This is a genomic window from Methylosinus trichosporium OB3b, assembly GCF_002752655.1.
In the GTDB taxonomy this organism is placed as follows: Bacteria; Pseudomonadota; Alphaproteobacteria; order Rhizobiales; family Beijerinckiaceae; genus Methylosinus; species Methylosinus trichosporium.
The window spans coordinates 112,166-168,475 of the sequence record NZ_CP023737.1 but is presented as its reverse complement, the minus strand read 5'-3'; the positions used below and the strand labels follow the sequence as shown (position 1 = coordinate 168,475).

Genomic DNA, 56,310 nt, shown 5'->3' with positions numbered 1-56,310 from the left:
GCGTCGACGAGCTCGCCGCGAGCCGAGTGCGCGTCGCCGGCGTCCTCACCGAGAACGAGCGGCAGATCGGCTGCTTCGTGCGCGGCGTGCCGGTGCTCGGCCGGCCCGAGACCATCGTCGAGACGATTCGCACGCTCGACATTCACGGCGTCAGCATCGGCAGCGTCGTCGTGACGACCGATTTCGAGCTTCTCGCGCCGAGTGTGCGCGACGCGCTCACCGCGATCGAGCGCGAGGGCCGCACGCGCGTCGAGCGTCTGCCGGAGCTCCTCGGCCTCGCGCTCTATTCCGAGCTCGAGGACGCTTCCGCGCTGCGGCCGCGCACCGCCGACGCCGACGCGGAAGCGGCGCTGTTCACTTTGAACGAACAGGAGCTCGCAGCGCTGTCGAGCCGGCCGATCTGGCGCGCCAAGCGCGCCTTCGACATCGGCCTCGCGAGCGCGCTGCTCGCCGTCTGCGCGCCGGTGATGGCGCTGGTCGGCGTGGCGGTCGCCTTCGACATCGGCCTTCCCGTCACCTTCTGGCAGCGGCGGCCGGGCCTCGGCGGACGCGCGTTCGAGCTGCGCAAGTTCCGCACCATGCGGCCGGCCTTCGACTCCGATGGAAGCCGCATGACCGACGACGCACGGCTTTCGGGGCTCGGTCAGCTGCTGAGACGCACGCGCCTCGACGAGCTGCCGCAGCTCCTGAACATTCTGCGCGGCGAGATGTCCTTCGTAGGCCCGCGGCCGCTGCTGCCGCGCGATCAGCCCGTCGAATGTCGAGGCCGGCTCCTGGTGCGGCCGGGCCTCACCGGATGGGCGCAAGTCAAGGGCGGACGTGAAATCTCGATCGCGGACAAAACGGCGCTCGACCTCTGGTACGTGCGCCACGCCTCCATGACCCTCGACGCGCTGATCCTGCTCCAGACGGCACGCATCGTGATCTTCGGCGAACGCATCGACCAGCGAGCGGTCACCGGAGCCTGGAAGGAGCTCGGCGAGCGCGCGGCGAGACGCGCCGGCGCGCCGGAGCCCGCGCTCGCCGGCGACGCGCCTCACGCCCGACGCGACGATGCGGCCTGACGCGCCGTTGCTCGACGCGCGCTGGATCGCCAATTTCGCCGCCCAGGCGCTCGCGCTCCTCGCCAGCCTCATCGATCGGCTGATCGTCGTCGGACTGCTGCTGCGCTGCTGGGGCGCCGATGTCTACGCCGGCTGGACCGTGCTGCTCTCCAGCGCCGGCGCCCTCACCCTCGCCGATCTCGGCATGGCGCTGTGCTTCGGCAATCTCCTGCAGAAGGCGCAGGCGCAGGGCGACTCCGCCGCCCTGCAGCGCTCGCTCGGCGTCGCGCAATTCGTCTATCTCGCGCTCACGGCTCTGCTCGCCGTCCTCGGCGTCGCGGCGCTCGGCCTCGGCGCCGCCGCGACGCTGGCCGCCGGCCGCATCGACGTCGCGGAGGCGAGCTGCGTCCTCGCTCTGCTCGGCGCCGCGACGCTGCTGCGCGTCGCGCGCGGGGCGATGACGCAGCTCTATCGCGCGCATCGGCAATTTGCGCGCGGCATCCTCGTCGATCTCGCCGCGCCCCTGGCGATCGCGGCGGGCGGCGTCGTCGCGGCGCTCGCGGAATGGCGCCCGGCGACGCTCGCCGGGCTGCAGCTGCTCTGCGAGCTGTCGCTCGGCTGGGGCTTCATGCGCGCGGATCTGCGCCGGCGATTTCCGGCGCTGAACCTGCGGCCGTTACGGCCGAGCGCGAGCGAATTGAGCGCGCTCGCCGCGCGTCTGCCCTGGTTCGCGGCGCTGCAGGCGGCCGCGGTCGCGCAGCTGCATGCGCCGGTGCTGATCCTCGGCGCGAGCGGCGTCGGCTCGGCGGCGCTCGTCGGCTTCGTGCTCGCCCGCACCATGATCAATCTGCTGCGCCAGCTCGTGACCATGTCGTCGCTCGCCATGGGCGTCGAGGGCGCGCATGATCATCACCGCGGCGAGAGGGCGACGGTTCTGGCGCGACTATCGGCGCTCGGCCGCGTCGCTGTCGCGGCGACGGTCGCGGGCTCGCTCGCACTGCTAATGCTCGGCGAAGGCTTCGTGACGCTGTGGACCGGGCGGCCGGAGCTGTTCGATCGCAGCGCCGCCGCCTGGCTCTGCGCCGGCGCCGTGCTCGCCGCGACGACGACGCCGCTCACGACCTTCTTGACGCTCGTCGACGCGCGGCCCGCTGCGCTCGCCGCGGCGGCGCAGGCGTCGACGATGGTGGCGGCGACACTGGCTCTCGCGCCCGCCTATAGCGGCGCCGGCGCCGCCGCGGCGCTGTTCCTCGGCGAATGCGCGGGCGCGGCGCTGATCCTGCTGCGCCTCGGACGGGATGGCGCGTTCCCGCTCGACATTCGCGCCTATGCCGCGCGCAGCCTCGGCGCAGCGGCGGCGACGGCGGCGTGGGTGGGCGCCGTCGCCACGGCCGTGGGGCGGATCGGCGACCTCCGCCAGCCGGACGTCCTCGCCGCCGCCTTCGGCCTGACGGCCGCGCTCGGCGCCGCGCCGGCGCTGCTCGTCAGCCTACCGCCGGGGATGCGCGCGAGGGCGCTCGGCTTCCTGCGTGCGGCGTCGATCGTCCCCATCCGCACGAACCGCCACCGCCACCAACAGCGGCTCGATATGCTCGCTTCCTCTCGCTCCGCCCACGAGGAGCCGCAGCAGCCTCGGAGCGGCGTAGAACTCGACCGCTCGCATCTCGAGCCCATGGCGCCCGAGCGCCTGCGCGAAAGCGCTGCGAGTGGGGACATGACGCACGAAGGCGTAGAAGCGCGGCCGGCCGGTGAGAGCGAAGACGATTCGCTCGGCTCGGCGATAGAGCGAGCGGCCATTGGGCATTGAGACCAGCAGCACGCCGCCGGGTGCGAGCCGCGCCGCCAGCCAATCCAGCGCGCCGTCCAGATCGTCGATATATTCGAGGACGCTGGAGCACAGGATCGCATCGAAGCGACGGCCGGCGAAAAGCTGCGGATCGCCGATCGCGCCGAGGTGAAAGGCGATGTTCGCGGCGCCCTCCGTCTGCGCGCGTTGGCGCGCCAGCGCGATCATATTCGCGCTGGCGTCGAGCGCCGCGACCTCGGCGCAGCGCTGCGCCGCGACGCAGGCGAGCGCTCCGGGCCCGCAACCCGCGTCGAGAACCGCGTCGCCGCGCCGAACATGCGCGTCGACGAGCCCGCTCCATATGCGCAGCCGCTCGCGAAAGGCCGCCGAATGGCGATAGCGGTCCGCAAAGCGCGCGCCGAAGCGATCATGCCAGCCGATCGCGTCCGCAGGAGCGCTCATTGCAGGCGCTCACGCATGCGGCTCTCCATCAATTGCATCAATCCGTTCACCGGCCGCTCGGCGAGCCGCGCGCCGACATAGGCCCAGAACCAGATCACGGAGGCGCCGATGACGTCCGCCACCAGAGCCCCGTCCACACGCAATCCCATCTTCAACGACAAGAGCGCGAGCGGGATCAGCAGCCATCGGCCATTCTCCAGCACATGCAGAGCGAAACGGCTGTAGAACGCGAACAGAAAGCCGATCAGCGTCGAGAACAAGAGCACGCCGTTCCAGCCGGCGGCCCAATAGGCGTCCGCGAAATAGCCCGGCGCGGAAGAGGATTTGGAGCTGCCCGTCGCCATCAGATTGAAGAGTGAGCCGATGTCGGTGATGATCGGCTTCTGCGGCCAGAGGAAACGCGGCACGAGCGTCGCGAGCGCATAATCGAGCGAGGGCCCGGGACTGCCGCTGTCGAACCGGCTGATCGCGAAGCAGCCCGCGCTCACATAAGAGAGGCGCATCATTCCGGTGGGCGTGTCCTCCTCGTAGCGATCATGGCGGGCTCCATTGACATATTGCGTGGCGATTTCGAAGCGCTCGCCGAAGTCGCCCGCGCTGGCGGTCGTATATTTTCGCTCGAGGCTGAGCCGCCCGAATTCGATGAAAGGCTGAGCCGAGGAGTAGGCGGCGACGAAGACCCCTGTTGCGAGAGCGGCGCGGGCGATCGTCATGCGCGAGGCGAGCCAGGCGAGCAGGAACATCATCAGCGGCAGCAGCATCGCGAATTTGGAGAATTCCAGCGCGCCGACGAACATGTCGGCGCCGAGCAGCGCGAGGACGACGAGAAGCAGCGGCCGATTGCCGCGCAGCGCATGCGCCGCCAGGAGATAGAGTCCGACGGCCGACAGCTGCGCGAGCTGCAGAACAGCGCCCGGAACCGCGGCGGCGCCGAACGCCCCGAAGGTGAGCGGCGCCTCGACCAGCATCTTCACCGTATAGCCGACGCAAGCGAACAGAATGCCGAAGAACAAGCGGTTCTCGTCATACTCCCCGCCGGCCCGCAGCGGCCGCGTGGGAAAAAGGATCGACGCAACGGAAGCACAAGCGAGCACGACGAAGCTCGACACGGCGACGACGAGATTGAGCTTCAAAATCTCGTCCGGGCGCGCCTCATAGAAATGGTTCAACGTCACGAGGCTGATCGGATCCAGCAAGGACGGAACGAGCGAGCCGAAGCCGAAATAGACCGCGGTGGCGAGACGGAACCAATAGAGGCTCGACCATACCGAGCGCGGCTCGAGGCGCGCCATCCGCAGAGCGCCGAGCGCGAGCATGATCATCAGGATCGCCGGCGCCGCCAAATTCAGACCGTCATGCGCCGGCGCCCCGATCGCTTCGTCGCAGGCGAGAATCACCCCGATCAACAGGCCGATCGAGCAGAGCTCCCACCATGCCGGGCGCAGCGGATCTCGCGCCGGCTCGCCGCGCGGCGAGACGTCGAAACCGATCTGCGGCTCGCCGAGCGTTTCGCTTTCGGCGCGAAGAGTCATCGTCATGTCAGCGCTCTCCGTCCGGTCGACGCTCGACGACCAGCACCACCACCGGATCCCAGGGAATGTCGAAACCATAAGCGGCCTCGAGCGCCAAGCCCAGCGCGTCGCGCAACAGGCCCCGCGCCCAGCGCCCCAGCCGGCGCCGCAGACCGCCGCCACCGATCCTGTAGACGCCGCCATAGCGCACGCAATCGAGCGGAAGGGCGCTGAGATGCAGGTCGAGCAGCGTCTTCGACAGCGCTGTGCGATGCGTCGGATCGCCATGCTGCGCCGCGAGCCCGAACGGGCTCTGCCCATTGGGAAAGCGCAGCGCCAGCCGTCCGCCGGCCTTCAGCATCGCGCAAGATGCGGCGAGTGCCGGCGCCAGCTCGTCGCGATCCAAATGCTCGAACATGTCGAATGCGACGATCGTGTCGAAGCGTCGCGCATTTTCGCGCGCGGCCTCCGCGAGCGAGGACGGCAGCAGATCGACGCCGCGCGCGCGCGCGGCGGCCTGCAGAACCGGATTGATCTCGAGCCCGGCGACGCGCGCGCCGCGCTCGCGCGCCCAGGCGAGAAAGGCCCCGGAGCCGAAGCCGATGTCGAGCACATCGGCGCCGGCGACGGCGAGGTCGCGCGTCTCGCCGGCGAAATAGGAGGCCTCGTCGGGCGAGACGGAGAACGGGCGATCCCATTGCTTCCAGGCCGGATAGCCCGCCTCGGCGCAATCGCGCGGCGTCTGCTCACACATAGACATTGCTCGCGTCGAATCCGCCGCGGCGGACCGCGAACCAATCGAGCGCCGGACGACGGACCAGAAGATAATTGGCCTCGAAGAAGCGCTCGAGCTCGAAATGCCAGCCGGGCAGCGTCTCCAGCCCGCGGGGGAGGATGCGCGCGACCTCATAGGGAAGATCGGCGACGAGAGCGAACACGTCCTTCAAGAACGCGCGCGACTGCACCCAGCGATGATTATATTCGAACTGCAGGATGTCGATGCGCTCCTCCCGCAGCAGCTCGAAAGCGCCGCGCAGAATCAGCGGATCATGCCCCTCGGCGTCGCATTTGACGAGATGAATGCGCTCGATCCCCTCGCGCCGGCAGAAGGATGTGAGATCGCAGGTCTCCACCTCGAGCCAGCCGCAAGGCGGCTCGCCATCCGGCGCGCTCAGCGAATTGGAGCCGCCGCCCTCGCTCATCAAGGCGAATTGCGCCCGGCCCGGACTATCGGAAAGCGCGATGGAATCGACGGCGACGAACGCGCCGAGCGGGTGCGCGGCGAGCGCCGCTAGCAAATGCGCGCGCGAGCCGTTTGCAGGCTCGAAAGCGCGCAGCCGCGCGTCGACGCGCCCCGCGGCGCGCAGAGAGTCGAGCAGCGACAGCGACCATTCGCCATGATAGGCGCCGATGTCGAAGGCGGTCAGCGTCTCGCCCGGCGCCAGCGCCGCAACCACGCATTCCTGCACATAGGCTTCGCCATTCACGCCGATGCTGTTGAGATGCGGCTCTCCGCGCGCGGCGCAATAGAGGCGCCGACCCGCGCGCCAGGCGAGACGCCGCAACGGCGGCCAGCGCCGCGCCAGATCGCCCACGCGCGTCATTCCGTCCCCTCGCTTCTCGCGCCGACGAGCGCGCGCGCCTTCGCCACCACGATGCGCGCGCGGTCGTCGATCGAATGGCCGTCGGCGAGGCAGCGGGCATGGCCGGAGCGCGCGATCGCCAGACGCTCCTCTGGATGAGCGAGATAATGGGCGATCTTCTCGGCGAGCTCGTCGCCATCCGCGAACATGGCGCAATCGCTCCCTTCCGCGAAATAGCTCTGCGCCTCGCTGGTGCGCTCATGCAGCATGAATCCTCCCGTCGCCGGAATCTCGAAGCTGCGCGTCGTCGTGAGGTCGCCGGAAGAGGCTTCGCCCATTCTGTGCGCCAGCATTGCGATGTTGATCTTCGCTCCCGTGATCGCCTTGGCGTATTCGCGTCCGATCACGGTGCAACACTCGGCGGAGCCGGCGAGCGCCGAGCGTCGCCAACCCTCGCCCCAGATCTTCAACGCGAGCCCGGGCAATCGTTCCTTCACGCGGCGCAGCAGCGCCTCCTTTTTCGGCGACCACGTGCCGACGAAGATCGCGTCGCATGTATAAAACTGCGCATCGGTCTCATCGAGCGCCACGGGCGCATGAGTCTCCGGATCGAACCCATGCGGCAGAAAGGACGCGCGGGTGACGCCGAGCTCGCGCGCGAGATCGGCGACGCCATAGGATTTCGTGGTGAAGACCCAATCATAGAGCGGCAGCGTCTTCGGAATCAGCCGGCCATGGACCGTGAAGCTCACATCCGGATAGACATTGATCGCCACGGCGCCGAGACGCCGGATGGCCTCGACGGCCTGCGGCGCGACGAAAGTCCCCTTGAAGACGAAGAAGAGATCGGGCCGCAGCGCCCGCGCCGCCGCGATCAGCGCGCGCTGATAATCGGCGAGCAGCAGCGGCGCCGTCGCCCGCCGCAGCAGCCGCAGCGCCGGATTGCGCCATCCAGCCGGAAAAAACTCGGCGTCCGGGACATTGAGCACGCTGTGGCCGGCGCGGCGGAAGGCGCGCAGCCAACCGTAATCGGTCGCCCCCTGCCAGGTGCTGCAGCAGCACAAAATGCGCAGCGCGCCGTCCTCTCTCATCGCCGCGCCTCCCGCCGCGGCAGAAGCGCGAGCGTCTCGCGCAGCCCGGCGAGGCAATGGGCGAAATCCCAATCCGAGATGATCTCGAGGCTCGCGCGCGACATGGCGGCGCGCAGCCCCGCATCGACGATGAGCGGGCGCAGCGCATCCGCGAGGGCGCCGAAGTCGCCCGCCGGAAAGCCGAAGCCGTTCTCGCCCTCGCGCAGCAGGTCCGGCGCGCAGCCGAGCTCGCGCGAGACGACGATCGGCAGGCCGGCGCACATCGCCTCATTGACGACGAGGCCCCAGGGCTCGGCCTCGGCCGGCAGCGCGAAAATATCGGCGGCGCCGAGCAGCGTCGGCATCTCGCTCTGATTGACGAAGCCCGGAAAGACCACATTGGCGAGCCCGAGCGCGCCGGCCATCTTTCTCAGGTCGCCCTCCATCTCGCCGCTGCCGGCGATCGCCAAATCGAAGTCGAGCCCTTCCGCAGCGAGCATGCCAGCCGCGCGCAAAAGATCGTCCGGATGCTTGCGCCGCTGCAGCTTCGATACATAGAGCACGACCGGACGGCCCTCGCGAAAGCCATAGCGGCTCCGCGCCGCGACGCGCGCCTGCGGCGAGAGGCGCGCGTCGCGCAGGAAGCGATCGTTGTCGATCGCATAGGGAACCAGAGCGATCTTCTCCGCGGGCGCGCCCATGGCGAGATAGAAATCCCGATTGGCCGAGCCGATGGCGAGAAAAGCGTCGCAGAGCGAGAAATAAGCAGAGAGCAGCGGCCGCCGCACGAATCGCTTCGGCGGTGGCGACGCGAGGCCGAGATGCGTCTCGCAGCGCATCAGAATGGGGAGGCCCGCAAGGCGCGCCGCCGCCATGGCGAGGAAATTGGCGGCCACCACATGGCCGTTGACCCAGACCGCATCGAAGCCGCCGCGCCGCACCGCCGCGAACACTTCCGGCACGAAAGTGGCGCGCAACCCGAACGGCTCGATCTCGCGCCAGCGGCGGCCGACGAACACATGCCGATAGCCGGCGAGAAGATCGACGTCCCAGGCGACCCTTCGACCGAAGCCGCGGTCGACGGCACCGCGCAGGCTGAAGTCGGAGAGATAGAGCGCTGTGATCTCTATGTCCGGCGTCGCGCTCAGATAGGCATAGAGCGGCGCGAAATACTGAATAGGATGCGTGTTGACGACGACGATGCGGGTCTTGCGCAGGCTCACGGTCAAATCTTTCGAAACGGCTCGTCGCGCATCCGCGCCCCTGCTCCAAAAACGAATTTCGTGCAGGGCGCCGGATTCCGTCTTGCCAGCGGCGCTCATGCTGGTTAAGCAGATCATACTATAGCTTTACTGTCTATCCGTCGTCAGAGGTTATACACGGCGCTGGGAGGACGAATGTTCGGCCCGGATTGGCGAGTGGACTGCGTTGTCGGCGCGCGTCCCAATTTCGTGAAGATCGCACCGATCCTGCGCGCGCTCGCGGCGGAGGGCCGCTTCACCTCGCGTCTGCTGCACACCGGCCAGCATTTCGACGTCGCGATGAACGCCGTTTTCTTCGAGGAGCTGCAAATCCCGCGGCCCGACATCAATCTCGAGGTCGGAGCCAAGGCCGGAGTCGAGCAGACCGCGGCGATCATGCTGGGGCTCGAGGCGGCGCTGCGCGAGAGGCGCCCGCATCTGCTTCTCGTCGTCGGAGATGTGAACTCCACTCTCGCGGCGTCCATCGTCGCCGCGCAGCTGCGCATTCCGCTCGCCCATGTCGAAGCGGGACTGCGCAGCGGCGACCGCTCCATGCCAGAGGAGATCAACCGCCTCGTCACCGATCGCCTCGCCGATCTCCTGCTCGTCACCGAGCGCCGCGCGCGCGATAATCTCCTCGCCGAGGGCGTCGCGCCCGAGCGCATCCTGCTCGTCGGCAATGTGATGATCGATTCCCTGCATTTCGCGCTTCGGCGCGCGGTCCCCGCGGCGCGGACGCTCGCCGCGCACGGGTGGGAAAATCGGGCGCGCTTCGGCCTCGTCACGCTGCACCGTCCCGCCAATGTCGACGATCCCGAGACGCTCGCGCCGCTCGTCGCCGCGCTGGCGCGCATCGCGCGCGAGCTGCCTTTGTTCTTTCCCGCGCATCCGCGCACGCAGGCGGCGCTCGCGCGCTGCGGGCTCGATCTTACGCAGCTGCGCGACCGGCTGCTCATCGCCCCGCCGGTCTCCTATCTAGAGGCGGTCGGCCTGATGCGCGAGGCGCAACTCGTCATCACCGATTCCGGCGGCGTGCAGGAGGAGACGACGGCGCTCGGCGTTCCCTGTCTCACCTTCCGCGACAACACCGAGCGTCCGATCACGATCGAGCAGGGCTCGAACACTCTCGTCGGAACCGATCCCGCGACGCTCGAGCGCGTCGCGCTCGCGGCTCTGCGCGACGGCGGCAAGCGCGGGCGCGTTCCCGAATTGTGGGACGGGCGGGCGGCGCCGCGCATCGCCGCCGCGCTCGGCGATTTTCTCGCCGGCATGGATCGACCGAAGGCGAAAGCGAGCTAGATGCGCATTCTCATGCTCAGCCATTATTACGCGCCCGAGGTCAATGCGCCGGCCTCGCGCACAAGCGAGCACAGCCGCGCCTGGGCGCGCGCCGGCCATCGGGTGACGGTCGTCACCTGCGCGCCCAATCATCCGCGCGGCAAAATCTATCCCGGCTATCGCAACTGGCTGTTTCAGCGTGAAGTCATCGACGGCGTCGAGGTCGTGCGGCTGTGGACGCTGCTCAACGCAAACGAAGGCTTTCTGCTGCGCACGCTGAGCTATCTCTCCTTCCTCGTCGCCGCGACCGCCGCGGCGCCCTTCCTGCCGCGGCCGGACGTCATCGTCTCCACCTCGCCGCAATTCTTCTGCGGACTCGCCGGCCGCGTTCTGCGCGCGGTGAAGCGATGTCCCTGGGTGCTCGAGATTCGCGATCTGTGGCCGGAGAGCATCGTCAGCGTCGGCGCCATGCGCAAGGGCCTCGCCATCCGCTTCCTCGAGGCGCTCGAGGCCAGCGCCTATCGGCGCGCCGACGGCGTCGTAGTCGTCGCCGATTCTTTCGTCGAGCATGTGGCCGAGCGGCGCCGGCGGCGCGAGGCGATCCATGTGATCAAGAATGGCGTCGATCTCGATCTGTTCCAGCCCGGCGACGGCGCCGAGATCAGAGCGCGCTTCGATCTCGGCGACCGCATCGTCGCCGCCTATGTCGGCACGCATGGCATGGCGCATGGGCTCGACACGCTGCTCGACGCCGCGGCGCTGCTGCGCGATGATCCGCGCATCGGCTTTCTGCTCGTCGGCGACGGCGCCGAGCGCGCGCGGCTGGTGGAGCGGGCGCGCGAGATGCGGCTCGACAATGTCCGCATCGTCGGTCAATTGCCGAAGCGCGACATGCCGGCGGTGTGGAGCGCCACCGATGTGAGCCTCATTCTGCTGCGCAGAACCGAAACCTTCACCAAGGTGCTGCCGTCCAAGATGTTCGAGGCGATGGCGATGGCGCGGCCGATCGCGCTCGGCGTCGAGGGCGAGGCCGCGGCGCTGCTGGCGGAGGCCGGCGCCGGCCTCGCCGTCGAGCCGGAGAATGCGCCAGCGCTCGCCGCCGCCGTTCGCCGCCTCGCCGAAGATGCGGCGCTGCGCGCGCGTCTCGGCGCCGCCGGCGCCGAGCATGTGCGCCGGCACTACGACCGCGCGGCGCTGGCTCTGCGCTATATCGACGTGCTGGAGAGCGCGGTCGCCGCCCGCCGTGGTGCAGACGGCGCGCGCGCGGCCGTGCTCGCGCCGCGATGCTGAAGCATCTGCTGCGCGAGATGGCGTTCGCTCGCCATGTGCCGATCGCGCGCATGCTCGCACGCCTGCGGCTGTCGGCGCGCCGACGCCTCGCCGGCTTTCGCCCGCGCGTCGCGCGCGGCCCGGCGCCGCTCGCGCGCGCGCAGCCGCCGCAGCCGCTGTTCGCCCCGCGCGCGACTGGCGTGCGGCGCGAGGGCGACGATCTCGTCTTCCGCCTGATCGCACGCGATGCGCGCATGACCGGCGGGCGCGTCGACTGGCGCGCCGGCGGCGATCAGCTCCGGCGCATGACGCTGCATTACATGAACTATCTCGAAGGTCTCGACGACGCGACCGCAGCGGATATCGTCGCGCAATGGCTCGACTCCTGCGACTCCCCTGCCCCGGGCGCGTGGCGCGACGCCTGGAGCAGTTACACGCTGTCGCTGCGCGCCGTCGTGCTGCTGCAGGAGCTGGCGCGGCGCGAGACGCTCGAGCCGGAGCTGCGTCGGCGCATCGAGGCGAGCGTGGCGCGGCAAATCGCTTTTCTCGAGCGTCATCTCGAGACCGACATCGGCGGCAATCACCTCATCAAGAATGTAAAGGCGCTGCTGTGGGCCGCCGCCTCTTTCGAGGGCGCGGCGGCGGCGCGCTGGCGTGCGCGCGGCCTGCGTCTGCTGAATGTCGAGCTCGAGCGGCAGATTCTCGCCGACGGCGCGCATTACGAGCGCTCGCCTTCCTATCACTGCCAAGTGTTCGCCGATCTTCTCGAATGCCGCGCCGCGCTCGGCGCCGATCCTCTTCATGGCCGGCTCGACGCGGCGCTGTCGCGGCTCGCGCAGGCGACCGCCGATCTCGCCCATCCCGACGGCGCCGTGGCGCAATTCAACGACAGCGGCCTTTCCATGGCCTATGCGCCTCGCCTCTGTCTCGACGCCTATGCGCGCCTCTTCGGCGTTGCGCCGTCGCCGCGGCGCGTCTTCGCGCTTCCTCCAGCCGGGTTCTTCGGCGCGCGCCACGGCGGCGACTATGTGATCGTGGACTGCGGACGCATCGGGCCGGACGATCTGCCGGCGCATGCGCATGGCGACATTCTCTCGTTCGAATTATCGGTCGCCAGCAGCCGCATCATCGTCGATCAGGGCGTCTACGAATATGTCGAAGGCGAGCGCCGCCGCCGCTCGCGCGCCGCCGCGAGCCACAACACGCTGGCGCTCGACGGCGCCGACATGGCCGATTTCTACGGCGCTTTTCGCTGCGGCCGCCGTCCCGATGTGACGCTGCGCCGCTACGAGCCGCGCGACGACGGCTTCCTGCTCGAGGGCGCGCATGACGGCTATGCGCATCTTCCCGGCCGTCCCATCCACATCCGCCGCTTCGACGTCTCCCCCGGCGCCGTCACGATCGAGGATCGCTTGCAGGGATTCACGGAGCGCGCGTCGCGCATCGGCTTTCTGCTGCATCCCGACGTCGCCGTCGCGAACGATGGAGACGTCTTGCGGCTCTTGCGCGATGACGCTCGCGTCGAGATGACGGCGTCGGCGCCGCTCATCATCGAGGACGCGGCGTGGTGGCCGGACATGGGCGTCGAGCAGATGACGCGGCGCATCGTCGTCACGCCGGCGCAGGGCGCGGACAGCCGCGTCGAGCTGCGCTTTTCAGCGGGAATTGGAACGCCATCGTGAAGCAGATCAGGCAGAATTATCGCAGCGGCGAGCTCGCTCTCGCCGAGGTCCCGGCCCCGCGCGCCGGCGCCGGCGCGCTGCTCGTCGCGACGCGCGTCTCGTTGATCTCGTCCGGCACAGAGCGGCAGACGATCGAGCTCGCCAAGGCCTCGCTCGCCGGCAAGGCGATGGCGCGCCCCGATCTCGTTCGCCGCGTCATCCGCAACATCCGCCGCGACGGCCTCGCGCCGACTGTGGAAAAAGTCTTCGCCAAGCTCGATACGCCCATTCCGCTCGGCTATTCGATCGCCGGCGAGGCGCTCGAGATCGGCCGCCACGTCGAGAATTTTCGCGTCGGCGACCGCGTCGCCTGCGCCGGCGCCGGCTTCGCCAATCATGCCGAGATCGACGCCATTCCGAAGAATCTCGTGGTGCGCGTTCCCGACGGCGTCGACGACGAGGAGGCGAGCTTCGTCACGCTCGGCGCCATTGCGCTGCAAGGCGTGCGGCAGGCGCAGCCGACGCTCGGCGAATGCTTCGTCGTGATGGGGCTCGGCCTTATCGGCCTCCTCACCGTGCAATTGCTGAAGGCCAATGGCTGCCGCGTGCTCGGCTATGATCCCGATGCGTCGCGCGTCGCGCTCGCGCGCGAGCTCGGCGCCGACCTCGCGGTCGGCGAAGGATTGCTCGAGGCGACCAAGGCCTTCACACGCGGCCATGGCGCCGATGGCGTCATTCTCGCCGCCTCGACCAAATCGAGCGAGCCGCTCAATATCGCGGCCGAGATCTCGCGCATGAAGGGGCGCATCGTCGTCGTCGGCCTCGTCGGCATGACCATCGACCGCGAGCCTTTCTACAAGCGCGAGCTGGATCTGCGCCTGTCCATGTCCTATGGCCCCGGCCGGCACGATCCTGGCTACGAGTTCGAAGGCCACGATTATCCGCTCGCCCATGTGCGCTGGACCGAGCAGCGCAACATGGAAGCTTTTCTCGCGCTCGTCGCCGAGCGCAAGGTGACGCCGAAAGCGCTGGTCACGCATCGCTTCCCCATCGCCGAGGCGCTCGCGGCCTACGCGCTGATGCAGAGCGGCGCGCCGCATCTCGCCATCACTCTGCATTATCCGCGAGAGGCGCCGGAGCCGACGCGAATGGTGCGATCGGCGCCGGCGCCGCAGCGTCGCGACGGCGAGGCCACGCTCGGCTTCATCGGCTTCGGCAATTACGCCAAAAGCGTGCTGCTGCCGGCCTTCTCCGCCATCGATGGCGTGAGGCTCGCCGCGGTCGCGACATCGACCGGGCTCAGCGCCGGCCATGCGGCCGAAAAGCATGGTTTCGCCGCCGCGACCACCGACGCCGACGCGCTCATCGACGACGCCGAGATCGACGCTCTGGTGATCGCGACGCGCCACGACACCCACGCCGATTATGCGCGCAGAGCGCTCATCGCTGGCAAGCATGTGTTCGTCGAGAAGCCGCTCGCGCTCACGCGCGAGGAGCTGCGCGATGTCGCCGTCGCGGCGGAGGCTGCGCCGGGCGTGCTGACCGTCGGCTTCAACCGCCGCTTCGCGCCGCTGCTGATCGAGGCCAAGCGCGCGCTGGAGCCGCGCAGCGGTCCGCTGGTCATGCTCTATCGCGTCAACGCCGGCGAGATACCCGCCGAGAGCTGGATCCAGCGCGGCGAAGGCGGCGGTCGCATCATCGGCGAGGTCTGCCATTTCGTCGACGCGCTCACTTATCTCTGCGGCGCGCTTCCGATAGAGGCGCAGGCGACGGCGGCGCGCGATCATGACGACGCGGTCTCGGCGCTGCTGCGCTTTGCCGACGGCTCGACCGGCGCCATCGTCTATTCCTCGCTCGGCGATCCTGCCGTTCCCAAGGAGCGCATCGAGATTTTCGCCGCGGGACGCGTCGTGCAGCTCGACGATTTCACTCGCCTCGACATCACGCGCGGCGGGCGCCGCCGGCGCGTGAAGGCCGCGCAGGACAAGGGTCAGCGCGCGCTCGCGCGCGCCTTCATCGAGGCGACGCGCGGCCGAGGCGCGCCGCCGATCCCGCTCGCCGAGCTGATCGCGGTGAGCGAAGCGACGCTGGCGATCGAGGAGGCGGTGCGGGAGTGATCGATCCGACCTGCCGCGACGCGCCCCCTTCCCCTCTGTCGATCACCGCGATCATTCTGACGCGCGACGAGGAAATCCACCTCGAGCGCTGCGTCTGCAGCATCGCCGGCCTCGTCGCGCGCGTCGTCGTTGTCGACAGCTTCTCGAGCGATGCGACGACCGCGATCGCCGAACGTCTCGGCGCCGATGTTCTTCAGCATCGCTGGCGCAATTACGCCGATCAATTCCAATGGGGCGTCGACGCCGCCGCGCCGTCCACCGACTGGATCTTGCGCCTCGACGCCGACGAATATTTCGAGCCCGCGCTCTGCGCCGAATTGCGCGCGGCCTTGCCTGCTCTCGACCCCGCCGTCACCGGATTCTATCTGCGTCGCAAGGTCATCTTTCGCGACACATGGATTCGCCACGGCGGCTATTACCCCACCTTTCTGCTGCGGCTGTGGCGCAACGGCTGCGGGCGCATCGAGCAGCGCTGGATGGACGAGCACATTGTCTTGACGCGTGGCGAGGCGCGACGATCGAGCGGCGATTTCGTCGATCACAATCTCGCCGGCGTCACCGCCTGGACCGACAAGCACAATCGCTACGCCACGCGGCAGATGGTCGATTTCCTCAATCTCGAATATGGCTTCTTCCCGGTCGATGCGGCGATCGAGCGCGAGGCCGGCTCACAGGCGCGCATGAAGCGCTTCCTGCGCAATCGCGTCTTCGCCCGCGCGCCGCTCTATCTGCGCGGCCTGCTGTATTTCTTCCAGCGCTATTTTCTGCGGCTCGGCTTTCTCGACGGGCGCGACGGCTTCGTCTTCCACTTCCTGCAGGGCCTGTGGAACTGGATCCTGATCGACGCCAAGATCGACGAGGCGCGCGCCTTCATCGCCGCGCATGGCGTCGACGCGTTCAAGATGCGGCTCGCGACGCATTACGGGATAGAGCTCGCGCCACGGGAGCCGCTCGATGACTGAGCGGCACGAGCCCGTGATCCTCGCGCTGATGGGCGCGCTCTGGCCCGGCAATGACGCCAGCGGCACGAATCGGAGCCTCATGGCGATGATCGAGGCGCTCTCGGACGAGTTCCGCTTTCTGCGCGTCGCGCGCGACCGCCCGGCGCCCGGCGATGCGCCTCTGGCGGCGAGCGGGCGCTGGCTGGAGGCTCCGCGCGGCGTGGCGCGCTACTGCCCGCCGGGCGCGCGCGGGCGCGCCGAGCTCGCCGCCATTCTGCGCGAGACGCGCTATGATCTGCTGCTCCTCCACGGCTTCCACGACCGCGAATTCACCATTCCCGCATTGATCATGCGTCGGCTCGGCCTCATCCCGCGGCGTCCGACGATCCTCTCGCCGCATGGCGAGTTCTCGGCGGCGGCGCTCGGCCTGAAGCGTCGGCGCAAAGCCGCCTATCAGACGCTCGCGCAAAGGACGGGCCTGCTCGACGACGCCTTCTTGCATGCGACGAGCGTGGAGGAGGCGCAGGACATCGGCGCCGCGATCACGAGATCGAAAGGCGTTCTCGTCGCGCCGAACATCCGGCCTCTGCTCGCCGCGCCGCCGCATGTCCCGGCCATCGACGGCGCGCTGCGGCTCGCCTTCCTCGGACGCGTCGCGCGCATCAAGAATCTCGATCTCGCCCTGCGCGCGCTGGCGCTCGTCGAAGCTCGCGTCGTCTACGACATCTATGGCCCGATCGAGGACGCGGCCTATTGGCGGGAGTGCCGACGCATCATCGCGGCTCTTCCGCCCCATATCGTGGTCGCCATGCATGGCGAGATCGTGAACGAGGCGGCTCCGGAAATGTTCGCACGCCACGACCTCTTGTTTCTGCCGAGCCGGAGTGAGAACTTCGGCCATGCGATCTTCGAGTCTCTGTGCTGCGGCGTCCCCGCGCTCATCGGCGATGCGACGCCCTGGCGCGATCTCGCGCAGGCGGACGCCGGCTGGGACCTGCCGCTCGAGCCCAGCGCTTTCGCTGGCGCGATCGACCGGTTCGCCGCGCTCGACGCGCCGGCGCGAGCGCGGCTGCGCGCCGGCGCGCACGCGCTCGCCGCGAGTCGCAACTGCGAGATCGACGCGATCTTGTCCATGCGGCGCATGCTCCACCGGGCGCTGGCGGAGGGAAGCACATGCTCGGCCTAGGGCGTTCGCCGCTCCTATGGAGTCTCGTCGGATGGCGCCGTTTTGCTCGGATCGAGGCGAGACCCTGATGACGATGGCGCGTCGTCCCCGCGTTTTCTTCGGCTCCGCTCTGGTCGCGCCGGGGCGCGGCGGCATCGCCCGCGTCGCACGCATGACCGCGCGTGCGCTCGCCCAATCGGGCGCCGAGCGCGTCGAGGGGCTGAGCTATCTCGACCGCCGAACGATCGACATCGCCGGGCTGCGCATGCGCCCCGCCCTCGGCAGCAAGCTGCTCTACGCCCTGCTCGCGCATCGTCACGGATTGCGGGCCACACATGCGATCTATGATTCGGTCGGCGTCGCGCGCGCGCATCCACGGTTCGCGGGCATTCCCTACGCCCTCTGGCTGCACGGGATCGAAGCCTGGGGCCCGATGCCTGCGGAGCATCGCGCGGCCGTGCGGGGCGCCGCTCTCGCGATCGTCAACTCGCGGACGACGCTGGAGCGCCACCAATCCGCCAATGGTCCGCTCGCCAATGCGCGCCTGTGCTGGCTCGGCACCGAGCAGGACGAGGCGCCCGGCGAGCGCGCCGGCTTCGAGGGGCCGCCGCGCGTGCTGATCGTCGGCCGCATAGAGGCGCCGGAGGGCCGCAAGGGCCATGACGAGCTGGTCGACGTGTGGCCGCGGGTCGCCGCCGCCGCGCCCGGGGCCCGCCTCGTCATAGCGGGTTCGGGAACGGGCTTTGCAGCGCTGCGAGCGAAGGTTGCCGGCTCGTCCGCCGCCGGCTCGATCGATCTGCTCGGACATGTTCCCGAGCCGGATATGCCGGCGCTCTTCGCCAGCGCTCATGTCTTCGCCATGCCGAGCCGGCAGGAGGGCTTCGGCGTCGTCTATGCCGAGGCGATGCGTCACGGCCTGCCGGTCGTCGCCTCGCGCGAGGACGCCGGCTGCGAGATCAATGTCGACGGCGAGACGGGATATAATGTCTCGGCGCTCGATCAGCCGATGCTCGCCGAGACGCTCATCGCCCTGCTGCGCGAACCCGACCGCTGCGCGACGCTGGGCGAGGCGGCCTTCGAGCGCTGGCGGCGGCATTTTCGCTATTCCTGCTTCGCACGGCGCTTTCTCGATATCTGGAACGAATTTGCAGAGGGTGGCGATCTCGATGTCTGAGAGCGCGCCCGGGGCGACGCGGCGCGGCCGTGCGATGGCTGTCTCGGCGATGGCGGTCTCCGCGATAGCGGTCTTGGCGAAGACCGTATCGGCGCGCCATCTCGCCGGCGCCTCGCGGGAGTTCCGGCTCGTCGCCGCCTGCTGCCGGCCGGCTGGCGAAGCGCGCGCGCGCGCCATCGCCGAAGCGGCCGCGGGCGTCGACTGGGGATTCGTCCTGCGCCTCGCCGAACGCCATCGCGTGTTCGGACTGGTCCGCGACGGCCTCGCGCAGGCGAATGTCTCGCCCCCCGCCGCCGTCAAAACGGAGCTGGCGACGCGCGTCGCCGTTCTGACGCGACGAAACCTCCGCCTCGCGGCCGAGACCGCCCGGCTGGCGGGCCTGTTTCGAGATGGCGGCGTCGATGTGGCGTTTTTGAAAGGCGCGACGCTCGAAGCCATCGCCTATCGTTCCTTGTCGATCAAGCATAGCCTCGACATCGATATTTTCGTCGCCAGCGCGGACCTCGGCCGGGCGCGCGCGCTGCTGGAGCAGGCGGGCTATCGCGGCGATCCGCCGCTTCCGCCGCCCGGCGGCGCGCAGATGGAGCTGATCGCCGATCTCGGCAAGGAGTGGCAGTTCCGCCATGGCGCCAACGGACTCCTGGTCGATCTGCATTGGCGCCTCGCCGACAGCGATCGCTTTCTGTGCGACCGCGCCCTCTCCGGGCGCCGGCGCTCGGTCCGGATCGGCGGGGTCGAAACGCCGACCTTTCCGACAGAGGAATTATTCGCCTATCTCTGCGCCCATGGCGCGCAGCATTTCTGGTGCCGGCTGAAATGGCTGGCGGACCTCGCCGCGCTGCTGGCGATCGAGGGCGCGGACCTCGAGCGCCTCTACGGCTCGGCCGAGGCGGCGGGAGCGGCGCGATCCGCGGCCGAAGCGCTGGTTCTGTGCGAGACCCTGCTCGCCGTCGAGCTGCCGTCGGCCTTGTCGGCGAGACTGCGCGAGGACGCGACCCTCGCCCGCGTCGCGCTGTCGCTGACGGCGATGATCGGCGGCGGCGCCGCCAACCTCGACCGTCGTCGCATCCGCCATGTCCTCGACCTCGGCCTCATGCTGATCCCCGGCGACGCCCCGGGGTCGAGGGGGCGCGAATTGCGCCGACACTTCATCCTGCCTGTCGACGTCGCGGCGATTCGCTTGCCGGCCCGCTCGACCTGGCTCTATTTCGCGCTTCGGTTCCCGCTCTGGCTGACGCGGCGCCTCCGTAGCTCCCAATTTCGCGCTCCAAAAGGTTGATCTCAATGGGTTTCAGCTCGAATAATCCCGATGATTCCGTGTCCGCCGAACTCGAGGCGCTGCTTCGTCGCTATCGTTCGAAAAGCATCACGGTCGGCGTCATCGGCCTCGGCTATGTCGGCCTGCCGCTCGCCTTGACCGCGGCGATGTCCGGCTTTCGCACCATCGGCTTCGACATCGATCCGTCGAAGATCGAGGCGATCACGCGCCGGCGCAGCTATTTGCGGCACATTTCCGACGAGGTGATCGCGATGGCCGCAGCGACCGGCCGTTTCGAGTCGACCATCGACTTCGCGGCGCTCGCCGATGTCGACGCGATCCTCGTCTGCGTGCCGACGCCGCTGACGAAGAACCGCGATCCCGATCTCTCCTTCGTCGAGAGCACGACCCGGACGATTCGCGGTCATCTGCGCAAGCATCATCTCGTCGTGCTGGAATCGACCACCTGGCCCGGCACCACGGACGAAATCATGCGCCCGATTCTCGAGACCAGCGACCTCGTCTGCGGAGACGGCTATTTTCTTGCCTTCTCGCCCGAGCGCGAGGACCCGGGCAACGCCGACTTCACGACGCGCACGATCACCAAGGTCGTCGGCGCCGATGACGACGCCTCGCGGCGGCTCGCCCTCGCGCTCTACGAAGGCATGATCGATAGGGTGGTGCCGGTGAGCTCGACCCGGGCCGCCGAGGCGACCAAGCTGACCGAGAATATTTTTCGCGCGGTCAATATCGCGCTCGTCAACGAGCTCAAGGTCATTTTCGATACGATGGGCGTCGACATCTGGGAGGTGATCGACGCGGCGAAGACCAAGCCGTTCGGCTTCATGGCCTTCTATCCGGGGCCCGGCCTCGGCGGCCACTGCATCCCCATCGATCCCTTCTATCTGACCTGGAAGGCGCGCGAATACGAGATATCGACAAAATTCATCGAGCTCGCCGGCGAGATCAACACGAGCATGCCCAATCATGTGGTGGCGCGGCTCGGGCTGGCGCTCGACCGCGCCGTGCAACGGGGGTTCTACCGGACCGAGATCGTCATCATCGGCGTCGCCTATAAGAAGAACATCGATGACATGCGGGAAAGCCCCGCCCTGCGCATCATCGAGCAGTTGGAGGCGCGGGAGGCGAAAGTCTCTTATTATGATCCGCTGGTGCCGGTGCTGCCGCCGACGCGCGAACATGCGCGGCTCGCCGGCCGCAGAAGCGTCTCGCTCCTCGACATCACGCGGAGACGTTTCGCCGCAGCCGTGATCGTGACCGACCACGACGATCTCGATTATGATGCGATCCTCGACAATGTGGCGGTGGTGGTCGACACCCGCAATGTCTATGCGCGACGCGGCGTCGTCGCCGACAAGATCGTGAAGGCGTGAGCGGCCGTGGCGCGCGGGAGAAAGGAGCCGCTGAGCTTCGATGAGCTCGCGCTTGCCATGCTGCATGTAACTATACTATATAACGAGAAACGAGACAGGCGAGAGGCGCGTTCGATGAGTGGGGCCGATGACCATGGGCCGCAGGCCTTCTTCGCGGCGATGACGCAGGCGTTCGACGGCACGATCCGCGCGCGCCGGGGCCGGCATGATTTCGTCGGCGCCCTGTGCCTGCAAGCCTTCGACAGCTTCGACGGCAATGTCGCCATCCAGGCGGAGGGCGCGCCGGCTCTCGCCTGCAAGGGCGATTGCCCGGCCTGCTGCGTCATTCGGGTGGTGGCGACGGCGCCGGAAGTGTTTCTCGTCGCCCGCTTCGTTGCGGCCAACGCCGCTTTTCTCGCGCAGCACGGCGTCGATCTCGTCGGCCGCATCCGCAGCGCCGCCGCGGCGTCCGGCCTCGGCGAGCGCGAGCGCATGGCGATGCAGCGCATCTGCCCTTTCATCGAGGACGGCCTCTGCCTCGCCTATCGCGTGCGCCCGCTCGCCTGCCGCGGCCACGCCTCCTATGACGAAGCCGCCTGCCGCGCGGCGACGGCGGGCGCCGATGTCGAGGCGGCGATCTCGACGCCGCATCTCGTGGTGCGCAGCCTGGTGCAGAACGCGATGATGGCGTCGCTGCGCGGCGCGGGCCTCGCCTTCGGCCTCTATGAGCTCAATGGCGCCGTCACCTTGGCGCTGTCGACGCCGGAGGCCGAATTGCGCTGGACCGAGGGAGAAGACCCCCTGTCGCCGGCCGCCGTCGCCGACTTCGACGCGAAGGAAGCGGCGGCGACCTTCGATGCGCTGCGAAGCTAAGCGCTGGAGACAAACAACGGAGGCGTGAACGGCGCACCCCGGATTGCGCTGTATAAACATTGGAAACGAGAACTAAGCGACAAAGATAGCACAGGATTCGCAGTCAGCTTGTCGACGTCTCCGCATGACATAGTTGGTTCCTCGGGCGCCTTACGTATTGGGGGCGGCGGCTAGCTCAACCATCCGAGGTCTTCGCAATGAGAACGAGCCTTTTTTTCCTTCCGGCATTGACATTTGCCGTCAGTATTACGCAGCCGCTCCCCGGCCCCGCTGCTGAAAGTTCGCACCATCCACTCGTAGGCGGACCGCCAGCAGCGCGGATAACTCCTCCCAACCTACCTTCAGATCGCCGAATGGTGGATTGTCGCACGCCGATAGGTAGCTGCATCGTGAGCGACAACGAACCGATCGCACCAAAAAGGGTCTGCCACTGCAATACGACCGCAGGAACAACAGAGTAGATTCCATCAATGCGCCAGATTTTGATATCTATCTCTACTATACTCGCTCTTTCATTGGGAGTAGCAATTGGATTAATCGTAAACAACGCATTTAACACCATACCAGAGGCATTTAACGCGAAACTTTTAACGATAGATTCATGCAGATCTAAAATTGAAGATAGTGCAAATAAATATAAACAGTTATCGTTACCAGAAATTAGAGACTTTTGCTTCGGAGAAATCCACGAACAGGGAGAGCTAAATGAGTTTACAATACGAAATACAATCCACTTGCAGCAATACAGATCAAACTCTATATTGCTTTGGCTTGTTGTTATAATTACATTTTCTGGAGTTATTCTATCTTATATTCAAATCTCCATCGCGCGCCGGATATCAGCGACAGCCCCAAACACAATGACACCAAATAGCGAACCTCTTGACAGCGAGTTAATATTTGAAAGAAATAGAGTGACTGTTCGATCGTCAATAATTGGGCTCATTATCCTTGTTGTTTCATTTGCTTTTTTTCTTGTCTATGTTGCATACGTCTATCCAGAAGTCATCGCTTCAAAAAAGGAAGAAAAATCCAACATTCTGCCGATAGGTGGGCTTGGCCCACCTACAGCTGATTTGTCAGATTCTATCAAACATCAATCCGGCAAAAAAGCTAAAACCACCAGATAGAGCTATCCACGGAAGCGTGCGCCGATAGCGACCGGCGCAAACCCGTGCGCCTCCATCTCGATCGCGAAGGAGACGCCGCGGGCGATCAGCTTATTGCGCTCGCCGACGCCGACGACCGGGGCCGCCTCGGCGGTGGCGATCTCGCCCACGGGCATTCCTGCGAGGCAGGCGAGATCCGGCCTGGCGAGCCCGCTGATGCGCCCCGCGACCGGCGCCCGAATTGCCGTGTCGCCGATGCGGCCGATGAGATCGCCGGCCGCGACCTTGGCGCCGATCGGCTGCGCCGCCGCGAAGGCGCCGTCGACCGGCGCGATCACGTCCCAATATTCGAGCGCGCGGCGGTCATATTCGATGCGACGCTGCGGCGGCGTGTCCCCGGCGCGCAGCACCGCCCCGGGGTCCGGCTCCTCGGTCCAGACGACGAGATCGCAATCGGCGCCGGCGACGAAGCCAGAGCCGACGCCGATGGTGAGCTCGGCGAGATCGACGAGCCGCGGCGACGGCCGATCGCCCGGATCTGGAGCCGCGATGATCGCGTCCCAGGGCCAGCGCTCGACGACCTCGGCGAACGGCCGAAGCAGGATCGGAATGAACTGCCGCGTCTGCATGCCGCACAAAAAGTCCTTGGGCGAGCGCACGAGCCGCGCCTCGACCGCGCCCAAGGTCGTCGCTCCGTCGAACCAGGCGTCCGCGAAGCACATGCGCCGGCGCAGAATGCGCGGCGCCGTCTCCTGATGCAGCACGACCGCATAGCCCTCGCCGAGCAGACGCCGCGCCACCGCCGAGCCTCTTTCGCCGGCGCCGCAGACGAGCAGACATTTTTCTTTGTTCATCATGCCTCTGCTCGCACTGCGTCGCGCCACGCCGACTTTCTCATTATATAACACGAATACATATTGATCGCGACCCTTTTCCGACCGCCCGCGCCGCGCCCCCCTCAGAGCGCTTTCCGATCGAACGGAATCGTTCGATCGATGAGAATTCGCTCACACGAGAGAATGCTGGAGCCTTATCCGATCCCATAGGATCGGATAAGGCTCCAGCGAAAAGCGGCTGCGCAGCGCGCCGCGCTGCTGTATATCGGAGCGGGCGCTCCGATCGAAGGGGCCCCGCCCTCTTTCGAGTGACGCCCCGCGCCGAATGATCGCTCCCGTTCCGCATCGCCTGTCCGTCCGCGTCTATTATGAGGACACGGATTTCTCCGGCCTCGTCTATCATGCTTCGCATCTGCGCTTCATGGAGCGCGGCCGCACGGAGCTGTTGCGCGACCTCGGCATTTTTCAGCGCGCCCTCCTCGAGAGCCCGGGCGGCGGCTTGTTCTTCGTCGTGCGCGCGATAACGATCGACTTTCGCCGCCCGGCGCTGATGGACGATCTGCTCACGGTGGAGACCAGGGTCGAGCAGGTCGCCGGCGCCTCGGTCGATCTGGCCCAGCGCGTTTTGCGCGGGGAGGAGCCGCTTGTCACGGCATTGGTCAAGGTCGCCGCGGTCGAGGGCGGCAAGGCGCGGCGCCTGCCGGCAGACGTGCGGCAAAAATTCGAATCGGCGCTGGCGCCCGCCGCTCCGCCCCCGTGAAATGGGGGCAATGGCCGGGTTTTACGCGGGATGTGGCGAAGGGTCCTTTACTTCGCCTTAATCGTTTCGTTCAAATTTGATTGTGCATCGCATCGAGGCCCAAATCCAGGCGGATTTCACGGCCATATGCGGATTTGAGCGGCGTCCGGGCGGCGTCGCATGCATGCGACGCGAGCCGCCTGGGCCCCGCGCCGTCTCGAACATTCAGGCGCGTTCTCGAGGATATTGACCGATGAATCCAGCCGAAATCGCGGCGCCCATCGCCGCTGCGCCCGTTGAAATCTCCATCTGGGGCATGTTCCTCGGCGCCCATATCGTCGTGAAGCTGGTGATGATCGGGCTGCTCGCCGCCTCGATCTGGTGCTGGGCGATCATCGTCGACAAGGTGATTCTGTTCACGCGCACGCGCCGCGCCATGGACCGCTTCGAGGAGGTGTTCTGGTCCGGCTCCTCGCTCGAGGATCTCTATTCCAAGCTGCAGGACCGGCCGACCGGAGCCATGGCCAGCCTCTTCGTCGCCGCCATGCGCGAATGGAAGCGCTCCTTCCAGACCGCCGGCGCCTCCTTCATGGGGTTGCAGGCGCGCATCGACAAAGTGCTCGACGTGTCGATCGCCCGCGAGGTCGAGAAGCTCGAATCCAATCTCCTGGTGCTCGCCACCGTCGCCTCGGCCGGTCCCTTCGTCGGGCTGTTCGGCACGGTCTGGGGCATCATGACCTCCTTCCGCTCCATCGCGGCGTCGAAGAACACCTCGCTCGCCGTGGTCGCGCCGGGCATCGCCGAGGCTTTGCTCGCCACCGCCATCGGCCTCTTCGCCGCCATTCCGGCGCTCGTCGCCTATAACAAGCTGCAAGGCGACGTCGCCCGCGCGCAGGCTCGCCTCGACAGCTTCGCCGACGAATTTTCCGCCATTCTCTCGCGCCAGATCGACCAGCACGCCGGCCAGACCGGCGGCCGCGACCGCGCGGCCTGAGCGGAGGCGCCGATGGGCATGTCAGCGGCGGCGGGACGCAAGACGGGCGGCGGCAGGCGGCGGCGCGGCGCGCCTCGCCATAGCGCCATGGCCGACATCAATATGACGCCCTTCATCGATGTGATGCTGGTGCTGCTGATCATCTTCATGGTGGCGGCGCCCCTGCTCGCGACCGGCGTCGCCGTGGACCTGCCGCAGACCAAGGCGGGCCCGCTCAACATCGATCAAAAGCCGCTATCCATCGCCGTCGACGAGAAGGGACAGCTGTTCCTCATGGATCAGCCTGTCGAACTCGACAAGCTGCTCGACAGGCTGAAAGAATCGGCCAAGGCCGGCTTCGATGAACGCATCTACATGCGCGCCTCGAAGACGGTGAATTACGGCCGCGTCGCCGAGGTCATGTCGATGGTGACGACGGCCGGCTACAAGAAGGTCGCTCTGGTGACCGAGTCCGACAAGAAGTGAGCGCTCGCCTTGAAGAAGACGCGTCCGCAGCCCGGCCTTCCGGTCTCGGCGGCGGCCCATGTCGGGCTGCTGCTCGCGGCTCTGCTGGCCTTTCCGGAGGCGCGCAAGTTCGAGGATGCGCAGGAGGCCGTGCCGGTCGACATCGTGACCGATTCGACGGTCAATGAGGTGATGAAGGGCGAGAAGACCGCCAAGGAAATAAAGCCCGTTCAGCGCGTCGACAAGCGCGCGGAAACCGCCGAGACCAAGCCGCTGCCGCCGCTCGCCGAAGCGAAGAAGGATATTTCCGCCCCGCCGCCGCCGCTGCGCCCCCGCCAGGAGGAGCCCGAGGATCGGCCGGAGACGCCGCCCCCGCCCAAGCGCGTCGCGGCCCTGCCGCCGAAGCCCGAGCCGCCCGCGCGTCCCACTCCGACGAAGCCGGAACCGCCCAAGATCGAGCGGGCGAAAGCGGAGCCGCCGAAACCGGAGCCACCCAAGGCGGAGCCGCCGAAGCCGCAGCCCAAGGCCGCGCCCTCGCCCCCGGAGCGCGAGCCGGAGGACGCCGAGGTCGTGCGTCCCAAGCCTCCGCCGCGTCCGCCGGAGAAGGTGGAGAAGCCCGAGCCCGCCAAGCCTGCGGCGCCTCAAAAGCCTGCGGAGCGGCCGATGGCCAAGGACGAGCCGCGGCTGAAGACCGACGAGGTGGCCAAGCTGCTCGAGCGCAAGAAGAGCACGGAAAAGGCCCCCGCCGACGGCCCTGCCGACAGCAAATCCGACAGACCGGCGACCAAGCCGAAATCGGGCGACGAGACCGCGCCCAAATCGAAGTTCGACGCCGCCAATATCGCCAATCTCCTGAGCCGCGAGGCCCCGCAGCGCCGCGCCGCGACCGGCCGGGAGATGACCAAGACGGCCTCGCTCGGCGCGCCGACCGCGAACGCCGCGCGCATGTCGCCGACGATGGAGGCGCGAATCAACGACTATCTCATCGAGAATTATCGTCGCTGCTGGCAGGCGGCTCTGGTTCAGAACGCGCGCAGCTATGTGCCGCTCGTCGAGTTCCATCTGACGCGCGCCGGCGCGCTCGAAGGGCCGCCGCGGCTGCTCAACCCGTCATCCGATCCGATCGAGCGCAGCCGCGGCGAGCAGGCGCTCGCGGCGATCCGACGCTGCAGCCCCATGTCGGTCCCGGAATTCTTCGCCCCCTACTATGACCATTGGCATGTCACGACGTTCAACATGACCGACGACATGTGACGCCGCGCTTCTTTCCGTCTTCCGAAACATCCCGGATCATCAAATGACGCTCGATCTCTCCCGCCGCTCCGCCGCCGGCCTCATCGCCGGCGCCGCCCTCGCCCCGCTCATCGCGCCGGCGGCTCGCGCCGGACGCGTGCTCGACCTGCGCGCCTCCGGCGGCTTCCAGCCCGTCGCCGTCGCCGTCGCGCCCTTCGCCGGCGACGAGGCGGCGCGCACGCTGACCAGCGTCATCGTCAATAATTTCAATCGCTCCGTATTCCTGCGGCCGATCGAACCCGGCGGCCGTCCCGAGCAGGCCGCGGCCTCGGACGGCGCGCCGGAGCTCGATCTCTATCGCTCGCTCGGCGCGCAATATGTGGTCACCGGCCGCGCGCAGCGCGGGCCCGACGGGCGGCTCAAGACCGAGTTCCGCCTGTTCGACGTCGCCACCGGCGAGCAGGCGGCGGGTCAGCAATATGTGACCGAGGCGGCATTTGCCCGCCGCGTCGCCCATCTCGTCTCCGACGCCGTGTTCACGCGCATCACCGGCGAGAAGGGCTTCTTCGACACGCGCGTGGTCTTCGTCGACGAGAGCGGCCCCAAGGAGCGCCGCCGCAAGCGGCTCGCCATCATGGACCAGGACGGCGCCAATGTGCGCTATCTCTCGCGCGGCGATGATCTCGTCGTCACGCCGCGCTTCTCGCCCTCGTCGCAGGATGTGACCTATATGTCCTTCGGCGCAGGCGATCCGAAGGTGCTGCTGCTCAGCATAGAGAGCGGCCAGCGCGAGGTGGTCGGCAATTTCCCCGGCATGACCTTCGCGCCGCGCTTCTCGCCGGACGGGCAGAAGATCGTCATGTCGCTGTCGCAGGGCGCCTCGACCAATCTCTATGCGATGGATCTGCGCTCGCGGACGACGACGCGGCTGACCGACACCAACGCCATCGACACCTCCCCCTCCTACTCGCCGAGCGGCGCGGAGATCGTGTTCGAATCCGACCGCGGCGGCTCGCAGCAGATCTATGTGATGAGCGCCAATGGCGGCGGCGCGCGGCGCATCTCCTTCGGTCCCGGTCATTATTCGACGCCGGTCTGGTCGCCCAAGGGCGACTATATCGCCTTCACGCGCCAATCGAGCGGCGCCTTCGGCATCGGCGTGATGAAGCCGGACGGCTCGGGCGAGCGCATCCTCACCGAGGGCTTTCACAATGAAGGCCCCACTTGGGCCCCCAATGGACTGTTCCTGATGTTCTTCCGCGAGCCGGGCGGGCAGTCGGGCGCGAAAATCCATATGGTGGATGTGTTCGGCCGCTCGGAATTCCCGGTTCCGACCCCCTCCTACGCTTCCGACCCGTCCTGGGGGCCGCTGCAGGATTGAAGCGACGGCGGCGATGGCGCGATACGCTCCACATCGGGACGCGTCTCGATCTTCGTCCCCGCGGCGACCGCCTCGCTCGGCTCCGCGCTCCCGAGCCAGGCGCCGAGCAGCTCCCAGGCGACCGCCAGCACCACCGGCCCGACGAACAGGCCGATAATGCCATGGGCGAGGACGCCGCCGATGACGCCCACCACGATGACGAGCAGCGGCGTCGTCAGGCCGCGCGCGATGACGAGCGGCTTCAGCACATTGTCGACCAGCGTCACCGTCAACATGCAGGCGGTGAACAGAAAGGCGGGAATGCCCGGCAGCTCGGTCCAGCTCCAGATGATGCTGGGAACGACGATCAGCATGGGGCCGATCTGAATGATCGCCAGCACCAATATGCACAGCGTCAGCAGGCTCGCGCCGGGCGCGCCGGCGAGCTGAAGGCCGAGGCCGGCGACCGCCGCCTGCAGCAGCGACACGCCGATGACGCCGCGCGAGACGGTGCGGATCGTCGAGCCGGCGAGGCCGACGAAATGCTCGGCGCGCTTCGAATCGATGCGGATCGCCGCGGTCTTGATGGCGCGCACCAATGCCGGACCCGGCGCGAACATGAAGCCGGCGATGATCACCGAGAGCAGAAATTTGAACGCGCCGGTCCCGGCGTTCTTGGTCGCGTCGAGGGCGAATTCGCCGAGCGGCTTCAGCGATGGCGCGATCTGCGCGACGGCGCTGCGCAGATTGGTCGAGGCGAGCTCCCAGAAATCGAAGGCCGACTGTCCGACGAAGGGCAGAGAGCGCAGGCTCTCCGGCGGCGGCGGCACCCAGAGGCCGCCATTGTCGATGCGCGCGGCGAGGCTGCGCAGGCCGTCGACGACGCCGAGACCGAGCCAGGTCGCCGGGCCGATGACGACCAGAAGGCCGACGAGCGTGATGAGCGTCGCCGCGAGCTTGCGCCGCCCACCCAGCGCCGTCGCCAGCCATTCGAACACGGGATAGAGCGCCACCGTCAGGATCGCGCTCCAGGTGACGATGGCCAAAAAGGGCTGGACCAGCTGGAACGACCAATAGGCGAGCGCGGCCAGCGCGCCGAGACGCACGATCAGCTCGATCAGCATCGAATTGAGACGCCTGCGGCCCAGGACCTCGCGCTGCTCCCCGTTCACCGATCGTCTCCGCTCGCTGCCGCGCCCGTCGATATTGCGCGTTCTCACGACAACATAGCGCGGATCGGGCCCGGGTTCACGCCTGCGCCTGCGCGGCGTGGAGCGCCGAAAGCTCGGCGTCGCGCGCCGCGATCGCCGGAAAGGACGGCCGCGACGTCACCCGCTCGACATAGGCCATGATCTCGGGAAGCTCGGGAACGAGCTTGAAGGCGGTGGTCCAGCGCAGCGCCGAGCCCCACAAAATATCGGCGGCCGAGATGCGCTCGCCCAGAAGATACGGCCCTTTGCGCAGCTGGCCGGCCAGAGTCGCCAGCATGGTGTCGAAATCGCCATAGGGCACGGTAGACACACGCGCCGGCTCGCGCTGCAACCAGCGGTCGACGACGGCGGGCTCGAAGCTCGAGCCATAGAATACGAGCCAGCGCAGATAAGGCCCGCGCAGCGGATCGCCGATCGCCGGCGCGAGCCCGGCTGCGGGGAAGAGGTCCGCGAGATAGATGTAGATGGCGCCCTGCTCCGTCACCAGCGAGTCGCCATGCACGATGGCCGGCACCTTGCCCATGGGATTGACGGCGAGAAAAGCGCTCTCCCGCTGCTCGCCCGTTTTCATGTTCAGCGCTTTCAGCTCATAGGGCGCGCCGAGCTCTTCGAGCAGGGTGAAAACGCCCGTCGAGCGGGTGTCGGGCGAATGATAAAAAGTCAGCTTGCAATCCGACGTCATGACGCGCTCCCGGCGGAAAATGCGAACAGATATAGAACATATGCGGAGCAATCTGTCCACCACCCCTGCATAAGCGCGGAGTTTACCACATGTCGAAATGACGGCATGGTGACGAGAGCTTTTGAGCCGCCGATTGCGACAACCTGGCCGAGAGATTGCGAATGCCTTCATCCGGGCGCGTCGGAAGCGTCGAGGTCCTGCGCGGGATCGCCGCCTTTTCGGTGATGTGGTTCCATCTGACCAATGGCGCGCCGGCGCTGCTGCCGGAGGCCAGCCTCGTGAAGCAATCGGGGGCCTATGGATGGCTCGGCGTGCAATTCTTCTTCGTTATTTCCGGCTTTGTCATCCCCTATTCGATGGCGCTCTCGAGCTATGACATGCGACGCGACGGCGTCACGTTCCTCCTGCGCCGCGCGGCGCGCATAGAACCCGCCTATCTCGTCTCGGCGCTGCTGGTCGTCGCGCTGCAATTCGCGTCGGCGCTGGCGACGGGCGCGCCGGCGCCGGGCCCGGGAATCGCGAGCGGGCTGGCGCTGCATGTCGCTTATCTCGTTCCCTGGCTCGACAGGCCTTGGCTCTCCCCCGTCTATTGGAGCCTCGCCATCGAATTCCAATATTATCTCGCTATGCTGTTCCTGGCGCCGATGCTGATCGCCAATGACCGCTCGACGATCCGCCTGCTGCTCGCCGGCCTCGCGGCATTGTCGCTTACGACGAGCGACGCGCGCGCGATCTGTCCGTGGCTGCCGCTGTTTTGCGTCGGCTTCCTTCGCTTCCTGTGGCCGCGGAGGCTGCTGCGCGCGTCCGAGCTCGGCGCCTGGCTCGCGCTCTTCCTCTGCCTCGTCTGCGTCACGCGCAATCTCGCCGAAGCCGCCGCCGCGGGCTTCGCTTTCGCCTTTTTGTTTGTGCCGCTGAAGGCGGACGTCCCCGTGTTCGGATTTCTCGGCGCGATCTCTTATTCGCTCTATCTGATCCATGTTCCCATCGGCGGACGGATCGTCAATCTGGGCACGCGCCTTCCGGAGGCCGAATGGATGCGCGCCGGCGCCGCCTTCGCGGCGGTCGCCGCGTCGCTCGTCGCGGCTTATTGGTTCTGGCGCCTCGTGGAGAATCCGACCGCCGCATGGTCGCGATCGATACGCTTGCGCGCGCGCCGTCTCGACGCCGGCCTGCCTGTCGGAAGATAGGCGAGATCACACATTTTTCACGCGCGCCGCCGAGCTTTCCTGCGCTCGTCGGCGCCTCTATAATTCGATCTCGGCCTCCAGAGCGTCCCGATCGGATCGGGTCGGGACGCTCTGGCGTTCTTTCGTGTAAGCGCTCTAAGCCGCGCGAGTGAGTATAGCGAATGCCTGCAGCTCATCTGCTGAAAGAGCTCAGCGATGTGAGCTCCCGCCTTTGGGCGGCGCGCGATCTCGAGGAGGGATTGCGCGAGATGCTCGCGGCGACGGTTCGGCTGCTGGACGCGAACATGGGCAATGTTCAGCTGTTCGACACCGGGCGCGGCGTGCTGACGGTCGTCGCGCATCAGGGTTTCGAGCGCGACTTCCTCACCGCGATCCATGAAATCTCCATCGACGCCGACACTGTCTGCGGACGCGCCGTGCGGCTCCGACGACGCGTCGTCACCGAAGACGTCGAGCTCGATCCGAGCTTCGCGCCTTTTCTGGAAGCGGCGCGCAGCGCGGGCTTTCGCACCGTCCAATGCACGCCTCTGACGACGCCCCGCGGCGATCGGCTGGGCGCGATGTCGACCTATTTCTCCGCGCCGCGCGCGTTCGACGAAGAGGAGCTCGTTTGTCTCGACGTCTATGCGCGACAGGCCGCCGACTTCATCGAGCGATGGAAATCGGACGAGCGCCTGCGTCGAAGCGAGGCGCGCCTGCGCGCGCTGGTGAAGGCCAGCTGCTACTCGATCTATCGAATGAACGAGGATTGGAGCGGAATGCGCGAGCTGAACGGCAAGGACGTCCTCGCCGACACGGCCGCGCCCGCCGAGGATTGGCTGCAGCACTATATTTGCCCGGAGGATCGGCCGTCGATCCTCGCGGCCATGAGAGATGCGATCGACTCGCGGCGCATGTTCGACCTCGAGCATCGCGTGCAGCGCGCCGACGGCTCGATCGGCTGGACGCGCTCGCGAGTCGTTCCGATCGAGGACGCCGAGGGCGAGATCGCCGAATGGTTCGGCTCGGCGACCGACGTCACCGCGCAGAAGAAGGCGGAGATGGTCTTGCAGGAGGAGGCGCGGCGAAAGGACGAGTTCCTCGCCATTCTGGCGCATGAGCTACGCAATCCGCTCGCCGCGCTGCATTCCGCCTTCACCGCCGCACGTCGCATCGGCGCAGGCGCCGACGCGACGCGGCTCAATGGCGTCATCGAGCGCCAGATGGGACATCTCATTCGCCTCGTCGACGATCTCCTCGACATCTCGAGGATCACGACCGGCAATTTCCGGCTGGAGAAGACACGCTTCGATCTCGCCGCGGCGATCCGTCAGGCGATCGAGTCCGCCTCGCCCTCGATCGAATCGGGACAGCGTCGGCTGACGGTTGCGGTCGGCGACGAGACGCTCATCGTCGAAGGCGATCGCGTGCGTCTCGCGCAGGCGATCGCCAATCTTCTCGACAACGCAGCCAAATATACGCTGGACGGCGGCCGCATCGACATCATGCTGAAGCGCGAAGGCGCCGAGGCGGTCGTCGAGGTTCGCGACGACGGCGTCGGCATTCCGGCGGAGATGCTGCCGCACATGTTCGAGCTGTTCGCACGCTCGGATCGCGCGGTCGTGCGCGGGATTGAAGGACTGGGCGTCGGTCTCGCGCTGGTCAGGAAGCTCGTCGGATTGCACGGCGGCTGCGTCGAAGGCCATAGCGACGGCGCCGACCGCGGCAGCCGCTTTCGCATTCGCTTGCCGCTCGCGGCCGTATGCGCCGGCGAGGAACGATCGCCCTGCGAGGACGCAGCGCCTCCTCCACGAAACGTGCTGATCGTCGACGATGATCGCGATGTGGCCGATTCGCTCTGCATGCTGCTCGAGACAATGGGCGTCGCCGCCCGCGCGGCCTATAGCGGCATGGAGGCGCTGAGCCTCCTCGCCGAGGTCGCGCCGGACGTAATCTTCATCGACATCGGCATGCCGTCGATGGACGGCTATGAGACCGCCGTCGCGCTCAGGGCGCGGCCGGAGGGTCGGCGCGCGAGGCTCGTCGCCTTGAGCGGATGGGGCGCGGAAAAGGATCGTCTGCGCTCGAAGGAGGCCGGCTTCGACGTCCATGTCGTGAAGCCGATCGACATCGCGGAACTGGAGCGACTCTCGAGCGCGGTCTCGGACGCGCGCGTATGACTCGCCGCGGACGTCCGCTCGAGGCGCGCAGGGCTCCGGCTCCAATTTGACATCTTCCATGCAACCGCGTCATGCCCGCGCTTGTCGCGACCGTCCACGCAGTGTCATCACGACGCGCCGGGAAAAGAGGCGGCGATGTTCGGCTCATGTTCCAGCCTTGCGAGCCGTCACAGAATGGATGGCCCCGACAAGCGCGGCCAAGACGCTGAGAATTCTCTGCTCGTCGACCCGGATTCGGAACCTTGCCGGAGGCGCGTCGTGCGCTTGATCGGACCATTGAAACTATGCAATCGTCGTTTCGTTTGAGCCTTCGCGCACGCGAGCGTCCGCGAGGTCTATGCGGTTTTGTGAGTTTTTCCATGACGCAATCGAATCCGTCGAATTCTTCTCTCGGCCTTCGCCCCTTGGTGCCGAGCTGGCTCGTGGCGCTGGCGCTCACCGGAATTCTCGCAACGACCGTTTGGCTGGTCTGGGGCGACGACTTCGTCGCAAGGACCCCGCGCGGTCGCTTCGAGCGCGTCGAAGATCGCGCCGTGGAGCCGAAGGGACCCCCGATCGAGACGCTCTACCAGCGATATGCAATGGAGCCGCTGCCGAATGCCGAGGCGTTCGGAAAAGAGATCGACCGCATGCTCTCCGCGCTGGCGCGCGAGCCTTGCGACCAGAGGGCCGTCGGCGCGGCCGAAGCCTCGCTGAAGCGGGGCGGATTTCCCCGCGAATCGGCGAAGCTTCTTATCGGCTACGCCGGCGCCTGCCCGGATTCGATCCGAGCCGTCGCCGCGGCCGCCGAGACGCTTTACGTTCTGGGCGATTTCGCGCCCGCGCTGGAGACGGCGGAGCGCGTCGTCCGCGCCCAGCCCGATTGGGCCGCCGCCCATTTCCTGGTCGCGCGGATCCTCCAGGGGCTGGGCCGGATCGACGAGGCGCTCGAGGCCTACGCCGTCAATATTCGCCTGATCGGCGATCTCAAATCGGTTCCCGCCGACACTTTCATCAATATGTCGACGCTCTATTCCGCGCTCGGACGCCATTGCGAAGCGATGACGCCGATCCAGACCTATATCGCCGTCGACCCGGGCGACCGCGACACGCCCGTCCTGCGCTATCTCATCGCCGACCAGGCGCAGAAGGGCAAATGCGATCACACTTATGCGGAGGGAACGACGAAGCTGCAGCGCGCCTCGAATGGAGTCGTTCTCGCCAAAGCCGAGATCAATGGCGTTTCGGGAACCTTCGCCGTCGACACCGGCGCGAGCTTCGTCTCGGTCTCGAAAAGCTTCGCGGCGCGCGCGAAGCTCACCGCGCTGCAATCGGGACGAGTCGGGCTGCACACAGCCAATGGCGTCGCCGCGGCGGCGCTGACGACGGTCTCGAAAATCCGCCTCGGCGCCTCGCATGCGGACGCGGTCCCCGCCGTGATATTGGACAAGCCGATCGGACATGGCGTCGACGGGCTGCTGGGCATGTCCTTTCTTGCCCGTTTCGATATCGTGCTCACCGACAAGGAATTGAAGCTCGTCCCCAAGCCGGCGCAGCCGAAATCGCTGCAATAGGGGACGGAGCGTGGGACTTCTCTTTCGCCCGCCCTTGCGCCGGGCGGCGAGTTTTGCCACATAGGGCGCGGGAGGTTGGCGGTGGACGCTCCACTCGCCAACCGGGTCAGGTCCGGAAGGAAGCAGCCCTAACGAGTTCCGGGCGGGTCTTCGTCCAGCCTCCCACCGCGCCGAGCCCGTGCGCCGATCGAAACGGGCCCTTCTCTCTCGGGCGACGCGATGGACGACGAGCATTCGCGCGACGCTGCGCTGTTTCCGGCCGAGCCGCAGGAAAAGCGCGAGGCGCGTGGCGCCTATCGCGTGCTGGCGCGCAAATACCGCCCCTCCGGCTTCGCCGATCTCATCGGCCAGGAGCCGATGGTGCGCACGCTCGAGAACGCCTTTCAGCTCAACCGCATCCATCAGGCCTATCTCCTGACCGGCGTGCGCGGCGTCGGCAAGACCACGACCGCGCGCATTCTCGCCCGCGCGTTCAATTATGAGCTGCCGGCGGCGGACGGCCGGCCCGCGGTCGACCGCCCGACGATCCATATGGACGCGCTCGGCGTCCACTGTCAGGCGATCATCGATTCGCGCCATCCCGACGTGCTGGAGATGGACGCCGCCTCGCACACCGGCATCGACGACATTCGCGAGATCATCGAGAACGCCCGCTATCGCCCGGTGATGGCGCGCGTGAAGGTCTATATCGTCGACGAGGTGCATATGCTCTCCAAGGCCGCTTTCAACGGCCTGCTGAAGACGCTCGAGGAGCCGCCGGAGCATGTGAAGTTCATCTTCGCGACGACGGAGATCGACAAGGTGCCGGTCACCGTGCGCTCGCGCTGCCAGCGCTTCGATCTGCGCCGCATCGACGCCGGCCTGCTCGCCGGCCATCTGCGCAAGATTTGCGATCTCGAGAGCGTCGCGATCGAGGATGAGGCGCTGGCCATGGTGGCGCGCGCGGCCGAGGGCTCGGCCCGCGACGCGCTGTCGCTGCTCGATCAGGCGATCGCCCATGGCGCGGCGCAGGGCGGCGGCGCCATAGCGGCCGAAGACCTGCGCCATATGCTCGGCGTCGCCGACAAATCGCGCGTCATCGATCTGTTCGAGGCGGCGATGAAGGGCGACATTGCGACGGCGCTCGCACTGCTGCAGGAGCAGCACGACGGCGGCGGCGATCCCGGCCAGGTGCTGCTGGAGCTCGCTGAATTCACCCATCTCGTCACGCGGCTGAAGCTCGCCCCCGGCGCCGAGCGCTCCTCGGCGCTGACCGAGGAGGAGAGACGACGCGGCGGCGCGGCGGCGCAGACGCTGTCGGTCTCGGCGCTGACCCGCGCCTTTCAAATTCTGATGAAGGCGGTGGACGAGCTGCGCTTCTCGCCACGGCCGCTGGCCAGCGCCGACATGGCGCTGGTGCGCCTCACCCACGCCGCCGAAATGCCCTCGCCGGAGGAGGCGCTGCGCAAGCTCGGCTTCGGCCAGCCGCGGCCGCCGGACGGCGCCCGCCCGCTTGCGCCGGCGCCGGAACGTCCCGCCCCCGCGCTGTCGCTGGCGCCGTCTCCGCAAGGGGCGGCGCGCAGCCTCGCCGCGCCGCGGCCCGAGGCCTCGGCCGGCGTCGCCTTCGCCGATTTCGCGGCGCTCGTCGCCTTCGTCGGCGAGAAGCGCGACATGCAGCTCAAAATGGCGCTCGAGACCGACGTGCGCCTCGTGCGTTTCGAGCAGGGGCGCATCGAGTTCGAGCTCGCGCCTGGCGGCTCCACGCGCCTGCCGCAGCAGCTGATGCAACGGCTGCAGGAATGGACCGGGACCCGCTGGCTGGTCGCGCTCGCGCCCTCGGGCGGAGCGCCGACCCTGAGCGAGCAGGCCGCCACGCGCAAGCAGGAGGAGCGCTCCGGCGTCGAATCCGATCCACTGGTCGCCGCGATCATGGCGCGCTTTCCGGGCGCCGAGATCGTCGCGGTGCGTGGGCGCGAGGCGCCGGAAACACAGGCGAGCGGCGCCGAATTGGCTTATGACGACGGCGAGCCGGACGAGAGCTGGTGAGCGCCGCCACGAAGCTTAGGAGAACGACATGCTCGACTTCATGGGACTGATGAAGCAGGCGCAAGCCATGCAGGCGAAGATGGCCGAGATGCAGGCCGAGCTCGACCAGGTGGTGGTCGAGGGCGAGGCCGGCGGCGGCCTCGTCAAGGTGACGATGACCGCCAAAGGCGCGCTGCAGCGCGTGGCGATCGACCCGAGCCTGCTGAAGCCCGAGGACAGCGACATCATCGAGGACCTCGTCGTCACCGCCCATGCGCAAGCGCGCGCCAAGGCGGACGAGGCGGTCGCCGAGAAAATGAAGGCGGTGACCGGCGGCCTGCAGCTGCCGCCGGGCATGAAGCTGCCGTTTTGAGGGAGGGAGCGAGTAGCAAACCCTACTCGCTATTCGCTGCTCGGTCCGAGGACCCCTATGGCCGAACGCATCGCCGGCCCGGAAATCGAACGCCTCGTGCAATTGCTGGCGCGCCTGCCCGGGCTCGGGCCGCGCTCGGCGAGGCGCGCCGTGCTGCATCTCATTCGCAAGCGCGACGAATTGCTCGGGCCGCTCGGCGAGGCCATGCGCGTCGCCCATGAGCGCATTCTCGCCTGCTCGGTCTGCGGCAATATCGACACCAGCGATCCTTGCGCCATTTGCCGCGATCCGCGCCGCGACGCCGGGCTGCTCGTGATCGTGGAGACGGTCGCCGACCTCTGGGCGCTGGAGCGCGCCGGCCTGCTCGCGGCGCGTTATCACGTGCTCGGCGGCGTGCTGTCGCCGCTCGACGGGGTCGGTCCGAGCGAGCTCAACATGGCGAGCCTCGTGCAGCGCATCGGCGAGGGCGGCGTGCGCGAGGCGATCATCGCCGTCAACGCCACGGTCGACGGCCAGACGACGGCGCATTATCTCGCCGATCTGCTGGCGCCGCTCGGCGTGAAGACGACGCGGCTCGCCCATGGCGTGCCGGTCGGCGGCGAGCTCGACTATCTCGACGAAGGCACGCTCGCAGCCGCGCTCGATCGGCGCACGCCGTTCTGAGCGAGGGGCGAAGCGATCGACGTGTCGCCCCGCCGCTCTGGATTGCTTCGCTACGCTCGCAATGACGGCCGGGGATCGCCCCACGGCGGCGCGTCATTGCGAGGAGCGAAGCGACGAAGCAATCCAGAGCCGCCCCGCGACGGACGCATCGAAGAGCGTCAGGACTTCGATTTCTCGGCGATGATCTTGTCGAAATCGGCGATGCTGATCTCGCCGCTGAAGCGCTCCCCATTGATGAAGAAGGTCGGCGTCGAATTAATGCCGAACTTCTCCGCCGCGCGGTCGCGCACCTTGTTCACATTCTCGTAGAGAGCCTCGTCCTTCAGCGTCGCCTCGAAGGCTTGCTGGCCGACGCCGGTGAATTTCAGCACGCCGGCGAGACCGTCGAGCGGCTTCTCGACGAAGGCCCAGTTCTTCTGCTGCGCGAACAGCAGATCGACCACCGCATCGCGCTTCTCGCCGGCGTTGCGGGCGAGCATGAAGGCGGCTGTCGCCAGCGGATCGAGCGGGAACTCGCGCAAAATGAACTTCACCTTGCCGGAGTCGATGTAATTTTTCTTCAGCGCCGGATAGACCTCACGATGGAAGGCGGCGCAATGGCTGCAGGTCATCGACGCATATTCGACGATGGTGACGGGCGCGTCGGCCTTGCCCTCGACGACATCGGGCAGCGCATTGGGCGCCATCAGCTCGTCGACCGAGACTTTTCCGCTGCCGGCCTTCTCGGCCGCGGCCGGGAGAGCGAAGCCAATCAGCGCGCAGGCCGCGACGGTGAGCCCGGCGCGGCGGGAAATACGGAAATCGGGAATGGGCATGGAGGCTCCGTTGGGTCGCGGGACGGCGCGACCATAAATCATTTTTCCGCGCCGGGAAATCATACGCTTTCGGTCGGCGCCGGCCGAGGCGGAGCCGGCGAGCGGCGCCATCCTGCGACCGCCGCCGCGGCGAGCGCGGCCGAGATCAGCACATTCCAATTGCTGAGCGTCAGCCCCAGCACGAACAGCGTCGGCGCGTCGCAGCGCGGCACCTTCATCTTCTCGATCTGGCTGCGGAAATCATCAAAGGAATGCGCCTTCTTCAGTGCGCCGGAACATTCCGTCGGCCCGGCGAAAACCTTCAGCTCGACGCCCGAATGATAAAAGGCCAGCGCCGCGCCGGAGATGAACAGCAAAGCGACGAGGACAAATCCGACGCGGGCGAGACGCGCCGCGCCGCGCTGCGCCGCTAGCGCCGTCGCCGCCGCGAGCGGGATCGCCGCATAATAGGGAATGCGCTGCTTCAGGCATAATTCGCAGGGCGCATGGCCGAGCGCCTCGAAGATCCAGGCGCCGCCGATCGTCGCCGCGGCGACGCCGAGCAGCAGCAGCGCGAGCCCGGTCGGCGACGCGCGTCGCCAGAGGTCGACGAGCGCGCTCACAGCAGCTTCGCCGTCACCACGAAGCCGATCACGACAATGCTCGCGAGCGCGGTCATGAACCAGCCGAAATGCGCCTCGAGACGAAGGCGGATCCAATCGCCGAAATGATTGATCGCGGCGGCGAGGATGAAGAAGCGCGCGCCGCGCGTCACCAGCGAGAGCGCGATGAAGAGGCCGAAATTATAGTCGAGCAGTCCCGAGACGATGGTGACGAGCTTATAGGGGATGGGCGTCAGCCCCTTCACCAGAATGAACAGCGCGCCCCATTGCGCATAGAAGGCGCGCAGAGCGTCCATCTTGGCGCCATAGCCATAGAGCTCGATGAGCCAATGGCCGATCGTGTCGTAGAACAGAGCGCCGATGGCGTAGCCGAGCGCCCCGCCCGCCACCGAGCCGATCGTGCAGATGAGCGCGTAGCGCCAGGAGAGCTTGGGCTCGGCGAGCGACATCGGCACCAGAATGACGTCGGGCGGCACGGGGAAGAACGAGCTCTCCGCGAAAGCGATGGCGCCGAGCGCGACGGGCGCATGCTTGCTGGCGGCGAGCGACATGGTCCAATCGTAGAGCTTTTTGAACATTTTCCACCGTGCCGGGAGATGAGGCCGCCCCGCCATAGCATTTCGGGCGCGCCGAAGCGAGGCTCGCGGTTTTGCGGGCCGGAGAATCAATTCACAGAATCATTACGGGCTCTCGCGTAGCGTGCCGTCACGCTCCCGCCCGGAGCACAAAGAGTATTGGAGGTACTTTCATGTATTCGTCGCGTCATGGATTGCTCGCAGGGATCCTCTGCGCCGGACTGTCCGCGTTGCCCTCTTTTGCGCAGGCCGACCCCTCCGCAGCGAGCCCCGCGGCTGCGACGACGATGGACGGGCGGCTGAAAATCGCCATCGTCGCCGAGAACCGATCGGCGTTTCCGGCCTCGACCACCCTCTTCTGCACCGCCCGGGCAGACATCACCAAAGGTGGCGCCGCAGGCGCCTACAGTTATCGATATTACTACGCGAAAGCGACAGTGACGACTGCGCAGGTAAGCTGCACCGTCGAAATTCCTTACAGGGTTTGGGTAAACGATCCTGCGGAGGCCGACATGTGGGTCTTACCCGCCATCTCCGCCTCTCCTTTGGATCCTGGGCTCATCATTCCACTTTACAGCTTCGTGGCGGTGCTACCTAGGACGGAGCTCAGCGTCACCTTCCCCTCCATTGTCTTCCCCTTGCCGCGCGACGGAGCGACCACGGTCAAGATCGTGCGCAGCTTTATCTGAGCGCTCGACATCCCAGGGGCAAAATCACTCGAGGAGACACGTTATGCAGTCGCGTTTTTACTCGTTCGCGGCGCTCGCCTGCGTCTTTGGTTTCAGCTCGGCCATCCACGCCGATCCGCTGAGCGTCGCGCCCGGTCCATCGAATCCGCAAAGCCGGCTCCTCGCCTCGCCCGCAGCTGCAACGCCAGCGGACGCCGCGACGAAGCATACAGGAAAAATGATCGTGAAGATCGACGCAGCGAACCGCTCCGCGCTTCCAACAAATTCGAAAATCGTCTGCAGCGTGATCCTGTACTTCGGCATGTATTTCGACCAATCGCGCATCTACACGTCTCCCGCGGTGGTGACTCCATCGAAAGTCGGCTGCACGGTCGCAGCGCCCTATCAAGTGACGACGGACGCTCCCCAATCGATCTCGATAGCGGTGATCGCCTTCATGACCAACACCACAATGACCGCGACCAATCCGCTCCCCAATGGGTTCGGCTTCGTCGAGCTCGGCTCGCCGAGCATTCCGCTCCCGCCCGATGGCGCGGTGACCACGCAGACGATCTCGACGGTGCTCTGATCCGACGCAGCGACATCGCATGCCGCATCGACGATGCGGCATGCATCGCGCGGCCATCGTCGCTCACCTACGCAAATAATGGTAAGGTTAACCCCACTTTAAGCGTTTTCCCGCATTTTTCCCCTCACTCGGCGTTGCGCCGAAGGCCGCCTCGCGGCCCCAATCTGTGAAGGGAAAGACGTCATGGGCAGATCGAGAGCCCTGTTCACAGCGGCCGCGCTAATCATCGGCGCAACTTCGGGCGCAGCCGCCGCCGACCTGCTTCCTCCGGCGCCGATGGTCGCTGCGCCGCCGCCGGCGGCCGATTACGGCGGATGGTATCTGCGCGGCGACGGCGGCGTCGGGATCAATCAGATCTCCAATCTCCGCTCGACCTTCGATCCGACCAAGGTCGTTCCCGCCCCGCTGTTCGAATCCTATTCGATCGGCGACAGCGCCTTCATCGGCACCGGCGTCGGCTATCAGTTCAACAGCTGGCTGCGCGCCGACATCACCGGCGAATATCGCACCGCCTCGACCTACCGCGCGACGCAGAGCTACACGAATCTCTGGAATGATCTCTGCGGCGGCGCCGTCGGCGGGCGCTGCCACGATCTCTACAACGCGCAGCATCGCGCCGCCGTCTTCCTGGCCAATGGCTATGTCGATCTCGGCACTTGGTATGGGATCACGCCCTATGTCGGCGGCGGCGTCGGCTTCGCCGTGAACTTCCTGCAGAACATGACCGACAACGGCCCCGAAACCGGCGGCTTCGGCTCCGCCACCAACCGCACCCAGACCAATTTCGCCTGGGCCGCCATGGCGGGCCTCGGCTATAATGTGACGCAGAATCTGAAGCTCGAGGTCGGCTATCGCTATCTCGACATGGGCCGCATCAAATCCAATGTCATCGGCTGCCCGGTCGACTGCGCGGGCGAGCGCCAGAGCTTCGATCTCGCCGCGCACGACATCCGCCTCGGCTTCCGCTACGCTCTCGGCGGCCCGAGCTTCGCGCCGATGATGGCCCCGGCGCCCGGTCCGCTGATCCGCAAATACTGATCCTCGAATCCTCCCCGAAGCCTTCGGCGCGCGGCTCGAAAGAGCCCGCGCCGATTTTCTTTTTTCACCGCGGCGTCATCGCCGCCTGTCGTAGCCTTCGCCATTTGCCGAAGGCGTCGCGGACCTGCTCGAACAACCTCGGCGGCAAAAAGCCGAAATCATAACGATCCGTGCGCGGGCGTCGTCGAGGCCGAGATGGCGCTTCACCGCGAGGGAAATTTCGACTGCGCTGTTCGGATCGCGCGGCTGGCTGTGCGTAATCGGTAAGACGGAGACGAGCGTCGCTCCGTCACCTTCGCGCTCGACGGCGAGAACGATCACGCTCGGACGGTCTTTTCGACCTTCTTCATGTCCCTCGTCGGCTCTTCTCGCCAGAGGTAGGAATAGGATATGACGAGGCCCGGTTCCGGAGTCGGCATCCGCCTTCGTCACTTCGGATCGAGCAAGGCGTTCAGATGATCGTGCCGCCCATCCATGCGCGCGGCGGCGATCGCCTCGGCCTTTTCGTCGGACAGCTCGGCGGTCGCGAAGGCGCGGCGTTGCGCTTTGAAGCGCATGAACTCCTCGAACTCGTCCGGCCGCACGAAATAGCCGGTTATCTGGCCGTGACTGGACACCGCCACCGCTTCGCGCTGCGCCAGCATGCGATAGCGTCCGAAATTGCGGGTGAATTCGGAAGCGGGGACGGCTTCGGCCATAGCTCTGAACCTCTCTCGCTCCGAAATATACGCAAGTTCCGCTGATTGCGCAATTTGCGCTTTTCTTCGCCCAGGGCTCTGAATCCGGGTTAACGGGCTGAGGCTTCCAAGGCGATGGCGAGATAATCCTCGCGCCAGCTGGCGATTTTTCTGCGGAGCTTGATGCTGGTGCGTGTGGGCTTTGTGGCCTTGCGCTGCGGTTTCATGGGCTTGTTCTCGGGCTCGGGGGCGGTGCGGATCATATTGATGGCGAAATGCCTGACGACGGCCATGTTTCTCGCGCCATGGCCCTTGCGCAAGCGGGATTGGTCTTCGGCGAAGACGACGTCGAGCACCCAATGCAGCTGGTTCTCTATGCCCCAATGGCCGCGCACGGCCTCGCCCGCCCGCTTCGCTGGGAGAAGGGCCGAGGAGATGTAATAGCGCGTCTCGAAGCGGCCGCGGTCGGCAAGTTCGGCCTGCGATTTGACGCGAATGATCGTCGCGGCGTTCGGCAGGCGCAGCTCGCCCGGAAAGCGGCGCTCGCCGTTCAGCCAGTCGATCTCGGTGATGACGCTCACGCTGCGCTGCTCGATGCGGCCATGGCCCTTGTCGAAATCGACGCATGTGTCGATCCGCGTCGCGGCGGAAAAAGCGCTCTCGATCTCGGCGCGCAGGGTCGGCTGATTGGCTTTGACCGCCAGCAGATAATCGGCGCCCTTGTCCACGATCGCCTGGGCGATCCTGGCGTTGGTGGCGATGGCGTCGATGGAGACGAGCGCGCCTTTCAGCGAGCCGCCTTCGGAAAGGCGATCGAGCAGGACGGGAATGGCCGATAGTTCATTGCTCTTGCCCTCGACCGCCTCCTGGCCGAGCACGAGGCGGCTCGTGGTGGCGAAGGCGGAAACGAGATGCAGCGGGGCTTTGTCCTCGGCGCGATCATGGCTGCGACGCGAGGTCTTCCCGTCGATGGCGATGAGCTCGGGTCGCTCCGGCCAGGTCTCGCGCACCCAGCCAGTGAAGGCCGCCGAGAACAGCGCCGGATCGACGCGGTTCATGAGCAGGGTGAGCCAGCGTCCGCCCGGCACGCCGTGCTCATAAGGCAAATAGCGGCGCAGGAAGCCGATGTTGGCCTTGCCCCAAGATGCAATAGCGTCGAAGTGATCGCAATCGGCCATGGAGGCGCAGACGACGAGCAGCAGCACCTCGCGAAGCGGATGCGCGACGCGCCAGGGCTCGCGCGGGTCGTCAATGATCGAGAAATGGTCGAGAAGCGCTTTCAGACGCGACTTCTCTTTGAAAACTGCGAAGGCGAGGCTCATCACGGCGGCTCCAGAATCACTCCGCCGATAGGGAATCACGCCTGAGCCCATCCGTTAACCGCCGTTAACCCGAATTCGGAGCCCTGTTTCTTCGCCGCCGACGCCTCTCGCGCCGCACCGCAAAATCCGCCATATCTCGCCCATGGCCAAGCGTCCGACCAAACCCGCCGACGAGCCCGCGAGCGACGATCCGCCCCTGCCGATCGGCGCCCCGCCGCAGAGCAATGTGCCCGAGCTCTCCGTCTCCGAGCTCGCCAATGCGCTCAAACGCACGGTCGAGGATCGCTTCGGCCATGTGCGCGTGCGCGGCGAGATCACCAATTACCGGGGGCCCCATTCCTCCGGCCACGTCTATTTCAGCCTCAAGGACCAGAACGCCCGGCTCGACGCCGTCATCTGGAAGACCACCTTCTTCCGCCTGCGCGTGAAGCCGCAGGAAGGGCTCGAGGTCGTCGCCACCGGCAAGATCACGACCTTTCCGGGCAAATCCTCCTATCAGATCGTCATCGACACTCTGGAGCCGGCCGGCGCCGGCGCGCTGATGGCGCTGCTCGACGAGCGCCGCAAGCGCCTCGCCGCCGAGGGCCTGTTCGACGCCGAGCGCAAGCGGCCCCTGCCCTTCCTGCCTGCCGTCGTCGGCGTCGTCACCTCGCCGACCGGCGCAGTGATCCGCGATATTCTGCACCGGCTGCTCGACCGTTTCCCTCGCCGCGTCCTCGTGTGGCCGGTGCGCGTCCAGGGCGAGAGCTGCGCGGCGGAGGTGACGGCGGCCATCGAGGGCTTCAACGCGCTGCCGCCCGGCGGGCCGATCCCGCGGCCGGATGTGCTGATCGTCGCGCGCGGCGGCGGCTCGCTCGAGGACCTCTGGGGCTTCAACGAGGAGATCGTCGTGCGCGCGGCGGCGGCGAGCGCCATTCCGCTGGTCTCGGCGATCGGCCATGAGACCGACACGACGCTGATCGACTTCGTCTCGGACCTGCGCGCCCCGACGCCGACCGGCGCCGCGGAAAAATGCGTGCCGGTGCGCGCCGAGCTGATCGAGCAGACGGCGGTCCTCGCCCGCCGCCTCTCGGGGGCGGAGCGCCGGCTGCTCGACGCCCATCGCCGACACCTCGTCTCGCTGCAGCGCGTGCTGCCCGCGGGCCCGCAATTGCTGATGCATCCGTTCCAGCGCAGCGACCGCGCCGGCGAGCGCCTGCGCGCCGCGCTGCGCCGGGCGCTGGACGCGCGCCGCCTGCGTCTATCGCATCTCACCCATGTGCTCGCCCGCCATTCCCCACAGGCGGAGCTGGCGCGCGCCTCCGAGCGGCTGAAGGGCCTGCACGCCCGGCTGCGCCAGGGTCTTTCCGCACGCATGGCGCTGGCCCGCCGCGAGGCCGACGGCGCGCAGCGGCGCGTGGACCATGCCGAGCAGCGGCTGCGCTCGGCCTATTTCCGCATCATCGCCGACCGGCAGGCGCGGCTCGACCGGCTGGATCAGCTGCGCCGGATGCTCGGCTATGAGAGCGTGCTGGCGCGCGGCTTCGCGCTGGTGCGCGACGAGCAGGGAACGGTGCTGCGCCTTGCGCGCGATGTGACGCCGGGCATGGCGATGGCCATTCAATTCGCCGACAGCGCCGTGCGCGCCCGCGCCGAGGGCGACGCCCCGCCGGAGCCGCCGGCCCCACCGCGGCCCAAGCGCGGGAAGGACAAGACCGGCGGCGGACAAGGAACATTGTTTTGAAACCACGAAACATTTTTTCTCGTCCCACGCGGCGGCGCGCGGATGCGGCGGTTGCGGGGCCGGAAAACGCTCGCCATATGCGCGGAAAGGAGGCACTGCCCATGTTTTCGCGCCGCTCTCCGCGCCGGTCCGCCGGATTGAAGCTCCAGGCCATGGACGCCGAGGATTTGTCCTGCCTCTCCGCCCTCCTCCAGGACGCCCTCGTGCGCGTCGGGGATCTCGCCTTTCTGCCGGAGCAGCGCCGCTTCGCCTTGATCGGCTCGCGCTTCGACTGGGCCGCCGAGGCGAATGGCAAACGTGAGCGTTGCCGTTCCGGCGTGCATTTCGAGGGCGTGCGCCGGGTCAGGCATCGGCGCGTCGCCCGCGACAATCCCGACGCATTTCTCGAATTGCTGGCCCTCACCTTCGAGCCTTCGCAGGAGCCGCCGGGCGGCGTCGTCTCGCTGATTTTCGCGGGCGGCGCGGCCATTTCGCTCGAGGTCGAATGCGTCGAGGCCCGCCTTTCCGACCTCGGCCCACGTTGGCGAGTGGCCGCCTGCCCCTCGCATGAGCTTGACGAAAACGGCGCGGCGAGGTCATGACAACCGGGGATTCCGGTTGGAGATGGACATGACTTGGCGATTGGACGCTTCGGCGGCGGATTTCGAGGAGAGCTTCAAGGCCCTCCTCTCGACGAAGCGAGAGGCGGCGCAGGACGTCGACGACACGGTCCGCGACATCATCGCGGATGTGGCCGCGCGCGGCGACGAGGCGCTGATCGATCTTTCCAAGAAGTTCGATCATATCGATTTGGCGCAGACCGGCATCGCTCTGACCAAGGCCGAGATCGACGCCGCCGAGGCGCGCGTGCCGAAGGAGACGCTGGCGGCGCTCGACCTCGCCCATGAGCGCATCGCCGCCTTCCACGAGCGCCAGCGGCCGCAGGATCTGCGCTTCGCCGACGACGCCGGGGTCGAGCTCGGCTGGCGCTGGAGCGCGCTCGAATCGGTCGGCCTCTATGTGCCGGGCGGCACCGCCTCCTATCCCTCCTCCGTGCTGATGAACGCCGTCCCGGCCAAGGTGGCCGGCGTCGAGCGTCTGGTGATGGTGGTCCCCGCCCCCCATGGCGTCATCGATCCGCTGGTGCTGGCCGCCGCCAAGCGCGCCCATGTCGACGAGGTCTATCGCGTCGGCGGCGCGCAGGCGGTCGCGGCTCTCGCCTATGGCACCAAGACCATTCATCCCGTCGCCAAGATCGTCGGCCCCGGCAACGCCTGGGTGGCCGCCGCCAAGCGCCGCGTGTTCGGTCTCGTCGGCATCGACATGATCGCCGGCCCGTCGGAAATTCTGGTGCTCGCCGACAAGACCGCCAATCCCGAATGGGTGGCGATCGATCTGCTCGCCCAGGCGGAACATGACGAATCGGCGCAGTCGATCCTCATCACCGACGATGCGGCTTTCGCCGACGCGACCGCCGCGGCGGTGGAGCGCCAGCTGGAAACACTGTCGCGACGCGAGATCGCCACGCGCTCCTGGCGCGAGTTCGGCGCGATCATCGTGACGAAGTCGCTCGCCGATTCGATCCCGCTCGCCGACCGCATCGCCGCCGAGCATCTCGAGATCGTCTCGGAAGACGCCGAGGCGCTGGCCGCGAAGGTGCGCAACGCCGGCGCGATCTTCATCGGCGCCTACACGCCCGAGGCGATCGGCGATTATGTCGGCGGCTCCAATCACGTTCTGCCGACCGCGCGCTCGGCGCGCTTCTCCTCGGGCCTCAGCGTGCTCGACTTCATGAAGCGCACCTCGATCCTCAAATGCGACGCCTCCTCCATTCGCGCGATCGGCCCGGCGGCCGTCGCGCTCGGCGACGCCGAACGTCTGCAGGCCCATGCCCGATCCGTCGCCGTCCGTCTCGATCAGCGCGGAGCGTGAGGTGGACGCGCGCCAGCGGCTGATCTCGGTGACGCTCGACGAGCAATCGATCGGGCGCGGCGCCGCGGATCAGGAGCATGAGCGCGCCATCGCCATCTATGACCTGATCGAGGACAACAGCTTCGCGCTCGAGGGCCATGACGGCGGCCCTTACGCGCTCTTCATCGCGCTGCACGACGCCAAGCTCGTCTTCGACGTGCGCGACGAGACGGGCGCGAGCGTCGTCACGCATATTCTCTCGCTGACGCCGTTCAAGCGGCTGCTGAAGGATTACTTCCTCGTCTGCGAGACCTATTACGCGGCGATCCGCACGGCGACGCCGAGCCGTATCGAGGCGATCGACATGGGTCGCCGCGGCCTGCACAATGAAGGCGCCGCTCTGCTCGCCGAGCGGCTGAAGGGCAAGATCCGCTGCGACTCCGACACGGCGCGCCGTCTCTTCACGCTGATCACCGCCCTGCACTGGAAGGGCTGACGCCATGCCCGGCGAAGGCGAACGATCACGGCCGGGAGCCGTTCTCTTCGCCTGCACGCAGAACGCCGTACGCTCGCCGATGGCGGAAGCGCTGGCCCGGCATTATTTCGGCCGCGAAATCTATTTCGCCTCCGCCGGCCTGAAGCGCGGCGAGCCGGACGGCTTCGCCATAGCGGCGATGGAGGAGCTCGGCATCGACATCTCCCGCCACAAGCCGCACACATTCGAAGATCTCGAAGATTCCAACTTCGATCTCATCGTGACCCTCTCGCCGGAATCGCATCACAAGGCGCTGGAGCTCACGCGCACCATGGCGATCGACGTCGTCTATTGGCCGACCCTGGACGCCACGGCGGCGGCGGGCTCCCGCGAGACCATCCTCGACGCCTATCGCGCCGTGCGCGATTCGCTGTCGAAGCGCATTCTGGCGCTGCTGTCGGTCGAGCGCGGATCGGATTGAGGCCGTGTCGTGGAGTCGGCGCGTCATCTCTATTGGTAAATATCAAAGAATTTATGCGCTACGCTACCTCGCCGCCAGCTTAATCGATGTATTCAATCTATGAAAGAAATATATCATCGCGCTAGTAACAACCAAAGAACCCCACGCATCCATTAGATCATCAAGTTTGCACTCAGAGCACAGGCTGATTTTTAAAAAGTAAATTTCTATTGATGCCGCAACATAGATAACTAACGATACGATAATAATTATTATACAAAATATAGTCGCGCGGACAGATACAGGAAAGCTAATACAAACGTAACGCTCTACAAACTCTCTGTTGTCGCCAGTTTTATTTGAAATGTAACATGCAATCGTTCCGACGATTGTTATTGCAAGCATTATTATATCCTCATATAGATCAAAATCACGCCTATTATCGGCAAAAATATACTTATAGAAGTACGGCGCTTCGGATAATAAAATAAATGTAAAAAAGTAGATAAACCTCTCTTTAGACGACACAGCACCATTCTTAAATCGTAAAGCCAATTCTCGATCATTAATAATATTCATCGTGAACCCTTACCTCATGTATGCTGGATAATAGCCGATATCGATTCGAATCGATATCGGCCTCCGCTGCCGCCGAGACCCGGCGTATTTTGCCAGAGCGACGTGACGACTGATCGAGCACCACTGTATAGCCAAGCGATCGCTTATTTTAAGACCTATCATTCCCCGCTCAGCTCGGCAACTCAAGCCTCGCGTCTTCAATGGGGAGATTCACAACGAAGATACAAAGGATACAACGAAGATCACCCGCGCGCGAGAATGGCGAAGAGCAGCGTCACCTGACAGCCGAAGCCGATGAGGAACATCGGCGTCCTGAGCCAGGGAAGACCCAGCGAGTAGATGACGTAATGCGTCGCGCGCGTCGCAAAGAACAAAGGCGCGGCGATCGCCGTCGCCGTCGTGCCGCCGCCGACGATCTGGATCGTCACGGCGAGCACCGCGAAGACGAGGAGATTTTCGATCATGTTGAGATGCGCGCTCTTGGCGCGCTGCGCCCACGGCGCCCTGGTCGCAACCTCGTGCAACGGATCGCGAAAGGCCTCGATCGGTCCAAGCTCCAGGATACGTTGCAGAATATAGGGAATCCACAGGACCGAGGCGAGGCCGGCGGTCAGCACGGTCCAATAGAGCTCGGGGGTGAGGACGTTGGTCATCGCAATTGCGCTCCGTTCGGTGATTGGCGCGCGCAAGCTAGCCAGCAGCCTCCGAAACGTGAAGTACGCAGAAATGTCGCAGATAGTGCCCTATATTGTCGATACGGCAAGATTGGATACTAGGCTCATGCGCAAGCAGCGACACGTGGACTATGACGAATGCCCGATCGAGGGCGCGATGGACATCATCGGCGGCAAGTGGAAACCGTCGATCCTCTACCGCCTGTCGGACGGAACGAAGCGTTTCAGCGAGCTGCAACGACTGTTGAAAAAGATCACGCAGCGCACGCTGACGCAGCAATTGCGCGATCTCGAGCGGGATGGAATGATCTCGCGGCGCATCTATCCAGAGGTGCCGCCGCGCGTCGAATATAGCCTGACCGAGCGCGGGCGCTCGCTGGAGCCGGTTCTGGCGCTGCTGTTCGACTGGGGCGTCGAGCATGTACTCGGCCCGAAGGCGGAAAGGAAAGAGCGAGCCTGAAGGCTCGCGGTCCAGGGGCCGCTGTTTGGACCGCGAGCCTTCAGGCTCGCTCGGCAAGCCGCGCCGCGAGCCCCCGCGCCGCCTCGATCAGCCGCCGATCCGACCAGCGCGGGCCGATCAGCGAAATTCCGAGCGGCGGCGCGCCCGGCGCGCGCGGCAGCGGGATGCTGATCTGCGGCAGGCCGAAGAAGCTGGCGAAGAGGAAGGTGCGGAACATCAGATAGCGTTTGCGGTCCAGTTCTTCCTCGCTCTCCGTCAGCAGCGGCGAGACGAAGGGAGTCGTCGGAACGACGAGCACAGCGTTCGGCGGCAGGATCTCATCGACGCGCATGCGCGCCGCGCGGCGAAAAGCGTCGGCCTCGGCCTTCTCGCTCGCCGTCACTTTCGCCGCGAGGGCGAAACGCTCGGCGACGCCGGGGCCGAAGCGCGGCGCCGCGCGCTCGATCCAGGCGCCTTGCGCGCTCCAGGCTTCGAAGGCCTGCAGATTGCGGAAGCAGTGCAGCGACTGCGACCAGAAGTCTTCGCCGAGCCTCGCTTCGCCGACCGAATACATGCGCGCCAGCGCCTCGCGCGCGGGCCTCGCCGCTTCGTTGGTCTCGGCGTCGCTCTGCGCAAAGGCTTCCTCCAGCGCCACGACGCGCTCGAACGGCCCGTCGCACAAATCCTCCGGCAACAGAACCGCGCCGACCCGCGCCAGCATGTCGACGTCGCGCGCGAACCAGCCGATCGTGTCGAGCGATTGCGCGAGCGGGATCACGCCATTCGACGAGACCGCGCCATGCGAGGGTCGAAAGCCATAGACGCCGCAAAAGGACGCAGGCGCGCGGCAGGAGCCGGCCGTGTCCGTGCCCAGAGCGAAGTCGGCGAGGCCGGCCGCCACGGCGACGGCGGAGCCCGATGACGAGCCGCCCGGATGCCGATCCGGCGCGGCCGGATTGAGCGGCGCGCCGTAATGGGCGTTGGCGCCGAGCAGGCTATAGGCCATTTCGTCCATATGCGCCTTGCCGACGAGATGCGCGCCCGCCGCCAACAACCGGTCGACCGCGGGTGCGGCGATCGGCGCAGGCCCATGGGTCGCCGCCCAGGTCGGATGCCCATTGCTCGAGACGACGCCGTCGACATCGATATTCTGCTTGACGACGAAACGCGCGCTCGCGAGCGGCGCGTCCTCACCAATGCGCGCTGCGCTCCGAATGTCGAGCCGGACGGCGATCGCGAAACAGGCGTCGGTCATTTTTGCGTCGTCCCGATCTTCGTCGTCGCATTGGCCTCGGCGGCGATGTGGCTCGCCTTGCTCGCCGCAGGCGCGCCGGTCATGATAGAGGCGAATTGAATCGATAGCGAGCCGTCGTCCTACCCTCGTTCCGAGCGGAGCAGTTCGATGAGATCGTTTCGACCGGCGGTTTTTCTTTCGATCGTGATGATCGCGTCCATGAGCGGGCTGTGCCGGGCGCAGGCGCAGCAGCAACCGACGCCGCGCTTCAAAGCCGTCGCCTTCGACTTTTTCGTGATTTTCGATCCTGATTCCGTCATCCCGCGCGTCGAAGAGACGTTTCCGGGGAAAGGCGCGGAATTCACCAAGCTCTGGCGCACGAAGCAATTCGAATATTGCTTCTTGAGAACCATCACCGGCCGCTTCGCCGATTTCTTCGAAGTGACCGAGGAGGCGCTGGTCTACGCCGCCGCGACGATGAAGCTCGAGCTGACGCCCGACAAACGCGCAAGGCTGATGAACGCCTATCTCACCTTGACGCCCTGGCCCGACGCAAAGGAGACGCTGCGCAAGCTGAAGGCCGCCGGACTGCGAATCATCACCATCGCCAATTTCAGCGAGCGCATGCTGCGCGCCAACGCCGAGCGAGCCGGAATGACGGAGCTCTTCGACGAGTTGCTCAGCACCGAGGTCGGAGGCGTCTTCAAGCCCGATCCGCGCGCCTATGCGCTCGGCATGGAAAGGCTGCAGCTGCGGAAGGACGAAATTCTCTTTGCGGCTTTCGGCGGATGGGACGCCTATGGCGCCAGAACGTTCGGCTACACGACCTATTGGGTGAACCGCTTCCGCCTCCCCGCCGAGCGGCTCGGCGTCGAAGCCGACTGGAGCTCCGACAATTTGCAAGGCCTGCTGGAATTCGTATCGAGACCCGAGTAGCCTCGATTCCTCGGGCGCGGCGACGGCCGAGGCCGCCGTCGCGCGTGAATCCGGAGATATCCGATGATGCGACGATTCGACTTCCGCCGCGCTCTGCTCGGGGCGATTCTCGGCCTCGGCGCGTCATCGAGCGCGCTCGGCCAGAGCCTCGACCTCGCTTCCGCTCGGATCATCGATCTCACCCATCCCTTCGATTCGAAAACAATCTATTGGCCGACCTCGCCCTCGGGCTTCGAGCTGAAGCCTTTGTTCAATGGCGTGACCAAGGGCGGCTTCTTCTTTGCGGCGAACAGCTTCTGCTCGCCCGAGCATGGCGGCACGCATCTCGACGCCCCGCGCCATTTCGCGCAGGGCCATTGGACCAGCGCCGATATTCCGATCGAGCGCTTCGTCGGCCCGGCGGTGGTCATCGACATTTCCGCCAAGGCCGCGGAGAACAGCGATTATCGGCTGCAGCCGGAGGACATCGCCGCCTTCGAGGCGGCGCATGGGCGAATCGGCGAGGGCGCGATCGTCCTGCTGCGCACGGGCTGGAGCACGCGCTGGGGCGACCGCAAGGCCTATCTCGGCGACGATGCGCCCGGCGACGCGAGCCATCTGCATTTCCCCGGCTTCGGCGCGGAAGCGGCCGCGCTGCTGGCGAATGAGCGGCGTGTGCGGATGATCGGCCTCGACACCGCCAGCGTCGACCACGGGCCGTCGCAGGATTTCCCGGTGCATCGAATCGTCGCGGCGGCGGATGTGAGCGGCCTCGAGAATCTGGCCAATCTCGAGCAATTGCCGCCGACGGGCGCGATCGTCTTCGCTTTGCCGATGAAGATCACCAATGGCACGGGCGGCCCCGCGCGGATCATCGCCGTGATCCCGCGCTGAGGGCGAGAGAAGCGTCGGTTCGCGAACGGCGGTCTTGTCAGCCCGAGCGCGGCCCTCTATATCTGCGCGCGCTTTCGCAAAGCGGGCTCCGCCCGCGACCGCGCCCATCGTCTAGAGGCCTAGGACGTCGCCCTTTCACGGCGAAAACACGGGTTCGATTCCCGTTGGGCGCGCCAAAGAAATCAAAGACTTAAGCAGATAGCGCCGCAAGTCGTCTAACCTCTGTCACCTCGATGCAGACGACGTTCGATTTGGAGTGGCGGAAGGGCGTCGGATCGAGGCGCGCTTCGACGGCGGAACGTCGGCCTCGAACGCCGGCGCGCCGCTGCTCGGCAAGTCGACGTTGAAGCGTCTGGAGCGCTCGAAGGAGGCGCAGAGCCCTCTTTAGCCTTCGCCTCGACGAGCGCGCGTCCGGCGGGGCGCGGGCCTCGCGAGCTCTATAATCTCCTCGGTGATCTCCTCCTGACGTGTTTGCCGGCGCCGAGCCTCCAGTCGCTCGAGCGTCTTGTGCGCATTGTCGCGGGCTTCGATCATCGCGCGCATTCGCGCCTCGTTCTCCGCCGCGAAGGACAGCACCGCCGCCTCGCATAATTCGGCGAAGACATATTCCTGCGCGAGGCCCTCGACGAGCGCGCGCGGCGGCAGCATGACGAGGGGCGGAGCCGCGGCGGACGCGGGCGGAAAGCGGGCGAGATCGAGCGGCACGAGCGAGCGCGCGACGATCTCGATTCCGGCCACGCCCGGCGCGCCGTGGACGAGCGTCACGCGATCGGCGAGCCCCTCTCCCAGGCGTCCATAGAGCTCTTGCGCGATGCGGTCGGCGAGCGACGGCGCGTCGTCGACGCGCGACGGCATGGGAAGAGTCCAATCCGCGCGCGATCCGCGCTCTTGCGCGAGCGTCGCGCCGCGCTCGCCGATGATGAACACAGCCGGGCGCTCGGCGCCGTCCGCGAACCGCGCCGCCGCTTCGAGGATGCGCTCGTTGAATGCGCCGACAAAGCCGCGCTCCGAGCAAAACGCCAGGACGATGTGGCCGCCGGCCGTCCGGCGCTCCGAGCCGAGCCGCGAAGGCGGCGCTTCCGCGCTCAACGCCAGCGCCGCGCTAATGGCGTCGCCCAACGCGCCGGCATAGGCGCGCACGCCAGAAAGTCGCGACTGAGCTTCGCGCGTTCGGATGGCGGCGACGCCGCGCATCGCCGTGATGACGCTCTCGAGCTGCCGGGTCGCGACGATATGGGCGCTGATGTCGGCGGAACGCTCGCTCATGAGGAATGCGCCGTGAGCTCTGTCGAAAGATCGCGCACCCGCGCCACGAGATCCGCGCGCATGGCCTCGTCGAGCGGGGCGTTACGGGCGATCGCCGCGACGCTCGGCGCGGCGGCCGAGTCGAGATGCGCGGGCAGCCTCGCGGTCAGCGCAGGAATGGCTCGCGCCGGAACGGGATCGAGAACGCCGGCGTCGAGCGCCGCGAGCAGAGCGACCTGATCGGCGAGGCGCAGGGGCGAAAAGCGCGGCTGCGTCAGCAGGCCCCGAATGCGCTCGCCCCGCGTCATCTCCCGCTCGATGCGGGCGTTCGACATGCCGCCGAAGCGCGAGAACATCTCGAGCTCCAGAAACTGCGTGTATTGCAGACGCAATCGTCCCGAGACGTCGCGCAAGGCGTCCGGCTGCGCGCGGCCGCCGACGCGGCTGACCGAGAGGCCGACATCGACGGCCGGACGATGGTTCGCGGCGAACAAGCGGCGGTCGAGCACGATCTGTCCATCGGTGATGGAGATCAGATTGGTGGGAATATAGGCCGAGAGATTGCCGGAATCGGTCTCGGCGATCGGCAGCGCCGTGAGCGAGCCGCCGCCCAACGCCTTCGACAATTTCGCGGCGCGCTCCAAGAGCCGCGCATGGACGTAGAAGATGTCGCCCGGATAGGCTTCGCGTCCGGGAGGCTCCCGGGTCAGCAGGGCGAGCTCGCGATGCGTGACCGCATGCTTGCTCAAATCGTCGACGACCACGAGCGCATGGCCGCCGCGATCGCGGAAGAACTCCGCCATGGCGAAGCCCGCGAAAGGCGCGATCCATTGCAGGCCGGGCGGCGAGGCGGCGGGCGCGACGACGAAGATCGTGCGATCGGCGGCTCCTCCGCTCCTCACCGCCTCGATCGCGCGCTCGACCGAGGTCGTCCGCTGGCCGATGGCGACATAGACGCAGACGATGTCCGAGTGGCGCTGGTTGATGATGGCGTCGATGGCGATCGACGTCTTGCCCGTGGCGCGATCGCCGATGACGAGCTCGCGCTGACCACGCCCCAGGGCGAACATGGAGTCGACGACCAATAGGCCGGTCTCGACGGGCTCGGTCACGAGATCGCGCGCGATGATGCTCGGCGCCTCGC

At 66.8% G+C, this 56,310-nt stretch carries 54 protein-coding genes, 1 tRNA gene and 1 other RNA gene (2 of these 56 only partly in view); 37 read left to right on the top strand and 19 right to left on the bottom strand.

Going from position 1 to position 56,310, the window contains the following annotated elements; all coding sequences use genetic code 11:
* On the top strand, positions 1-1,064 hold the 3' portion of the coding sequence (locus CQW49_RS00815; RefSeq protein ID WP_003614919.1) for a sugar transferase. It extends 484 nt beyond the left edge of the window; only the last 1,064 of its 1,548 coding nucleotides appear in the window; its start codon lies beyond the left edge, outside the window; its stop codon occupies positions 1,062-1,064.
* Positions 1,065-2,532: 1,468 nt separating this feature from the next.
* Here the strand turns inward: CQW49_RS00815 and CQW49_RS26245 are convergent.
* Genes CQW49_RS26245 through CQW49_RS00785 form a run of 6 tightly spaced genes read right to left on the bottom strand, consistent with a single transcriptional unit; the run spans position 2,533 to position 8,678 of the window.
* Positions 2,533-3,291: a class I SAM-dependent methyltransferase gene (locus tag CQW49_RS26245; protein WP_081735661.1), complete on the bottom strand. Its 759-nt coding sequence runs from the start codon at positions 3,289-3,291 to the stop codon at positions 2,533-2,535.
* Entirely contained in the window at positions 3,288-4,829 is a 1,542-nt protein-coding gene (locus tag CQW49_RS00805; RefSeq protein ID WP_003614921.1) for a hypothetical protein, read from the bottom strand. The genes CQW49_RS26245 and CQW49_RS00805 overlap by 4 nt, the downstream gene beginning before the upstream one ends.
* A 1-nt stretch (position 4,830) precedes the next feature.
* Positions 4,831-5,556 (bottom strand): class I SAM-dependent methyltransferase, encoded by a 726-nt coding sequence (locus tag CQW49_RS00800; protein WP_003614922.1) that lies wholly within the window; start codon positions 5,554-5,556, stop codon positions 4,831-4,833.
* On the bottom strand, positions 5,549-6,406 hold the full coding sequence (locus CQW49_RS00795; protein ID WP_003614923.1) for an FkbM family methyltransferase: 858 nt from the start codon (positions 6,404-6,406) through the stop codon (positions 5,549-5,551). The genes CQW49_RS00800 and CQW49_RS00795 overlap by 8 nt, the downstream gene beginning before the upstream one ends.
* Entirely contained in the window at positions 6,403-7,476 is a 1,074-nt protein-coding gene (locus tag CQW49_RS00790; RefSeq protein ID WP_003614925.1) for a CgeB family protein, read from the bottom strand. The genes CQW49_RS00795 and CQW49_RS00790 overlap by 4 nt, the downstream gene beginning before the upstream one ends.
* On the bottom strand, positions 7,473-8,678 hold the full coding sequence (locus CQW49_RS00785) for a glycosyltransferase family 4 protein (RefSeq protein WP_162150805.1): 1,206 nt from the start codon (positions 8,676-8,678) through the stop codon (positions 7,473-7,475). Before CQW49_RS00785 ends, CQW49_RS00790 begins: the two co-directional genes overlap by 4 nt.
* Before the next feature lie 174 nt (positions 8,679-8,852).
* Here CQW49_RS00785 and wecB point away from each other — a divergent pair, with 174 nt between their 5' ends.
* The 11 genes from wecB to CQW49_RS24245 all read left to right on the top strand — a co-directional run bounded on the left by wecB (position 8,853) and on the right by CQW49_RS24245 (position 22,935).
* Entirely contained in the window at positions 8,853-9,995 is a 1,143-nt protein-coding gene (wecB, locus tag CQW49_RS00780) for a non-hydrolyzing UDP-N-acetylglucosamine 2-epimerase (RefSeq protein WP_003614927.1), read from the top strand.
* Positions 9,996-11,264: a glycosyltransferase family 4 protein gene (locus tag CQW49_RS00775; RefSeq protein ID WP_024749398.1), complete on the top strand. Its 1,269-nt coding sequence runs from the start codon at positions 9,996-9,998 to the stop codon at positions 11,262-11,264.
* Entirely contained in the window at positions 11,258-12,925 is a 1,668-nt protein-coding gene (locus tag CQW49_RS00770; RefSeq protein ID WP_024749399.1) for an alginate lyase family protein, read from the top strand. The genes CQW49_RS00775 and CQW49_RS00770 overlap by 7 nt, the downstream gene beginning before the upstream one ends.
* The gene (locus CQW49_RS00765; protein ID WP_003613974.1) at positions 12,922-15,021 is read left to right on the top strand and encodes a bi-domain-containing oxidoreductase; all 2,100 of its coding nucleotides are present in this window, start codon (positions 12,922-12,924) and stop codon (positions 15,019-15,021) included. Before CQW49_RS00770 ends, CQW49_RS00765 begins: the two co-directional genes overlap by 4 nt.
* Positions 15,018-15,983: a glycosyltransferase family 2 protein gene (locus CQW49_RS00760; protein WP_003613976.1), complete on the top strand. Its 966-nt coding sequence runs from the start codon at positions 15,018-15,020 to the stop codon at positions 15,981-15,983. The genes CQW49_RS00765 and CQW49_RS00760 overlap by 4 nt, the downstream gene beginning before the upstream one ends.
* Positions 15,976-17,148: a glycosyltransferase gene (locus CQW49_RS00755; protein ID WP_003613977.1), complete on the top strand. Its 1,173-nt coding sequence runs from the start codon at positions 15,976-15,978 to the stop codon at positions 17,146-17,148. The genes CQW49_RS00760 and CQW49_RS00755 overlap by 8 nt, the downstream gene beginning before the upstream one ends.
* A 67-nt stretch (positions 17,149-17,215) precedes the next feature.
* Complete coding sequence (locus CQW49_RS00750; RefSeq protein WP_051418819.1) at positions 17,216-18,301, top strand: glycosyltransferase family 4 protein; 1,086 nt, start codon at positions 17,216-17,218, stop codon at positions 18,299-18,301.
* A 73-nt stretch (positions 18,302-18,374) separates the two neighbouring features.
* On the top strand, positions 18,375-19,580 hold the full coding sequence (locus tag CQW49_RS00745; protein ID WP_157926055.1) for a nucleotidyltransferase domain-containing protein: 1,206 nt from the start codon (positions 18,375-18,377) through the stop codon (positions 19,578-19,580).
* 5 nt (positions 19,581-19,585) lie between these two features.
* Positions 19,586-20,953 (top strand): nucleotide sugar dehydrogenase, encoded by a 1,368-nt coding sequence (locus CQW49_RS00740; protein ID WP_003613980.1) that lies wholly within the window; start codon positions 19,586-19,588, stop codon positions 20,951-20,953.
* A gap of 114 nt (positions 20,954-21,067) precedes the next feature.
* On the top strand, positions 21,068-21,805 hold the full coding sequence (locus tag CQW49_RS00735) for a hypothetical protein (protein ID WP_003613981.1): 738 nt from the start codon (positions 21,068-21,070) through the stop codon (positions 21,803-21,805).
* Positions 21,806-22,275: 470 nt separating this feature from the next.
* Positions 22,276-22,935, top strand: a complete 660-nt coding sequence (locus CQW49_RS24245; protein ID WP_003613982.1) for a hypothetical protein — start codon at positions 22,276-22,278, stop codon at positions 22,933-22,935.
* Between the two features lie 2 nt (positions 22,936-22,937).
* Here the strand turns inward: CQW49_RS24245 and CQW49_RS00730 are convergent, their stop codons facing one another.
* The gene (locus CQW49_RS00730) at positions 22,938-23,771 is read right to left on the bottom strand and encodes a hypothetical protein (RefSeq protein WP_003613983.1); all 834 of its coding nucleotides are present in this window, start codon (positions 23,769-23,771) and stop codon (positions 22,938-22,940) included.
* 304 nt (positions 23,772-24,075) lie between these two features.
* On the opposite strand from CQW49_RS00730, the gene ybgC reads away from it, so the two are divergent.
* From ybgC to tolB, 5 genes are all read left to right on the top strand, one after another.
* On the top strand, positions 24,076-24,510 hold the full coding sequence (gene ybgC, locus CQW49_RS00725; protein ID WP_003613984.1) for a tol-pal system-associated acyl-CoA thioesterase: 435 nt from the start codon (positions 24,076-24,078) through the stop codon (positions 24,508-24,510).
* A gap of 232 nt (positions 24,511-24,742) precedes the next feature.
* Positions 24,743-25,483, top strand: coding sequence for a protein TolQ (tolQ, locus tag CQW49_RS00720; protein ID WP_003613986.1), 741 nt, complete (start codon positions 24,743-24,745; stop codon positions 25,481-25,483).
* A gap of 12 nt (positions 25,484-25,495) precedes the next feature.
* Positions 25,496-25,948: an ExbD/TolR family protein gene (locus CQW49_RS00715; RefSeq protein ID WP_003613988.1), complete on the top strand. Its 453-nt coding sequence runs from the start codon at positions 25,496-25,498 to the stop codon at positions 25,946-25,948.
* Between the two features lie 9 nt (positions 25,949-25,957).
* Complete coding sequence (locus CQW49_RS00710; RefSeq protein WP_003613989.1) at positions 25,958-27,181, top strand: hypothetical protein; 1,224 nt, start codon at positions 25,958-25,960, stop codon at positions 27,179-27,181.
* A 43-nt stretch (positions 27,182-27,224) separates the two neighbouring features.
* Positions 27,225-28,541 carry a Tol-Pal system beta propeller repeat protein TolB gene (gene tolB / locus CQW49_RS00705; RefSeq protein ID WP_003613991.1) on the top strand — a complete coding sequence of 439 codons (1,317 nt, stop codon included), beginning with the start codon at positions 27,225-27,227 and terminating at the stop codon, positions 28,539-28,541.
* Here tolB and CQW49_RS00700 read toward each other — a convergent pair.
* Positions 28,502-29,692 (bottom strand): AI-2E family transporter, encoded by a 1,191-nt coding sequence (locus CQW49_RS00700; protein WP_003613993.1) that lies wholly within the window; start codon positions 29,690-29,692, stop codon positions 28,502-28,504. The two genes, tolB and CQW49_RS00700, sit on opposite strands and share 40 nt — an antisense overlap.
* A 76-nt stretch (positions 29,693-29,768) precedes the next feature.
* The gene (locus tag CQW49_RS00695; protein WP_003613995.1) at positions 29,769-30,413 is read right to left on the bottom strand and encodes a glutathione S-transferase family protein; all 645 of its coding nucleotides are present in this window, start codon (positions 30,411-30,413) and stop codon (positions 29,769-29,771) included.
* A 161-nt stretch (positions 30,414-30,574) separates the two neighbouring features.
* On the opposite strand from CQW49_RS00695, the gene CQW49_RS00690 reads away from it, so the two are divergent.
* The 7 genes from CQW49_RS00690 to recR all read left to right on the top strand — a co-directional run bounded on the left by CQW49_RS00690 (position 30,575) and on the right by recR (position 38,352).
* Positions 30,575-31,600: an acyltransferase family protein gene (locus tag CQW49_RS00690; RefSeq protein WP_003613997.1), complete on the top strand. Its 1,026-nt coding sequence runs from the start codon at positions 30,575-30,577 to the stop codon at positions 31,598-31,600.
* 161 nt (positions 31,601-31,761) lie between these two features.
* On the top strand, positions 31,762-33,759 hold the full coding sequence (locus CQW49_RS00685; protein WP_003613999.1) for an ATP-binding protein: 1,998 nt from the start codon (positions 31,762-31,764) through the stop codon (positions 33,757-33,759).
* A 359-nt stretch (positions 33,760-34,118) separates the two neighbouring features.
* Positions 34,119-35,312, top strand: a complete 1,194-nt coding sequence (locus CQW49_RS00680) for a TIGR02281 family clan AA aspartic protease (RefSeq protein WP_003614003.1) — start codon at positions 34,119-34,121, stop codon at positions 35,310-35,312.
* Positions 35,313-35,381: 69 nt separating this feature from the next.
* Positions 35,382-35,479, top strand: an RNA gene (gene ffs, locus CQW49_RS00675) — signal recognition particle sRNA small type.
* 52 nt (positions 35,480-35,531) lie between these two features.
* A complete protein-coding gene (locus CQW49_RS00670) occupies positions 35,532-37,337 on the top strand; it encodes a DNA polymerase III subunit gamma/tau (RefSeq protein ID WP_003614005.1) in 1,806 nt (601 codons plus the stop codon).
* Between the two features lie 28 nt (positions 37,338-37,365).
* Positions 37,366-37,689 carry a YbaB/EbfC family nucleoid-associated protein gene (locus tag CQW49_RS00665; protein WP_003614007.1) on the top strand — a complete coding sequence of 108 codons (324 nt, stop codon included), beginning with the start codon at positions 37,366-37,368 and terminating at the stop codon, positions 37,687-37,689.
* Positions 37,690-37,746: 57 nt separating this feature from the next.
* A complete protein-coding gene (gene recR, locus CQW49_RS00660) occupies positions 37,747-38,352 on the top strand; it encodes a recombination mediator RecR (protein ID WP_003614009.1) in 606 nt (201 codons plus the stop codon).
* Positions 38,353-38,510: 158 nt separating this feature from the next.
* Here recR and CQW49_RS00655 read toward each other — a convergent pair whose 3' ends face one another.
* Genes CQW49_RS00655 through CQW49_RS00645 form a run of 3 tightly spaced genes read right to left on the bottom strand, consistent with a single transcriptional unit; the run spans position 38,511 to position 40,347 of the window.
* Entirely contained in the window at positions 38,511-39,167 is a 657-nt protein-coding gene (locus CQW49_RS00655) for a DsbA family protein (protein WP_003614011.1), read from the bottom strand.
* Between the two features lie 59 nt (positions 39,168-39,226).
* Positions 39,227-39,769 carry a disulfide bond formation protein B gene (locus tag CQW49_RS00650; protein WP_003614013.1) on the bottom strand — a complete coding sequence of 181 codons (543 nt, stop codon included), beginning with the start codon at positions 39,767-39,769 and terminating at the stop codon, positions 39,227-39,229.
* Entirely contained in the window at positions 39,766-40,347 is a 582-nt protein-coding gene (locus CQW49_RS00645; protein WP_003614015.1) for a YqaA family protein, read from the bottom strand. Before CQW49_RS00645 ends, CQW49_RS00650 begins: the two co-directional genes overlap by 4 nt.
* 170 nt (positions 40,348-40,517) lie before the next feature.
* On the opposite strand from CQW49_RS00645, the gene CQW49_RS00640 reads away from it, so the two are divergent.
* From CQW49_RS00640 to CQW49_RS00630, 3 genes are all read left to right on the top strand, one after another.
* The gene (locus tag CQW49_RS00640; RefSeq protein WP_003614017.1) at positions 40,518-41,033 is read left to right on the top strand and encodes a hypothetical protein; all 516 of its coding nucleotides are present in this window, start codon (positions 40,518-40,520) and stop codon (positions 41,031-41,033) included.
* 43 nt (positions 41,034-41,076) lie between these two features.
* Entirely contained in the window at positions 41,077-41,601 is a 525-nt protein-coding gene (locus CQW49_RS00635) for a hypothetical protein (protein WP_003614018.1), read from the top strand.
* A gap of 183 nt (positions 41,602-41,784) precedes the next feature.
* Positions 41,785-42,639 (top strand): outer membrane protein, encoded by an 855-nt coding sequence (locus CQW49_RS00630; RefSeq protein WP_003614019.1) that lies wholly within the window; start codon positions 41,785-41,787, stop codon positions 42,637-42,639.
* A gap of 75 nt (positions 42,640-42,714) precedes the next feature.
* On the opposite strand, the gene CQW49_RS00625 is transcribed toward CQW49_RS00630, so the two are convergent.
* From CQW49_RS00625 to CQW49_RS00615, 3 genes are all read right to left on the bottom strand, one after another.
* Positions 42,715-42,960 carry a hypothetical protein gene (locus tag CQW49_RS00625; protein ID WP_051418624.1) on the bottom strand — a complete coding sequence of 82 codons (246 nt, stop codon included), beginning with the start codon at positions 42,958-42,960 and terminating at the stop codon, positions 42,715-42,717.
* Positions 42,961-43,067: 107 nt separating this feature from the next.
* Positions 43,068-43,337 (bottom strand): hypothetical protein, encoded by a 270-nt coding sequence (locus CQW49_RS00620; RefSeq protein ID WP_003614020.1) that lies wholly within the window; start codon positions 43,335-43,337, stop codon positions 43,068-43,070.
* An 89-nt stretch (positions 43,338-43,426) separates the two neighbouring features.
* Positions 43,427-44,638: an ISAs1 family transposase gene (locus CQW49_RS00615; protein WP_024749405.1), complete on the bottom strand. Its 1,212-nt coding sequence runs from the start codon at positions 44,636-44,638 to the stop codon at positions 43,427-43,429.
* 142 nt (positions 44,639-44,780) lie between these two features.
* Here CQW49_RS00615 and xseA point away from each other — a divergent pair, with 142 nt between their 5' ends.
* From xseA to CQW49_RS00590, 5 genes are all read left to right on the top strand, one after another.
* Positions 44,781-46,361, top strand: a complete 1,581-nt coding sequence (gene xseA / locus CQW49_RS00610; RefSeq protein WP_003611158.1) for an exodeoxyribonuclease VII large subunit — start codon at positions 44,781-44,783, stop codon at positions 46,359-46,361.
* Positions 46,362-46,462: 101 nt separating this feature from the next.
* A complete protein-coding gene (locus CQW49_RS00605) occupies positions 46,463-46,942 on the top strand; it encodes a DUF2948 family protein (protein WP_003611159.1) in 480 nt (159 codons plus the stop codon).
* A gap of 28 nt (positions 46,943-46,970) precedes the next feature.
* Entirely contained in the window at positions 46,971-48,272 is a 1,302-nt protein-coding gene (gene hisD, locus CQW49_RS00600; protein ID WP_003611160.1) for a histidinol dehydrogenase, read from the top strand.
* Entirely contained in the window at positions 48,229-48,747 is a 519-nt protein-coding gene (locus CQW49_RS00595; protein ID WP_024749406.1) for a UPF0262 family protein, read from the top strand. The genes hisD and CQW49_RS00595 overlap by 44 nt, the downstream gene beginning before the upstream one ends.
* Positions 48,748-48,751: 4 nt before the next feature.
* Positions 48,752-49,207 (top strand): arsenate-mycothiol transferase ArsC, encoded by a 456-nt coding sequence (locus CQW49_RS00590; protein ID WP_003611162.1) that lies wholly within the window; start codon positions 48,752-48,754, stop codon positions 49,205-49,207.
* An 800-nt stretch (positions 49,208-50,007) separates the two neighbouring features.
* Here the strand turns inward: CQW49_RS00590 and CQW49_RS00585 are convergent.
* Positions 50,008-50,418, bottom strand: coding sequence for an MAPEG family protein (locus CQW49_RS00585; protein WP_003611164.1), 411 nt, complete (start codon positions 50,416-50,418; stop codon positions 50,008-50,010).
* Between the two features lie 127 nt (positions 50,419-50,545).
* Between CQW49_RS00585 and CQW49_RS00580 the strand changes: the two genes are divergently transcribed.
* Entirely contained in the window at positions 50,546-50,899 is a 354-nt protein-coding gene (locus tag CQW49_RS00580) for a winged helix-turn-helix transcriptional regulator (protein WP_003611166.1), read from the top strand.
* Positions 50,900-50,939: 40 nt separating this feature from the next.
* Here the strand turns inward: CQW49_RS00580 and CQW49_RS00575 are convergent, their stop codons facing one another.
* The gene (locus CQW49_RS00575) at positions 50,940-52,133 is read right to left on the bottom strand and encodes an amidase (protein ID WP_003611167.1); all 1,194 of its coding nucleotides are present in this window, start codon (positions 52,131-52,133) and stop codon (positions 50,940-50,942) included.
* Between the two features lie 147 nt (positions 52,134-52,280).
* Between CQW49_RS00575 and CQW49_RS00570 the strand changes: the two genes are divergently transcribed.
* The 4 genes from CQW49_RS00570 to CQW49_RS26000 all read left to right on the top strand — a co-directional run bounded on the left by CQW49_RS00570 (position 52,281) and on the right by CQW49_RS26000 (position 54,309).
* Entirely contained in the window at positions 52,281-53,048 is a 768-nt protein-coding gene (locus CQW49_RS00570; RefSeq protein ID WP_003611168.1) for a haloacid dehalogenase type II, read from the top strand.
* 63 nt (positions 53,049-53,111) lie between these two features.
* Positions 53,112-53,921 carry a cyclase family protein gene (locus CQW49_RS00565; protein WP_003611169.1) on the top strand — a complete coding sequence of 270 codons (810 nt, stop codon included), beginning with the start codon at positions 53,112-53,114 and terminating at the stop codon, positions 53,919-53,921.
* 100 nt (positions 53,922-54,021) lie between these two features.
* Positions 54,022-54,097 (top strand) — tRNA-Glu (locus CQW49_RS00560).
* 80 nt (positions 54,098-54,177) lie between these two features.
* On the top strand, positions 54,178-54,309 hold the full coding sequence (locus CQW49_RS26000) for a hypothetical protein (protein WP_274541227.1): 132 nt from the start codon (positions 54,178-54,180) through the stop codon (positions 54,307-54,309).
* On the opposite strand, the gene CQW49_RS00555 is transcribed toward CQW49_RS26000, so the two are convergent.
* Both CQW49_RS00555 and CQW49_RS00550 read right to left on the bottom strand, forming a co-directional pair.
* Complete coding sequence (locus tag CQW49_RS00555; RefSeq protein ID WP_003611170.1) at positions 54,306-55,187, bottom strand: F0F1 ATP synthase subunit gamma; 882 nt, start codon at positions 55,185-55,187, stop codon at positions 54,306-54,308. The genes CQW49_RS26000 and CQW49_RS00555 overlap by 4 nt on opposite strands.
* A protein-coding gene (locus CQW49_RS00550; RefSeq protein WP_003611171.1) for a F0F1 ATP synthase subunit alpha crosses the window boundary here: on the bottom strand, positions 55,184-56,310 show its 3' portion. It continues 397 nt past the right edge of the window; only the last 1,127 of its 1,524 coding nucleotides appear in the window; its start codon lies off the right edge, out of view; its stop codon occupies positions 55,184-55,186. Before CQW49_RS00550 ends, CQW49_RS00555 begins: the two co-directional genes overlap by 4 nt.

Coding starts and splice junctions, on each gene's coding strand:
- CQW49_RS00590 (WP_003611162.1), top strand. CDS start 48,752: ATGCCCGGCGAAGGCGAACGATCACGGCCGGGAGCCGTTCTCTTCGCC.
- tolQ (WP_003613986.1), top strand. CDS start 24,743: ATGAATCCAGCCGAAATCGCGGCGCCCATCGCCGCTGCGCCCGTTGAA.
- ybgC (WP_003613984.1), top strand. CDS start 24,076: ATGATCGCTCCCGTTCCGCATCGCCTGTCCGTCCGCGTCTATTATGAG.
- CQW49_RS00595 (WP_024749406.1), top strand. CDS start 48,229: ATGCCCGATCCGTCGCCGTCCGTCTCGATCAGCGCGGAGCGTGAGGTG.
- CQW49_RS00740 (WP_003613980.1), top strand. CDS start 19,586: ATGGGTTTCAGCTCGAATAATCCCGATGATTCCGTGTCCGCCGAACTC.
- hisD (WP_003611160.1), top strand. CDS start 46,971: ATGACTTGGCGATTGGACGCTTCGGCGGCGGATTTCGAGGAGAGCTTC.
- CQW49_RS00755 (WP_003613977.1), top strand. CDS start 15,976: ATGACTGAGCGGCACGAGCCCGTGATCCTCGCGCTGATGGGCGCGCTC.
- CQW49_RS00790 (WP_003614925.1), bottom strand. CDS start 7,476: ATGAGAGAGGACGGCGCGCTGCGCATTTTGTGCTGCTGCAGCACCTGG.
- CQW49_RS00685 (WP_003613999.1), top strand. CDS start 31,762: ATGCCTGCAGCTCATCTGCTGAAAGAGCTCAGCGATGTGAGCTCCCGC.
- CQW49_RS00615 (WP_024749405.1), bottom strand. CDS start 44,638: ATGAGCCTCGCCTTCGCAGTTTTCAAAGAGAAGTCGCGTCTGAAAGCG.
- CQW49_RS00575 (WP_003611167.1), bottom strand. CDS start 52,133: ATGACCGACGCCTGTTTCGCGATCGCCGTCCGGCTCGACATTCGGAGC.
- tolB (WP_003613991.1), top strand. CDS start 27,225: ATGACGCTCGATCTCTCCCGCCGCTCCGCCGCCGGCCTCATCGCCGGC.
- CQW49_RS00555 (WP_003611170.1), bottom strand. CDS start 55,187: ATGAGCGAGCGTTCCGCCGACATCAGCGCCCATATCGTCGCGACCCGG.
- CQW49_RS00665 (WP_003614007.1), top strand. CDS start 37,366: ATGCTCGACTTCATGGGACTGATGAAGCAGGCGCAAGCCATGCAGGCG.
- CQW49_RS00605 (WP_003611159.1), top strand. CDS start 46,463: ATGTTTTCGCGCCGCTCTCCGCGCCGGTCCGCCGGATTGAAGCTCCAG.
- CQW49_RS00680 (WP_003614003.1), top strand. CDS start 34,119: ATGACGCAATCGAATCCGTCGAATTCTTCTCTCGGCCTTCGCCCCTTG.
- CQW49_RS00580 (WP_003611166.1), top strand. CDS start 50,546: ATGCGCAAGCAGCGACACGTGGACTATGACGAATGCCCGATCGAGGGC.
- CQW49_RS24245 (WP_003613982.1), top strand. CDS start 22,276: ATGCGCCAGATTTTGATATCTATCTCTACTATACTCGCTCTTTCATTG.
- CQW49_RS00750 (WP_051418819.1), top strand. CDS start 17,216: ATGACGATGGCGCGTCGTCCCCGCGTTTTCTTCGGCTCCGCTCTGGTC.
- recR (WP_003614009.1), top strand. CDS start 37,747: ATGGCCGAACGCATCGCCGGCCCGGAAATCGAACGCCTCGTGCAATTG.
- CQW49_RS00655 (WP_003614011.1), bottom strand. CDS start 39,167: ATGCCCATTCCCGATTTCCGTATTTCCCGCCGCGCCGGGCTCACCGTC.
- CQW49_RS00565 (WP_003611169.1), top strand. CDS start 53,112: ATGATGCGACGATTCGACTTCCGCCGCGCTCTGCTCGGGGCGATTCTC.
- CQW49_RS00775 (WP_024749398.1), top strand. CDS start 9,996: ATGCGCATTCTCATGCTCAGCCATTATTACGCGCCCGAGGTCAATGCG.
- CQW49_RS00620 (WP_003614020.1), bottom strand. CDS start 43,337: ATGGCCGAAGCCGTCCCCGCTTCCGAATTCACCCGCAATTTCGGACGC.
- CQW49_RS00735 (WP_003613981.1), top strand. CDS start 21,068: ATGAGTGGGGCCGATGACCATGGGCCGCAGGCCTTCTTCGCGGCGATG.
- CQW49_RS00585 (WP_003611164.1), bottom strand. CDS start 50,418: ATGACCAACGTCCTCACCCCCGAGCTCTATTGGACCGTGCTGACCGCC.
- CQW49_RS00630 (WP_003614019.1), top strand. CDS start 41,785: ATGGGCAGATCGAGAGCCCTGTTCACAGCGGCCGCGCTAATCATCGGC.
- CQW49_RS00645 (WP_003614015.1), bottom strand. CDS start 40,347: ATGTTCAAAAAGCTCTACGATTGGACCATGTCGCTCGCCGCCAGCAAG.
- CQW49_RS00570 (WP_003611168.1), top strand. CDS start 52,281: ATGAGATCGTTTCGACCGGCGGTTTTTCTTTCGATCGTGATGATCGCG.
- wecB (WP_003614927.1), top strand. CDS start 8,853: ATGTTCGGCCCGGATTGGCGAGTGGACTGCGTTGTCGGCGCGCGTCCC.
- xseA (WP_003611158.1), top strand. CDS start 44,781: ATGGCCAAGCGTCCGACCAAACCCGCCGACGAGCCCGCGAGCGACGAT.
- CQW49_RS00800 (WP_003614922.1), bottom strand. CDS start 5,556: ATGTGTGAGCAGACGCCGCGCGATTGCGCCGAGGCGGGCTATCCGGCC.
- CQW49_RS00640 (WP_003614017.1), top strand. CDS start 40,518: ATGTATTCGTCGCGTCATGGATTGCTCGCAGGGATCCTCTGCGCCGGA.
- CQW49_RS26245 (WP_081735661.1), bottom strand. CDS start 3,291: ATGAGCGCTCCTGCGGACGCGATCGGCTGGCATGATCGCTTCGGCGCG.
- CQW49_RS00805 (WP_003614921.1), bottom strand. CDS start 4,829: ATGACGATGACTCTTCGCGCCGAAAGCGAAACGCTCGGCGAGCCGCAG.
- CQW49_RS00635 (WP_003614018.1), top strand. CDS start 41,077: ATGCAGTCGCGTTTTTACTCGTTCGCGGCGCTCGCCTGCGTCTTTGGT.
- CQW49_RS00770 (WP_024749399.1), top strand. CDS start 11,258: ATGCTGAAGCATCTGCTGCGCGAGATGGCGTTCGCTCGCCATGTGCCG.
- CQW49_RS00795 (WP_003614923.1), bottom strand. CDS start 6,406: ATGACGCGCGTGGGCGATCTGGCGCGGCGCTGGCCGCCGTTGCGGCGT.
- CQW49_RS00715 (WP_003613988.1), top strand. CDS start 25,496: ATGGGCATGTCAGCGGCGGCGGGACGCAAGACGGGCGGCGGCAGGCGG.
- CQW49_RS00730 (WP_003613983.1), bottom strand. CDS start 23,771: ATGATGAACAAAGAAAAATGTCTGCTCGTCTGCGGCGCCGGCGAAAGA.
- CQW49_RS00690 (WP_003613997.1), top strand. CDS start 30,575: ATGCCTTCATCCGGGCGCGTCGGAAGCGTCGAGGTCCTGCGCGGGATC.
- CQW49_RS00695 (WP_003613995.1), bottom strand. CDS start 30,413: ATGACGTCGGATTGCAAGCTGACTTTTTATCATTCGCCCGACACCCGC.
- CQW49_RS00670 (WP_003614005.1), top strand. CDS start 35,532: ATGGACGACGAGCATTCGCGCGACGCTGCGCTGTTTCCGGCCGAGCCG.